The organism is Segetibacter sp. 3557_3, assembly GCF_004354985.1.
Lineage (GTDB): Bacteria > Bacteroidota > Bacteroidia > Chitinophagales > Chitinophagaceae > Segetibacter.
In genome coordinates this window covers 1-57671 of sequence record NZ_SMSK01000009.1, presented here as the reverse complement: position 1 = coordinate 57671, position 57671 = coordinate 1, and the positions used below count along the sequence as shown (strand labels likewise).

The 57671-nt window shown below is 46.5% G+C and carries 33 protein-coding genes (1 of these 33 running past the window's edge); 29 read left to right on the top strand and 4 right to left on the bottom strand.

Features of this window, described 5'->3' with window-relative positions:
* The 4 genes from EXU57_RS14490 to EXU57_RS14475 all read left to right on the top strand — a co-directional run.
* Positions 1–339, top strand: partial view of a right-handed parallel beta-helix repeat-containing protein gene (locus tag EXU57_RS14490; RefSeq protein WP_243745603.1) — the end only. The gene continues 1698 nt to the left of window position 1, outside the view; 339 of the gene's 2037 nt are visible here — the last part of the coding sequence; its start codon lies off the left edge, out of view; the stop codon is at positions 337–339.
* Positions 340–447: 108 nt separating this feature from the next.
* Positions 448–1761 carry an alpha-L-fucosidase gene (locus EXU57_RS14485; RefSeq protein ID WP_133268944.1) on the top strand — a complete coding sequence of 438 codons (1314 nt, stop codon included), beginning with the start codon at positions 448–450 and terminating at the stop codon, positions 1759–1761.
* 157 nt (positions 1762–1918) lie between these two features.
* Positions 1919–2623, top strand: a complete 705-nt coding sequence (locus EXU57_RS14480; protein ID WP_133268943.1) for a hypothetical protein — start codon at positions 1919–1921, stop codon at positions 2621–2623.
* Positions 2624–2773: 150 nt separating this feature from the next.
* Positions 2774–3139, top strand: coding sequence for a hypothetical protein (locus EXU57_RS14475; protein ID WP_133268942.1), 366 nt, complete (start codon positions 2774–2776; stop codon positions 3137–3139).
* Between the two features lie 160 nt (positions 3140–3299).
* Here the strand turns inward: EXU57_RS14475 and EXU57_RS14470 are convergent, their stop codons facing one another.
* Positions 3300–4208 (bottom strand): histone deacetylase, encoded by a 909-nt coding sequence (locus EXU57_RS14470; protein WP_133268941.1) that lies wholly within the window; start codon positions 4206–4208, stop codon positions 3300–3302.
* A 178-nt stretch (positions 4209–4386) separates the two neighbouring features.
* On the opposite strand from EXU57_RS14470, the gene EXU57_RS14465 reads away from it, so the two are divergent.
* The 13 genes from EXU57_RS14465 (at position 4387) to EXU57_RS14405 (ending at position 27881) form a co-directional block, all read left to right on the top strand.
* Positions 4387–5010 (top strand): bifunctional 4-hydroxy-2-oxoglutarate aldolase/2-dehydro-3-deoxy-phosphogluconate aldolase, encoded by a 624-nt coding sequence (locus tag EXU57_RS14465; RefSeq protein ID WP_133268940.1) that lies wholly within the window; start codon positions 4387–4389, stop codon positions 5008–5010.
* Between the two features lie 325 nt (positions 5011–5335).
* Entirely contained in the window at positions 5336–6484 is a 1149-nt protein-coding gene (dgoD, locus tag EXU57_RS14460) for a galactonate dehydratase (protein ID WP_133268939.1), read from the top strand.
* A gap of 753 nt (positions 6485–7237) precedes the next feature.
* On the top strand, positions 7238–8233 hold the full coding sequence (locus EXU57_RS14455; RefSeq protein ID WP_165958148.1) for a 2-dehydro-3-deoxygalactonokinase: 996 nt from the start codon (positions 7238–7240) through the stop codon (positions 8231–8233).
* Between the two features lie 896 nt (positions 8234–9129).
* Complete coding sequence (locus EXU57_RS14450; protein WP_207955484.1) at positions 9130–10509, top strand: DoxX family protein; 1380 nt, start codon at positions 9130–9132, stop codon at positions 10507–10509.
* 31 nt (positions 10510–10540) lie between these two features.
* Entirely contained in the window at positions 10541–12205 is a 1665-nt protein-coding gene (locus EXU57_RS14445; protein ID WP_207955483.1) for a hypothetical protein, read from the top strand.
* Positions 12206–12540: 335 nt separating this feature from the next.
* On the top strand, positions 12541–15645 hold the full coding sequence (locus tag EXU57_RS14440) for a SusC/RagA family TonB-linked outer membrane protein (RefSeq protein WP_133268937.1): 3105 nt from the start codon (positions 12541–12543) through the stop codon (positions 15643–15645).
* 12 nt (positions 15646–15657) lie between these two features.
* Entirely contained in the window at positions 15658–16989 is a 1332-nt protein-coding gene (locus tag EXU57_RS14435) for a RagB/SusD family nutrient uptake outer membrane protein (protein WP_133268936.1), read from the top strand.
* A 58-nt stretch (positions 16990–17047) separates the two neighbouring features.
* Positions 17048–18001 carry a cyanophycinase gene (locus EXU57_RS14430; protein ID WP_133268935.1) on the top strand — a complete coding sequence of 318 codons (954 nt, stop codon included), beginning with the start codon at positions 17048–17050 and terminating at the stop codon, positions 17999–18001.
* Positions 18002–18009: 8 nt separating this feature from the next.
* Positions 18010–18939: a cyanophycinase gene (locus EXU57_RS14425; protein WP_133268934.1), complete on the top strand. Its 930-nt coding sequence runs from the start codon at positions 18010–18012 to the stop codon at positions 18937–18939.
* 363 nt (positions 18940–19302) lie between these two features.
* Positions 19303–20742, top strand: a complete 1440-nt coding sequence (locus EXU57_RS14420; RefSeq protein ID WP_133268933.1) for a phytoene desaturase family protein — start codon at positions 19303–19305, stop codon at positions 20740–20742.
* 711 nt (positions 20743–21453) lie between these two features.
* On the top strand, positions 21454–22818 hold the full coding sequence (locus EXU57_RS14415) for a YeiH family protein (protein WP_133268932.1): 1365 nt from the start codon (positions 21454–21456) through the stop codon (positions 22816–22818).
* Positions 22819–22957: 139 nt separating this feature from the next.
* Complete coding sequence (locus tag EXU57_RS14410) at positions 22958–26077, top strand: polysaccharide lyase family protein (protein ID WP_165958147.1); 3120 nt, start codon at positions 22958–22960, stop codon at positions 26075–26077.
* Between the two features lie 283 nt (positions 26078–26360).
* On the top strand, positions 26361–27881 hold the full coding sequence (locus EXU57_RS14405; RefSeq protein WP_133268930.1) for a GH3 auxin-responsive promoter family protein: 1521 nt from the start codon (positions 26361–26363) through the stop codon (positions 27879–27881).
* A gap of 158 nt (positions 27882–28039) precedes the next feature.
* On the opposite strand, the gene EXU57_RS14400 is transcribed toward EXU57_RS14405, so the two are convergent.
* Positions 28040–28681 carry a hypothetical protein gene (locus tag EXU57_RS14400; RefSeq protein ID WP_243745602.1) on the bottom strand — a complete coding sequence of 214 codons (642 nt, stop codon included), beginning with the start codon at positions 28679–28681 and terminating at the stop codon, positions 28040–28042.
* Positions 28682–29178: 497 nt separating this feature from the next.
* Here EXU57_RS14400 and EXU57_RS14395 point away from each other — a divergent pair, with 497 nt between their 5' ends.
* Positions 29179–30507 (top strand): HupE/UreJ family protein, encoded by a 1329-nt coding sequence (locus tag EXU57_RS14395; RefSeq protein ID WP_133268929.1) that lies wholly within the window; start codon positions 29179–29181, stop codon positions 30505–30507.
* Between the two features lie 108 nt (positions 30508–30615).
* Here EXU57_RS14395 and EXU57_RS14390 read toward each other — a convergent pair whose 3' ends face one another.
* Positions 30616–31158: a class I SAM-dependent methyltransferase gene (locus EXU57_RS14390; protein WP_133268928.1), complete on the bottom strand. Its 543-nt coding sequence runs from the start codon at positions 31156–31158 to the stop codon at positions 30616–30618.
* Positions 31159–31889: 731 nt separating this feature from the next.
* On the opposite strand from EXU57_RS14390, the gene EXU57_RS25420 reads away from it, so the two are divergent.
* The 11 genes from EXU57_RS25420 to EXU57_RS14335 all read left to right on the top strand — a co-directional run bounded on the left by EXU57_RS25420 (position 31890) and on the right by EXU57_RS14335 (position 55707).
* Positions 31890–34790 (top strand): hypothetical protein, encoded by a 2901-nt coding sequence (locus EXU57_RS25420; protein ID WP_133268927.1) that lies wholly within the window; start codon positions 31890–31892, stop codon positions 34788–34790.
* A 394-nt stretch (positions 34791–35184) separates the two neighbouring features.
* Complete coding sequence (locus EXU57_RS14380) at positions 35185–37329, top strand: glycoside hydrolase family 97 protein (protein WP_133268926.1); 2145 nt, start codon at positions 35185–35187, stop codon at positions 37327–37329.
* A 304-nt stretch (positions 37330–37633) separates the two neighbouring features.
* Complete coding sequence (locus tag EXU57_RS14375; RefSeq protein ID WP_133268925.1) at positions 37634–38230, top strand: TetR/AcrR family transcriptional regulator; 597 nt, start codon at positions 37634–37636, stop codon at positions 38228–38230.
* A 127-nt stretch (positions 38231–38357) separates the two neighbouring features.
* Positions 38358–39503, top strand: coding sequence for an efflux RND transporter periplasmic adaptor subunit (locus EXU57_RS14370; protein ID WP_133268924.1), 1146 nt, complete (start codon positions 38358–38360; stop codon positions 39501–39503).
* Positions 39504–39826: 323 nt separating this feature from the next.
* Positions 39827–43018 carry an efflux RND transporter permease subunit gene (locus EXU57_RS14365; protein ID WP_133268923.1) on the top strand — a complete coding sequence of 1064 codons (3192 nt, stop codon included), beginning with the start codon at positions 39827–39829 and terminating at the stop codon, positions 43016–43018.
* 146 nt (positions 43019–43164) lie between these two features.
* Positions 43165–44577 (top strand): efflux transporter outer membrane subunit, encoded by a 1413-nt coding sequence (locus tag EXU57_RS14360; RefSeq protein WP_133268922.1) that lies wholly within the window; start codon positions 43165–43167, stop codon positions 44575–44577.
* Positions 44578–44646: 69 nt separating this feature from the next.
* Positions 44647–44835 carry a hypothetical protein gene (locus EXU57_RS14355; protein ID WP_133268921.1) on the top strand — a complete coding sequence of 63 codons (189 nt, stop codon included), beginning with the start codon at positions 44647–44649 and terminating at the stop codon, positions 44833–44835.
* 1082 nt (positions 44836–45917) lie between these two features.
* Positions 45918–48959 carry a SusC/RagA family TonB-linked outer membrane protein gene (locus EXU57_RS14350; RefSeq protein WP_133268920.1) on the top strand — a complete coding sequence of 1014 codons (3042 nt, stop codon included), beginning with the start codon at positions 45918–45920 and terminating at the stop codon, positions 48957–48959.
* A 12-nt stretch (positions 48960–48971) separates the two neighbouring features.
* Positions 48972–50714: a RagB/SusD family nutrient uptake outer membrane protein gene (locus EXU57_RS14345; RefSeq protein WP_133268919.1), complete on the top strand. Its 1743-nt coding sequence runs from the start codon at positions 48972–48974 to the stop codon at positions 50712–50714.
* Between the two features lie 33 nt (positions 50715–50747).
* Complete coding sequence (locus tag EXU57_RS14340) at positions 50748–53900, top strand: SusC/RagA family TonB-linked outer membrane protein (RefSeq protein ID WP_133268918.1); 3153 nt, start codon at positions 50748–50750, stop codon at positions 53898–53900.
* 49 nt (positions 53901–53949) lie between these two features.
* Positions 53950–55707 (top strand): RagB/SusD family nutrient uptake outer membrane protein, encoded by a 1758-nt coding sequence (locus tag EXU57_RS14335; protein ID WP_165958146.1) that lies wholly within the window; start codon positions 53950–53952, stop codon positions 55705–55707.
* Positions 55708–55915: 208 nt separating this feature from the next.
* Here EXU57_RS14335 and EXU57_RS14330 read toward each other — a convergent pair whose 3' ends face one another.
* A complete protein-coding gene (locus EXU57_RS14330; protein WP_133268916.1) occupies positions 55916–57361 on the bottom strand; it encodes a succinylglutamate desuccinylase/aspartoacylase family protein in 1446 nt (481 codons plus the stop codon).
* Between the last annotated feature and the right edge of the window lie 310 nt (positions 57362–57671).

Genomic DNA, 57671 nt, shown 5'->3' with positions numbered 1-57671 from the left:
GTGTGGTATGTAAACAGCAGGGATGTATTTGCTAATAACATCGTTGCCGCTGAATACGCCCCATTAAGTATGCAGGCATGTTGTAGAAAAGTCGACAGCAATTTTTTTATTCAACCTGCCGCCTTAATTGCGGTTCAAAATTTTGCAACCGATAGAAACAGCCTTGCCGGCGATCCGCAGTTTGTTGATCCCGGGGCCTTTGACTACAGGGTTACACCGGGTTCGAAAGCACTTGCTGTTGGGTTTAGAAACTTCACTATGCATGAATTCGGGGTGATTGATCCGATACTGAAAGCCAAAGCAGGGAGGCCCCGCATAACTGGTGTAAAAAATCCCTGAAGAAGTAGCTTAGTTCAAAACCTGCATGACACGTTGCCCTTAAAACTTTGATTAAAATCGTCCCGCCCGGCAATTAACTTTATACGTGCAACTCATTAATAGCCTGACATGAAAAAAGTGTTCCTTTCCCTATTTACCTTGATTGTTACAACAAACCTTTTTGCACAAACACAGCCTGGATATTTAGCGCATTATACCCCTTCGCCTGAAAACATTGAACAGCGGGAGAGATTCCAGGATATGAAGTTTGGCTTATTTATCCACTGGGGTATCTACAGCATCATGGGTAATGGCGAATGGGTTATGCACCAACAAAAAATACCCTACAAAAATTACAAACGGTTAGCAGACTTCTTTAACCCGGAAGGCTTTAATGCGAAGGACTGGGTGGCCCTTGCCAAGCAGGCTGGCATGAAGTACATTACGATCACTTCGCGTCACCACGATGGCTTTAGTATGTTTAAAACCAAAGCATCTCCATACAACATTGTGGACGCCACCCCATACAAAAAAGATCCCATACGCGAACTGGCAAGTGAGTGCTTAAAAGAAGGAATTCAACTTAACCTGTACTACTCTTTGCTTGATTGGGGGCGTGACGATTACGGGTTTGGAAAACCTGTTGTCAATGGCGTTCCTGCGGATACCGACTGGAACAGTTATATCACATTCATGAAAACCCAGCTTACTGAACTCATCACCAATTATCCAAACATCCGCGGCATATGGTTCGACGGGCACTGGGAGAAACCAACAGCCAACTGGCACTACGATGAAATATACGCGCTCATCCATAAACTAAACCCACGCATACTGGTGGGCAATAATCATCACCTCGCGCCCTTCGCGGGGGAAGACTTCCAAATGTTTGAAAAAGATTTACCTGGCGAAAACAAAGGAGGATATAGTGCAACGGCAAAAATTGGCGCGCTGCCATTGGAGACCTGCGAAACCATTAACGGAAGCTGGGGATTTAACATCAAGGACACGAGCTATAAAAGTGTAAAGCGGATCATTCACTATGTTGTAAACGCCGCTGGTAAAAACGCCAACTTTCTTTTGAACGTCGGACCAATGCCGAATGGAAAAATCCAGTCTGAATTCACCGACACCCTTGCGCTTGTTGGTCGATGGATGGCGAAAAATGGCAACAGCATTTATGGTACCAGGGGAAACCTCGTAACACCACAGCAGTGGGGTGTGGTGACCAGGAAAGGCAAAACGATTTTTGTGCATGTGCTCAGTAAACCAGAAACAGCAGAGATAGTGGTGCCCGGATTGAAGGAAAAAGTGGTCGGTGTGCAATTAATGCAGGGAGGCCGCAAACTCGAACATAAGCAACTTGATGAAGGACTCTCGATAAGGATGGACGATGTTGCATTAGACCCTTATGATACCGTTATCCAAATTGTTGCTCAATAAAGGTATCACCGTAAATTGGTTCCAACAGGTGAAGTGTTTTGCAAAAAGGGGGAGTACAGATCATCGCCGGGCAATTGATCCGGCTGGGAACATGGGATTGATTACTTTACGATGCTGCATTGAAATACCAGATCTTTAAACGCTTTAAAACTAAATTATGTATAAGCCAATCAGCCTGATTATTTGCTGTTTTTATATGATCAGTTTACAGGCACAAAGGGTTGTTGATGTTTCCACCAATCAACTGCCCGTAGGTGTGCAGCTGGTCAATGGTAATCCCATCCTGCTCGACAAGTATGTAAGGGTTGTGCAGGGATCACCTTTCTTCAAAGATGAATACCTTCCGAGCAACTTTATTCACGTTTTATCAAAGCGCCCGATGGCAGTTAAGCTTAACCTGCTAAGCAACGAAGTACAATTCCGGGATGAAAACGGTAAAGAGTTTATTGCGAACAATAAAGTAACCCGGGTTGTCCTCACCGACGCATTCGGGCAAACTTATAAATTCATTCATCCCTCAACATTCAACACAATGGCTAAGGTGCCGGAAGCCTGGTACGAACTCCTGGTAGAGGGAAAAGCATCACTCTATAAATTGCACAAGAAAAATGTCAGCGAGTCAACCCCATATGGCCAGGCAACAACTGAGCAAACCATTACAACGACTCCCCAATTTTTTGTATACGCTAATCAGTCCTTTAACCGGGTAAAACAGGTAAAAGACTTTGGAGACATCTTTGCCGACAAGTTTAGGGACATCAGCACATTCATCAGGCAAAGCAGGATCCAGGAAAAAAGCGAGGACAACTTTAAAAAGGTTGTTGACCACTATAACCTGGTCACCGCCAAGGTTCAGCAATAGGGGAGCGGGTAACGGTTCGGGCTTATGGCACCTTGACTTGCTGGTTACCTGCAAATGGGTGATGGCCGACGATCCGGAATGTTTGAATTCTTTCCGTAGCATCTGGTTTCCGGTTGGTATGGGCTTTGTCATAGCTAATAAAACTGAGAAATGAATAAGCCTGTAACACCAGCCATTCATGGCATAGTTGATTATGTTTTTTCCGGGATTCAGATTGCCGGTCCTGCAGCGTTAGGGTTAGATGCAAATGCCAGGAATGTTTATATGGTGCTCGGAGGCACGTTTGGTATCATTAATGCGCTCACAGATACCCCGGCAGCAATAAAACCTGTGCTCAGTATGAAAACCCACCAGAAAACTGATGCAGCTTTCCTGCTAGGTTTAGCTGCCCTCAGCTTTGCGGGATTTGTGCGCAAACACCGGAAAACAAGAACTTTTCACCTTGCTTTTCTTGCTACGGCCGTTACGAACTATGTGCTTACCGATTATAACGCTGATACGAAATTACCTGCTTAGCATCTATGCGACTATTTCTGCACCATTAAAGAACCGACCATGAAGTTTGCTGTGCTGAGAATTATTTAGCACCCATAATTTGAGCTTAACTGTGTCAGCTACCATCAACGCTATATAACTTTTTACCTGGCTTTGACAGGGCAAGCAAGATTATTATTTTCTAGCTATCACCATAAAGATCCAATGCTGTTCTGAAGGTATTACAATGCGCCTCTACGATGTTTCTGATGTCGGGTGAATAACCCCCACCCATTGCAACCGCAACCGGGATTTTGTTATCCTGTAATTGCTCGAAAACAAACCTGTCGCGCTTACGGCAACCATCGATGGTTACTTTAAGCTTTCCAAATTTGTCCGTTTCCAGTATATCTACCCCCGACAGATAAAAGGCAAAATCAGGTTGTTCTTTTTGCAGCAATGCGGGCAGGGTTTCATACAGTATGGCCAGGTAGGTTGGTTCGTCGGTGCCATCCTGGAGGGGAACATCCAGGTCGCTTTTTTCTTTATGAAAAGGGTAGTTGTGGGCGCCATGCATACTAAACGTAAATACCTGCGGCTGATGTTCAAAAATTTTTGCCGTTCCATTTCCCTGGTGTACATCCAGGTCGATGATAATAATTTTCCGGGCAAGTTGCTCCTTTAATAAATAGTTCGCGGCAATAGCCATATCGTTTAACAGGCAAAATCCTGCCCCCCGGTTTGCATACGCATGGTGGGTGCCTCCGGCAACATTCAACGCTACGCCAAACTCCATAGCATAATGGCAACAATCAATGGTGCCCTGTGCTATGCGGATTTCCCGGAGCGCAAGTCCGGGTGATTGCGGAAACCCAATTTCCCGTTGTTCTTTGGCCGACAACTCCTGGTTTTTGATTCGTTCGTAATAGGCTTTTTCATGCGTCAGCAGCAGGATATCTTCGTTGCATGGTTGGGGAGAAAAAAGATTGGCGTTTGTGATGCTGCCTTCATGCAGAAGTTGCTCCGGTATGAGTTCATACTTCAACATAGGGAAGCGATGTCCTTCGGGTAGAGGATGTGCATATATCTTATCGTAAGCGATTTTAATCATACGTTTATTCGGAAGTTGTGTTAGAACAGCAAGCGCTCCGGAAAAGTTCAGGTCAGCACCGTATGCAATGCCGGATTGACTTCTATGTTATCGCAAAAATACCTTGTCGGCCCGAACACCAGCGCCCTGTTTGGTAAGCTTGCGCAATTGGTTGGGGCAAAAGCTGTAAATTGAACATATGGATGCATTATCACACATCAGGCACTATAAGATTGTAGCCATCATGCGTGGGCTGGAGCCCAATGTGGTTCCGGCGGTAGTACACGCCCTTTACGAGGGAGGTGTAAGAACCCTGGAGATTACCCTGAATTCTCGGGACGCACTCCAGGTAATAGCAGATGTCGCTTCACAGTCGGCAGGCCGTATGCTTATAGGTGCGGGAACGGTACTGGACGCTGATGGTGCTAAGCTGGCGATTTCTGCCGGCGCCGGGTTTATCATATCGCCTATCGTAGATGTCGATACCATTGCGGTCACAAAAGGCCTTGGTGTGGTGAGCATCCCCGGAGCTTATACGGCTACGGAGATTGTGCATGCGTATAAAAATGGGGCGGATATCGTAAAGGTATTCCCGGCTTCAACAGGCCCGGACTATATCAAAGACCTCCGGGGTCCCCTGCCACACATCCCTCTGATGCCCACCGGTGGCGTAACCCTGCAAACGATAAAAGCATTTCACGATGCAGGTGCAATTGCATTTGGAATTGGCAGTGCGCTTGTGAATGCAAAGGGAAAGGTAGATGATCAATACCTGGCCGCATTAACGGTGAAGGCAAGGCAATTTGTTGACGCACTGGCTTAGCAGGAAGTTGCCCGACGCAATCGGCTTCATGCGCCATATTCCTGTAAGGTGACCAGAGGGTCTTGTTCCGACATCGTTCGAGAGGCTGAACCCGGTTCGGCTATGCTACCTCCGCAACTTCACCGGCGAACAACTATAGTTGAACCTTAATAAACGACACTTAACCTGATTTCATAAGTAGCCGCTTCATAAGGTGACATAAAAGAATTCCGAGCCTGCTAGCTTTCCGATTGATAAGTAGTTATCGATACAAACACAAAAGGATGATTTGTTAACTACGGGTTTAAGCATTTAACTTTAAATAGGTCAGCATAAAACAACTCATATGAAGATTACAGGATTTGAATTGTTCCAGGTTCCGCCACGTTGGTTGTTCCTGAAGATTGACACCAGTGAAGGCATTGTGGGGTGGGGTGAACCTGTTATTGAAGGAAAGGCAGCTACCGTTAAGGCTGCCGTTGTTGAGTTAATGGAAGGGTTGGTGGGTAAAGATCCGCAGCACATAGAGGACCATTGGAATATGATGTATCGTTCCGGCTTTTACCGTGGTGGGGCGGTCTTTATGAGCGCCATTGCCGGGATTGACCAGGCATTGTGGGACATCAAGGGCAAGTTTTTCAAGGCGCCCATTTACCAATTGTTGGGTGGCAAGGCAAGGGATACCATGAAGGTATATTCCTGGATCGGGGGCGATCGTCCGTCTGAGGTCGGTGCCGCAGCAAAAGAGATGGTGCAAAAAGGATTCCGTGCAGTTAAAATGAATGCGACAGAAGAACTGCAGTACATTGACTCTTTCGACAAGATTGATGCAGCCGTGGCACGTATCGCAGCGGTACGCGAGGCTGGCGGACCGGCACTGGGTATCGGCATAGACTTTCATGGCAGGGTGCACAGGCCCATGGCGAAAATCCTTGCCCGTGAACTGGAACCTTACCGCCCTATGTTTATCGAGGAGCCCGTATTACCCGAAAACAACGAAGTGTTGCGTGAGATCGCAAACGCCGTTTCCATTCCCATCGCTACCGGTGAACGCATGTTTTCCCGTTGGGAATTTAAAAGATTATTGATCGATGGTTATGTGGATATCATTCAACCCGACCTGTCACATGCGGGTGGGATAACCGAATGCAAAAAGATATTTTCTATGGCCGAAGCATTCGACGTTGCAGTGGCACCGCATTGCCCGCTCGGACCAATTGCCCTGGCAGCGTGCCTGCAGGTAGATGCTACCTGTCACAACGCTTTTATACAGGAACAAAGTCTTGGAATACATTATAACCAGGGCAGCGACCTGCTGGACTATATTGTAGAGCGTAATGTATTTGACTACGATGACGGCTATGTTAAAATACCGAATGGTCCCGGCCTCGGTATTGAAATCAACGAAAATCATGTGCGCAAACTTGCAGCTATTGGCCACAACTGGCGGAACCCCGTATGGCGGCATAAGGATGGAAGTATTGCGGAATGGTGATTGAATTATGAATGATGAGTTATGAATTCATAGTTGAGTGAGCGCTTGTTAGTTGGTTGTCGATGCGCTGCAGTCATCCCGAGGCACGGGGGATCCCGTTGAGTTGTGTTGAATGTTATATGCTAAATGTTGAATGAAGCAAGTGTACACTTGTAAGGCTTGTCGTGCCGTGAAGAGTGAACCATTCAACGTATCAACTTATTGTCATCCCGAGTCACGAGGGATCTCGTCGAAAACGCAACTTGCGCAGCAGTCTCCCGAGGCACGAGGGATCCCGTTGAGCTGTGTTGAATGTTATATGCTGAATGGAGCACGTGTGAACTTGTGAGGCCTGTAGTGCGCGTGTTGATTTCAACTCAACTATTCAACCTATCAACTTGCGCAGCAGTCGAGAGATGGGATATGAGACGCGACTGAGGGAGCCTGATGAACTGTGTTCAATGTTAAATGCTATATCAATGTCGTTTAGTAAAGATTTCTTTTGGACCAAACTGCAAGAATTCTATAGAACATTGTTGCGTCGCACTCTTGTACTGCATAGCATTGCTGGGCGAATCAAAGGAACAAGGATCTAACTGAATAACTTCAGATGTTGAAACAAAATAATCTGGTCGTGTGTGGCTTGTTGTGCGGATCAACATTTGATCTATATCCCTAACTTTTCAACCAATCAACCAATCAACTGATCAACTTACGATCCCATCGCACAAAGAATCCCTTCGAAACTAATTGAATTGAAACCCACGGATGCTTATGGTAAAAGAAAACCTGTTCCTGAGTTGTGATTGGGGTACATCATCCTTTCGCCTGCGCCTGGTGGAAGTGCACTCATGTAAGGTAATCGCCCAGCGCAGCAACAACCAGGGTATTAATTCAATCCACCAGTTGTGGGTGGCGGCAAAACTCAACAATGCGCAACGGGTGCCATTTTACCAGGCTATACTCAAGAATGAAATCAGGTTATTACAACAGGAAACCCATCACCAGTTAGAAGGTGTTCCCCTGATTGTTTCGGGTATGGCATCTTCCACCCTCGGCATCGTGGAACTGCCTTACAAACCGTTACCTTTTTCAATCGACGGATCAGACCTGCAAACCGGGCATTTACCCGCTACAAATGATTTTAATCACAACATGCTGATCATATCCGGTGTTCGTTCGGATGATGATGTTATGCGTGGTGAAGAGATACAATTGGTGGGTTGTTCACCTGATCCTCAAGCCGGTGAACACCTGTTTATATTGCCGGGAACACATTCGAAGCATATTAAGGTAGAAAACGGCAAGGTGGTACACTTTCAAACTTTCATGACCGGCGAAATGTTTGATCTGCTATCGACCAGGAGTATTCTTGCCGGGAGTATTGAAAAGGGCTTGCCTGGTGCAGCCGGACCAGACCGGACGAGCTTTTTGCAAGGGGTGAATGATGGTAAATCGATGAACCCACTCCACGCTTTTTTTCTCGTGCGGACCAATGCTTTATTCGGAAAGTTGACCAAACAGGATAATTGGTTTTACCTCAGCGGCCTGCTTATCGGTTTGGAATTAAAGGATATCCCGATGTATGATTGCAGGATCACCCTCCTCGTAAATGAACAACTTCAGCCGTATTATTTACTGGCACTGCAGCAAATGGGGTTACCCGGTGAAATCTCGGTTATCAATGTTGATCAAGCCTTGCTGAACGGTCATTGTCAACTCTACCAAAAAGCTTCGCACTCTCCTTGGCAAACATCAACCAGCCTGTAGATTGTAATAAGTAATTGCTTTACGCAGGAGCGGCGGAAAAAGATGTAATCCATTCTTGATAGAACAACAAGTCTTTTCATTTTACATGATTACTCAAATGCGTTTGCTATTATGTAGCCACGAATGCCCAAGCATGAATTGACCTATCCTCAAACGCAAAAAAACTTGCTGAAATACAAAAAATATTATTCTACCAATTTGGTAGACTAAACTGAATTGCTATATTTGCCTTGTGATCATTTAACATCGATTTATGTCGATGGACTTGCCAACTCATAAATACAACTACCAGGAATGATGTACGCTTTACCAACTTTTAGTTCTGCTTGTATTCACATGAATGCAGTGTGTTTCTGTTGCTGAAAGCACCTGTTGTTAGCTGTAATAACTTAGTATAAAATCTTATCAACCCGGGTCGTAAGAGAGATTGCGTAAAGCAGGGTCTAAAGTATTGCCCGGGTGCTTATGCCTTGCGTGGTAACAATGAAGATCAATTAAGTTGACCCATAAGCAAGAACGAATATTTTAGTTGAAACAAAATAAAAAACCGGAACTGTTGGCGCAGTTCCGGCAGAATACTAACAAGGCTGGCGCGAACCAAACACGTTGCAATTTGCATTGCACGTGTAGACCTTATCATTTTTAAACCAATGCAAAAGTAATGAAAAAAGCCTCTACACACTACGGCACTACTTGCCGTCAACACCTGCAGGATTGTGAATGCACATACCCGTGTGCTGCCTGTTGTTGACTATAGCAATTTATTTTATATACGGCGATGATTGACTAACGGCGCTAAAGCTGTTGTGGCTAACGCGTGCTTATACAGCAACCTCGTGGCTGGGTTAAGTTCCCGTGTGCACTGCATACATATAATTCATTACTAATTTATTCTAATGTCATTACTACATCCAACAACCAACGACGAACCGCTAATCGTACCCGCGGTTCCACAGCAACCCTGGAAAAAGGCCCATAAAATTGTTTTCAGGATATTTTTTCTTTATTTCTTATTACAGGTCATTCCATTGGATCCGGTTTTCTGGCAGCAACTTTTTTCCATCAGCTGGAGCAACCTGCACTATGGCGATATCTTTAATCTTGCTCACTACCAACCGCGGTTTTTCGGTTCACAACAGCACTATGGAAACTGGGCAATCATCTTTATCATTGCCTTAATGGGTGCCATTACCTGGACCTATTTCGATCGTAACAAAACAAGGGAATACAGTGTGCTTTACTATTGGATCAGGGTGCTTGTACGATATCGGCTTGCGATTGCATTGCTGGCTTATGGTATGATCAAATTATTTCCCCTGCAGGCACCTTACCCGTCTATTAGTAATCTCAACACTGCATATGGCGACTTTAACCGGTGGAAACTATTTTCCCTGACACTTGGAATTGTTCCGTCATATCAGGCCTTTCTCGGGTTAGTGGAAATTGTATTTGCCTTATTGCTGTTATACCGGAAGACCGCAACGATCAGCGCGTTTATGATCGTAATATTTACAGGCAATGTTTATTTCTCGAACCTTGCCTACGAAGGCGGTGAACATGTTTACAGCCTTTACCTGTTAAGCTTCGCTTTGTTCCTGTTGGTGTTCGATCTGCAAAGGATCATCAGCCTGGTTATCCTGCAACGGGCGACACGGCCCAATACATTTAAGCCGGTGTTCATAGCTGGCTGGTTGCGTAACCTTCGGTTGCCACTTAAAGCCGCAGTGGTGTTCTTCTTTTTTGTTTTATATGGCTTTAAAACTGCTACTAATTACCGTAGGGACCCTTACCAGTATCCAACCCAACCGGGATTAACAGGTGTTGCCGGTCTTTATAACGTTGCAGCATTCCGTATAAACAACACAACCTTAGCATACGATAAAACGGATCCTATAAGGTGGCAGGATGTTGTGTTTGAAAAGTGGAACACCATCAGTATAAAGTCGAACAGGCCTGTCGTGACTGACTCAACTAACATCGATCAAATTGTTGCCGGCAGTGGGCGGCGCAATTACGAACTTGAGGGCTCAAAGGGACGTCATTATTACAGTTATGAAGTAGACAGCACGAATAACCTGCTTATCCTCCACAACAAAAACCCGCATTATCCAAATGAAAAGATAGTGCTGCAATACAATGGTGATCGCAGCCGGATTCAATTAAGAGGAATCGATTACAACAACGATTCCGTATTTGTCACCCTTCACCGCGTAAACAAAAAATACCTGGTACAGGAAGCTGCAAAACAAGGTCGCAGAAGCGGACTCAAACTCTGATCTACCCACAAGTAACTATTAATCTTCTCCCATGTCCTTATCCACAAGAAGCTTACAAGATCACCCTGTTGCAAAAAGCCATGTTTACCATGCTTATCCAACATCTACCCCCGTTATTGAGGATCGGGTTGGTGGCTGGAAAAACTATGAACGTTTCCTTTTCACGGTTGCATTTATATTCTTTATCAGCATCTCCATTCCGAACAGTATTGAATGGTACAGGCAATTAATCAGGCTCGACTGGACTGCACTTCATTATCGCGACCTGTACGACATTGCCCGTTTTGGTTCGGGGATCAACATATTTGGCAATACCATTTTCGGCAGCTCGCTGCTTGGCTATGCTAACTGGCTGATCACCCTTGCGGTATCCATAGTTGGCGCACTTGCCTGGACCCTTATAGCCAAAGCACTTAAAAGGGAACGGAGGGAATATAAGCTCCTCTATTATTGGCTTCGTGTAGTGGTAAGGTACCGTGCGGGTATCGGCATCATTGGTTTTGGTTTTACCAAGTTGCTGCCCACCCAATTGCCTTATCCATCACTGGGCATTTTGAACACCAATTTTGGGGACCTTACAGCCCAAAAGTTGTATTGGTTGTCGATCGGCATAGTACCATGGTACGAAGTGTTCGCCGGGGTTGTCGAGGTGCTTGCGGGCGCATTGTTGTTCTTCAGGCGTACGACTACCATTGGTGCTATTTTACTCTTTGCCGCACTTGCCGACATCGTGTATGTAAACTTTGCTTACGACGGCGGGGTGCATGTTTACAGTTCATATTTTGTATTGCTCGCCGCTTTTTTGTTGGTGGATGACGTACCTAAAATTTACCGGTTGTTTGTGCTCGAAAAGTATACGGTGCCCACGCAATACTACCCGGTATTTAATAAACCCTGGCAAAGGTTTACGCGCATCGGACTCAAGTCGGTGACCATCTTCCTTTTTCTGGTCGTGTTGTTCTACCTGCAACTGGTAAACTTCCTGTACGACCCTTATAAACAACCGGCAGTTGCAGGGGCAAAAGCACTGCGGGGAAACTATCATGTTAGCGAGTTTAAGATCAACAACCAATCATTAGCCCAGTCTCCGCTTGATTCAGTACGCTGGCAGGAGGCCACATTTGAGAACTGGTCGACGCTTACCTTCCGGGTTAATAAGCCCACACCGCTCGACCTGTCGAACGGCGGTGGTGATCCCCAGCGCGACTTGAACCGGACGTTTGAAGTGTCGGGGGTTGCAGGGGGGCAGCGGGTGTTTCACTACTATGCTGATGAACAAAATAAGGTATTGTACCTCGAAGACAAATACCGGGCAGCAGGGGATAGGCGAAATCGACCTTTCAATGCAAGTAGGAAGCGGAACAATGCTGCGCAACCAGCAGCAAGAAGGGATTCATCCACAGCTGCTGGCAATCCAGCGAACTGGATACCTGCGACCGCACTGGCAAACATAGGCGACGAACTATACAAGATACATCCGCTTGCCATGTCTACCCGCCGCAAACGTGAGTATGAAGCTGCACCAAAAGGGGAAATGCGAAACAGGATGATCCTGAACTATGAGACAATCGATGGAAGTAAAGTAATACTGCGGGGTGTCAACGAAAACAGGGACTCGATCTACGTCGTGCTTGATAGGATTGACCGCAATTATGCGCTTTCACCAGGAAGCCTGCAAGCGGGTAAATACGATTAACAAAGGCCACTTTTATTAAGTCATCAAAACAATTATTCATGGTGCGGTCACTATGCTGTTGATTACTGGTGAATAGCATTGTTGCCGTAAAAGAGAGTGACACAACGATGTTGAAAAGAAATCCTCAGCTGGCTCCCAAAAAAGTTTCTACTAAAGTTTTTCGGGATGCCGTTTGCAGGCGACCCGCACTTTGCATATCGGTTTCCGTTTTCGTGTATGGCTTTGAAGCGGTAAGCAGGTAAATAATCACCATTAACAAATTCAAGATCGCAATAACAGCAAGTTCAATTGGCGTTGACTGCTGTTCATCTTATCATCTTAAACCAAAAATTGAAATGTACCGAATTGTACCATCGCGAAATGCTTTAAGACGGCACCAACGGGATCACAGGAGAAGATTATCCTGGTTATTAGCAGCATTGATTTTATTGCTGACGAACTATTCAACAAACGCTCAAACCACACCACTCATCAACTCTACGCTTACAGGTACTGTTTTAGACGCAAGAACCCGGCAACCACTCCACCAGGCTGTGGTACACATTAAGGGAACCACGCATACCGTTGAAACAGATACCAAAGGAAAGTTTGATTTTGTAACCGGTCAAAAGTTTCCTTATACACTCGAGATCAGTTTTGTAGGCTACGAAAAACAGGAAGTTGAAGCAGCCGGAAGCCCGATAGAAATTTTGTTGAAAGAAGCACCCAAACAATTGAACGAAGTAATGGTGGTTGGTTATACCCAAACCCGGCGAAATGCGCAAACAAGTGCCATCACGACGGTGTCGGCGGGCGACCTCTCGAAAGCATCTTATACAAGCGTTACTGAAAAACTCCAGGGACAGGTACCCGGATTAATGATTGCCAGCAATTCTGGTGTTCCGGGTACATCTGTACTGGTCAGGTTACGGGGCGCGACCTCGATTACTGCCGGTAACGATCCACTGTATATTGTAGACGGGGTGTTTATCAACAACGAAAGTTTGCAAGGTTTATCAAGGGGATTGGGAGGGCAAACACCTAACCCGCTTTCCGACATTAACCCTGAAGATATTGAGTCGGTATCGGTACTTAAAGATGCAAATGCAACTGCAGTATATGGCGCAAGAGGTGCCAATGGGGTTATCCTGATTACGACAAAACGCGGTTCGAAAAACGCCAAAACAAAACTTAACTTCTCCGCTGATTATGGAATTGGCAAGGCAACGAATTTGTGGGAACTCGTTAGCGGCACGGAACACGCGGAACTTGTAAACCTTGTGCACCAGAACGATGGTAAAAGTTATGCGACACGGCCGTTCAGACCCCTGAGCGAAGTAGTTGCGGGTTTTCCGGCTTATGGTAATCCTGAAGATCAAAAAACCTATGACAGGGTAAGTGATGTTTTTCGCACCGCGCATTCACAACGGTATAATCTCTCTGTATCGGGTGGAGATGCCAAAACGAATTTTTACCTGGGTGGCGAATACCAGGAACAGGAGTCTACACTAAAGCTGCAGGATTTAACCCGTTATTCATTCCGGTTTAATCTTGACCATACCATTAACAGGAAAATTAAGATCGGAACCAGCAATAGTATTTCTAGTGTGCCCAGAACAGTTGTTCGTGTAGGCGACGGACCTGCAGGCTTGTTCCAGGCTGCCCTGCATACCCCAACATTTTATGCTTTTTATAATGCTGATGGCAGTTATGCAAAACCAACCGTATTCGACAACCACCTTGCGATACTTGCAAATTCCGACAATCACGCGGTAAGTCTTCGGAGTATTAATAATCTTTATGCCACCTACAGCATACTGCCCAACCTGTCGTTTAAAACCTCGTTGAGCAACGACTACAATAACTACCACGAGAAGGCCTATTACAATACCAACCTGGTGTATGGCCAACCTGCCGGCGAAGCCAATGATGTAACCACCACAAAGCAATCGCTGATTGCAGAACAGTTATTGAACTTCTACAGCAACCGGAACAACAACAGTTTTTCGTTTTTTGCAGGCAATACCGTACAGTATACAAAAACAGAAAGGCAAACGCTAACAGGTACCGGTTTTCCCAGCAACCAGTTTAAGCGTATTACTTCAGCTGCTGTGCAAACCGCTTCTTCATCAGGTTCTGATTATGGACTGGTTTCGTTTTTTGCAGGTGCAAATTATGCTTATGATAAACGGTACGTGATTGATGCAAACCTCAGGGCAGACGCATCTTCGCGATTTGGTGCGGATCGCCGGTGGGCTTATTTTCCATCGGTTGGGTTGGCATGGAACATCAGCAACGAGAAGTTCTACCCCCAAAATAGTACTGTCGGCAATCTTCGTTTGAAAACAAGCTATGGACTAACCGGTAACCAGGATATCGATGACTTTGCTTCAAGAGGTTTATGGACCGGTGGCCGCAACTATTCTGAGCTGCCGGGTATTGCACCAAGCCAGCTTGCTAACCCTGATCTGCGATGGGAAACCACCAGCCAGTTCAACATTGGCCTTTCAGGGTCACTCTTTAACGATCGCCTTACACTGGAAGCGGACTATTACCGTAAGTATACCTCCGACCTGTTGTTAAATGAGCCGGTCGCTGCAAAAACCGGGTTCTCCTCAGTATACCGAAACGTAGGGGAAATAAGTAATACCGGCTTCGAATTCCTGGCCAGTTCAAAAAACATCACTTCAAAAGATTTTACCTGGAACACCACTTTCACGGTTTCGCACAATACCAACAAAATTGAAAAACTAAGCACACCCATTACCGGCAGCTATGGTATGTACCGGTTGGAACAAGGTTTTCCGTTGTATTCTATTTGGGTGTACAACTACCTTGGTGTAGACCCGCAAACCGGAAATGCCATTTATGAAGACGTAAAAAAAGACGGTAAGATAACCGCAGACGACCGCAGGATTGTTGATGATGTATGGCCGCTTTTTGAAGGCATTTTCAAAAACACATTTACCTATAAAAACCTCGATGTAAACCTGAACCTGTTTTATCGCTCGGGCAACAAGCTCTTTAACTATACGGCCTTGTTTCTCGACGTAGGCGGTACGCGTGGTGTAACAAGGTCAATACAAAAATCCGCACTGAATTACTGGCAAAAGCCGGGCGATGTTGACGTATTACCTCGTCCAACATCAGTGATAAATCCTGATGGCAGCCGGAACTATGAAAGCAACTCCAGCCGCTTTCTTGAAGATGCGTCTTTTATACGGCTACGGGATATTTCGATTGGGTATACATTGCCTGCAAAGTTTACCTCTGCACTAAAAATCAGCAATGCCCGGTTTTACATCACCGGTAGCAACCTGCTGACACTTACCCGTTACAGCGGACCCGACCCGGAAACAAATTCTGCAGCCGATAGCGAAAGCGAACTTGTGCAGGGACTTGATTTCAACGGTGTACCGCAAACCAAATCTGTTAACCTGGGCGTGAACATCACCTTCTAAAATGTTTGAATTATGAAACTTACCAACCTCGTTTTTATATTGCTGGTTATGGTCTTTGGCGCCTGCAGTAAAGTGCTCGATACGGAGCCACAGGCTACCATTTCAGACGAAGCTGTTATTGTAGATGAAAAGTCGGCACAGGCCGCCCTGATCGGTACCTACGACGCGTTGCAGGGATATATCGGCGGAACCATTGTCGCCCTTGATCTTGCGGGTGACAACGTGGTGAATTTTAATAGTCAGAATAACCTTGTTGCCAATAAAACCGCGGCAAGTGGGGGTGGCGGTTTTTCATCGATGTATACCACCATCAACCGTGCAAACTTCGTCATCAATAAATTACCTGCGCTTGCAGAAGGCACCATATCTACTGCTGCGCGTAACCAAATTCTTGGCGAAGCTTATTTCCTGCGCGGGCTGGTATATTTTGATCTTGCCCGGGTTTACGGAGGTGCGCCAATCGTTCTTGAGCCTGCAGTTTCACCAACCAGTCACAAGGGCATTAAGCGGAGCACCCAGGTGCAAACCTATGCCCAGGCACAGGCTGACCTTGACAAAGCTGAAGCATTGTTGACCGAAAAAGTTGATCGGAACCGGGCTAATAAGTTCACCGTTTATGCCCTTAAAGCACGGCTCTATTTGTATACACAACGCTGGGAGTTGGCGGAAGAATATGCGTCGAAGGTCATCGCGGCCAGCAGCTTCAGCCTGGTAAAACCATTTTCAAACTTTTACACCGGAAAAAACACTACGGAGTCCATTTTTGAGATTGCGTTTAGCTCAGCAGACAGGAGTTCGTTTTACACCAACTGGCTCTCGCCGGCACAAGGCGGTCGGCACGATTATATCCCGGCCCGTGAATTTGTCGGCCTGCTGCTTGATCCGCAACAAGGTGGCTCAAGAAAGAGCCTGCTGTTTCAAACACCTGAAGGGGTTTACGATCTTATTCAGTACGGAAAGCAGGATGGCACCAGTTCCATATATGTATTGCGTATTGCCGAACAGTATCTCATCCGCGCTGAGGCAAGAGCTAAAAAAACCAGTCCGGATCTGCCGGGAGCAATCGCCGATTTAAACGTCATCAAAGCACGCGCCGATGTACCGGTGGTAAATTATAGTCCTTCGTTCTCAAAGCAGGACATCCTGCTCCTGGTTGAAAAGGAGCGCAGGTTGGAGCTGCCTTTCGAAGGACATCGCTTTACGGACATTGTACGCACCGGTAGAGCAGGAGAGGTGTTTGGCGCAATAAATCCAAATCTTAAAAACGAGCAATTCTGGATCTTCCCGATACCTCAGACAGAGATTATACAGGATCCCGACCTGGAGCAAAACCCGGGATATTAAGAGACCTTGTAAACAACACCTTCTACACTTGAAAAAAAATTAATCAACACCATCAATCATGAAAGTTAATAAGCTGCTGCTACCCTTATTGTTCGCCGGTGTAACTGCCATCGCACAAACACCTATAAAAATCAAAGAAACCGCAACCACCAAACATGGGCCCGAAAAAGGATCGCTTATAATCATCGGTGGCGGTGCAAACACACCTGAGATTTGGGCTAAATTTCTTGAGCTCGCAGGTGGAAAGGATAAAGCAGACATTGTTGTCATCACCGCTGCAACAGGCGATTCAGCCGCATATAATAAGCGCAGCGTAGAACGAATAAAAAAGGAGTTTGGCATTAGTAAAGTCACCATGCTGCACACTAATAATTTAACCGAAGCTAATAGCGAACAGTTTATCGCTCCGTTAAAAACGGCAACAGGTGTTTATTTTGATGGTGGTCGTCAATGGCGGATTGCCGACTCGTACCTGAACACCCTAACACACCAGGCATTTTTTGACGTGCTCAACAGGGGCGGTGTAATCGTTGGCAGTTCGGCAGGTGCAAGCATCCAGGGATCTTTCCTGTGGAGGGGCGATACAAAGGGCCCACACATACTCATCGGCGACCATACCCAGGGTCTGGGATTTCTAAAAAATTCAGCGATCGACCAACACCTGCTTAAGCGTAACCGCGAATTCGACCTGGTTGATTTTATTCGTAAGTCACCCGAACTCATCGGCATCGGTCTGGATGAAAGCACCGCCATTGTTGTTCAGCGTGATACGCTGGAAGTGTTGGGTAAATCATACGCGGTCATTTATGATCATAAAACCATTGTTGCAAGCAGCCAGGTTGCCGACTTCAGCAGCGACAGCAACACAAGCGAAGACGCACCGTCGGTGCCTGCTGGTCCATTCTTTTTTCTTGGTTCAGGGCAGCGGTACGACCTGAGAAACCGCAAAGTGATCCAGAATAACACAAGAAGGCAAGCCAATTCCCCTGCCGTTAACCAAACCATCAAATAAGCACAATTATGAAAAAGCTAGTCGTATACAGTTTATCCTTAGCGCTCTCTATAACAGTTATTGCCCAAACACCCATTAAAATCGATACCGCTTCTGCTACTGTTCATGGGCCCGAAAATGGATCGTTGCTGATCATCGGAGGCAACGTGGGCAATACTCCCGCCATATGGAACAAGTTTGTAGAACTTGCTGGTGGCAAAGAGAAAGCCCGAATTGTGGTGATCAGTGCGGCAACAGGCGACTCTGCAGCCTATCGCAACGATGAGGTAGAGCAGATTAAAAAGTACACCGGCATAAAAACCGTAACCCTGCTGCATGCAACCAGCATTACAGAGGCAAACAGCGATGGATTCGTTGCACCCCTTAAACAGGCCACAGGTGTATATTTACTTGGTGGCCGGCAGTGGCGAATAGCCGATTACTACCTAAACACCTTAACCCACCAGGCTTTTAACGAGTTACTGAGACGCGGTGGGGTAATTGCAGGCAGTTCTGCCGGCGCAAGCATCCAGGGTTCGTTTTTGTGGCGCGGCGATACCCATAATGCACGCATCCTGGTTGGTGATCATACCCAGGGACTCGGCTTTTTAAAAAATTCAATAATCGACCAGCACCTGTTGCGGCGCAACCGGCAATTCGATCTTGTTGATGCGGTAAAGCAGGCGCCACAACTGATTGGGCTGGGACTCGACGAAGCAACGGCAGTAGTGGTGCAACGAGACATTCTTGAAGTGATCGGGAAGTCGTATGTGGCGGTTTACGATTACAACACCATCACCGGCAAAGGCAGGCAGCATGTTACCGGCGATAAAGAAGATTATACCGCCTCGTCGGGGCCGTTCTTCTTCCTGGGCGAAAACCAGAAATACGACCTTAGAAAACGCGAGGTTATTAAAACGATACCCGTGCGTGGTGCGGCGACTTCCGGGGGACAATAAACATTGCACATTTAAGCTGTACCCCAACAACCATGGCGGCAATCAAAAGCATATGGCGAATGGTAACAATCAACAGGTCAGCAACCAATGTCGTTCGATTAAGAAATTTCTTTTGGACCCAACTGCAGTATTTTAATTGTAAATCGTTGCGTCGCACTCTTGTACTGCATTTCACTCTTGAACAAATCAGCGATACATGGCTTAATCAGACGACACTAATTAGCAATTTTCAATTTCAGGGCTGACATAGTATTTAAAATAAAACAGCGGCTAACTACAGGGTAACGTATTTACATTGGATCTAATAATTGAAATTTGAACATTCGTTGGATCCGGTTGTAACGGGGGTGAGAAAATACAAATATGGCAACAAAAGATTACGACGCGGTGGTAGTAGGTTCAGGACCAAATGGTCTGGCAGCAGCAATTCATTTGCAGCGGCAGGGACTTTCCGTACTACTGCTCGAAGGTAAGGACACCATCGGTGGAGGCCTCCGCACAGCCGAGCTAACCCTTCCCGGCTTTAAGCACGACATCTGTTCTGCCATTCATCCGCTTGCTGCTGCGTCGCCATTTTTCAGCACGTTGCCGCTTGCAGATTTTGGGCTTCGTTTTATTGATCCGCAACTTGCAGCCGCACATCCTTTCGACGATGGAACGGCCGCAGTGCTTAGCCGTTCAATAATTGATACCGCTGCGCTATTGGGAGCGGACAAAAACAAATATCTCCAACTCGTCGGCTCTGTTGTAGCCGACTGGCCAAAACTGGATCGCGAGTTGCTTGCGCCCTTTCACATACCGGCAAGCCCAATTGCAATGGCACGGTTTGGTTTAAAAGGTTTGCAGCCCGCAACCTGGTTTGTGAAAAACTTCACCACGGAAAAGGCAAAGGGTCTATTTGCTGGTATGGCTGCACATGGCATTCAGCCCTTGTCGAACATTGCCACAACCGCGATCGGCCTCGTATTGATGGCCGTTGGCCATACCGGCGGATGGCCCATACCGGCAGGTGGGGCTGATCGTATTGCTGATGCACTTGTACGGTACTTTGTTTCTATTGGCGGACGGATCGAAACCGGGGTGATGGTAAAATCGTTAAAGCAATTGCCATCGGCACATGCAGTAATGCTTGATGTTACGCCACGGCAACTGTTACAAATTGCAGGTCATACCTTTTCCTCCATTTATAGGTGGCAGCTTGAAAGATATCGTTACGGCATGGGGGTATTTAAGATCGATTGGGCACTCGACGATATCATTCCGTTTACCGCACCCGAATGCCGCAATGCAGGCACCATTCACCTGGGCAACACCTTCGCGGAAATCGCCGGTGCAGAACAACAAACGGCTGATGGTACACCTGCCGAAAAGCCCTTTGTGTTACTGGCGCAACAAAGCCAATTCGATCCTTCACGAGCACCGGAGGGAAAACATACGGCATGGGCTTATTGCCATGTACCAAATGGTTCAACCACCGATCGCACCGCTGCTATCGAAAACCAGGTAGAACGTTTTGCCCCAGGCTTTAAAGAACGGATACTGGCACGTCATACTTTCAACACTCAACAAATGGAGGAGCACAATCCAAATTATATCGGGGGCGATATTAATGGCGGCATTATTGACATAAGGCAATTGTTTACGCGGCCTGCGCTACGCTATTCACCTTATCGCACATCAACAAAGGGCATTTATATCTGCTCTTCGTCTACACCGCCCGGTGGTGGGGTACACGGCATGTGCGGTTACCATGCAGCAGAAAGGGCATTGAAAGACTTGAAGAAATTAAAAATGCAAAATTAAAAATGCAAAATAAGAACGCAAAAACGAAGTGGTCGACAGTTGAATTCAAAAATGATTATCAAACGATATCATTCATCATCGGTAATTCGTCGTTGATTAGTTAGCAAGTTTTTATAGACCCAGCTATATGACTTCAGCCAGGTGGGCTTGTTCTGCATTGCATCATTAAGCAATCAAAAGGCCGCGAGCACAACTAAACAATATTGATTCATTGTTCACTACTTCTGACTCATTCAACATTTAACATACAACATTTAACATAGTCTCGGCTCATGACTTATTCAACATTTAACATACAGCATTTAACATATTCTCGGCTCATGACTCAGTCAACATTTAACATACAAGATTTAACATAGTCTCGGCTCATGACTCATTCAACTTTTAACATACAACATTTAACATAGTCTAGGCTCATGACTCATTCAACATTTAACATACAGCATTTAACATATTCTCGGCTCATGACTTATTCAACATTCAACATGCAACATCTAACATAGTCTCGGCTCATAGCTCAGAATTGATTTGCCGTACAAGAGTGCGACGCAAGGATGTTCTATAGAATTCCTGCAGTTGGGTCCAAAAATGTTGCTTAACTAAACGACATTGATTCATAGTTCATCATTCCTAACTCATTCAACATTTAACATCCAACATTCAAAATAACATTTACTCATAATTCTTAACTCATAACTCTTAACTCCTCTCATGTCGACAAACATTGTACAAAACGGTTCCGTGGCAATTGATGCAGATGATGTGCAGAAGGCACCACCAACAACATTCCTGGGCAGGTTAACAGAAGACTGGTGGGCGGTAATCATAGGCGGCTTTATTGTGGTAATGATCTTACTCGTTGCTTTCGCTAACCCTTCCTTCAAGTTTACCACCCCGGTATACCAATGGCAAAACAGTGATGACTTATTGAACAAGGTACTCGCTATTGGTAACCTCGCGGTAATCGGCACCATCGGCATTGCTTTCCTGGTGCTGGCATCGGCAGCCATCGCGCTGTCTGGTGGTAGCATCCGGAACTTTGTAAGGGGTTTTGGATTGATCTTTTTGCTGGGGCTCACTGCCCTGATCATTGCGGGCAATAAAACCGTTGCGTACTATGGCATAGAATACGTGGTTTTTGGGCTCATATCCGGGCTGATCATCAGCAATGTTTTTTCGCCCGGATGGTTGAAAGAAGCAGCACGTTCTGAGTTCTTTATTAAAACCGGCCTGGTCATTCTTGGTACCAGTGTGTTATTTACCGACATTATCAAAGCTGGTGTGCCGGGCATATTGCAGGCAGTTGTTGTGGTAGCGGTGGTGTGGTTTTTTTCGTTGTGGCTGTCGCGCAAGCTTAAGGTCGATGATGAATTCGGGGTTATTCTTGCTTCTGCCGTTTCCATCTGTGGTGTATCGGCAGCGATCGTTGCAGCGGGTGCAATCAAGGGCGATAAAAGAAAACTTTCTTATGTAACATCGCTGGTACTGCTTGTTGCCATCCCGATGTTGATTATACAACCATGGCTTGCCGGTAAACTTAACCTTCCTGAATTGGTTGCGGGTGCATGGCTCGGCGGCACATTGGATACAACCGCTTCGGTTACTGCAGCAGCTGCCCTTGTTGGTCCGCTTGCATTGAAAGCCGGTGTGATCGTAAAGTTTTCGCAAAATGTATTGATCGGGGTTGCGGCAATTTTTATTGCCGCATGGTGGACATTGAAAAAGAACCCCAACCAGGCAAATGCAACAGAGGGAAGGGGCGCTGCGGTGATATGGGATCGATTTCCAAAATTTGTGCTCGGCTTTATTGCTGCCTCGCTAATCTTCTCATTTCTTATCCCTGCAGAAACCACTAAGCAGGTCTCCGGTATACTCAATAGTCTTCGTACCCTTTGGTTTGCCCTTGCTTTTGTAGCCATTGGTATGGAGGCACGCTTTGCCGACCTTGTGCGTATACAAGGGGGCAGGCCAGCAATTGCCTTTATTGCGGCCCAGCTGTTCAACATACTCTGGACCCTCTTATGGTCATACCTCTTATTTGGGGGTATACTATTTCCTGCACCGGATATGCGTTAACCAAAGCCTGCTTACGTTAGCCTGCATGTACGGGTTGCCCTAATGAACAGCATTTCGGAGAGCTCCACTAATGACATATATTACAACCGTACTGGGTAATTCCCCTGTTCCGATTCTATTTTTAGTTAAGCGATCCCCCATGATAAAAATTTACTGCCGGTTTCTTGTTTTCATTCTTCAGTTTGTATTGGTGCTTCAGGCTTTATCACAAACCAATAACTGGACGGGAAAAGTAAACACAGATTATTTCAACCGGCAGAACTGGGCCGACACCAACATCAACTTCGCCAATGTTACCAGTACCAGGTTAAGGATTGGCCAGGGTTCGCCCCATGCTGCCGTGTTAAATGGTGGCAACGCTTCGAACATCAACTATCGCCCGGACAGGTTGAACACCCTGGGAGGTGGCACCTTTACCTGTAATGGCGCCGTATATCCAAACAACAACGACTCGTTAAACGGAACGGTTGTTCTGAATGCTCCTGCGGATCTGAACATCAGGAACAATGCTTATATTGGCAACAGGGAGGCTGCTTTTCTTACCATCAACGGTGGGTCACTTACATCGAAAAATGCCATGTTTATTGGCACGAACACAAACGGTAGTGCAATCGTAAGCGTTGCAGGTGGTTCCTTAAACGCCGGCTCCGGTGGTGTAAACATGGACCTGAACCTGGCAATAACCAATGGATCAACCGCGCAACTAAGCATTACCGGTGGCTCGGTTAGGATATTAAGAAACCTGGTGATTGGAACTGGTGGAAGTATCTCTATTTCTGGTATCGGTCTGATGCAGGTTGCCGGCAATAAAGTTGTTCAGCTCCAAGCGCTCGTTGCGGATGGAAGGCTTTCAACAACCCCCGGTAAAACGCTAATCATCGACTACGATGGGGTGAATACGAGTGTGTTTTTGTCGTTGAACCCGAACAGCATGCTCAGGGAATATGGCGATTCTGTAGTTTTGAATAATGGCATCATCCGGGCAAGAATAGAAAAAAGGTCCGGCGATATTCTTTCGCTTAAATACAACGGTGTTGAGCAACTTAATCAAATTGGCGCGTCACGAACCGGTGCCTACCACGACTTTCAAACGAGTTATGGTTTTGAAACCATGAACAACTGCGTTTTTACGGTGAAGACAGACGCTCCCGACATTGTTGATGTATCGCTCAAGCGCTCATATAACCCGCAAACCGGACAGGTAACACCTGCAGATGCCGACATCCACTATGTACTGAACAGGGGCGACACTGGATTGTACAGCTACTCTATCCTGGAACACAAGCCGGCGTATCCTGCTTTTGACCTTGGCTCGTGGAGAATGGTCGAATGGATAGCCCAGAACGGAACAGATTACCTGTGCGAGCGGATCTATGTCGACTCATTGCGCAACTGGCAGATGCCTTCTGTTTACGATTTTAATAATGCTTCCGCAACAGGGATAGCTGAAATTGCAAAGCTCAATACGGGTGTACGGGCGGGTAAGTTTGACGGTAAGTATGAATATACGGCGGCGTTTTGGGAAACACCTGTTTGGGGGCATGCGAGTTCCGTAAATCACATCGGCACCTGGATGGTTTTGAGTAGCCCGGAGTTCATGAACGGAGGTCCTACCCACCAGGATCTGAACGCCGCCGCAGGGATCAACCATATGTTGCTGAATGGGTTGCATTATGGGGATAAAAGCTTTGTGATACAGCAAGGTGAACAATGGAGCAAAATATACGGACCCTACCTATTGTATACTACCAGCAAGCAAACGGGCGACGAAAACTGGGCAGCTGCAAAAGCAAGGGCAGAACAGGAAAAGGCAAAGTGGCCATATACCTGGCTGACCAATACACCAGAATACCCGTTGGCAGCAGAACGCGGAAGCATTTCCGGTAAGTTTATTATTAAAGACATGCTTAAGCCGGAAGTGACCGGTGCAAATGCCTGGGTTGGCCTGACTAAAATCAGCAATGCCGACAACGAATGGCAACATGAAGGTAAAAACTACCATTACTGGGTAAAAACAAACGCTGATGGGGAATTCAAGATACCGCATGTGCGACCCGGCACTTACAGCTTCTTTGCTTATTGCAACGGGGCAGTAGGTGATTACAGGTTAGATGGCATCACCGTCACAGCCGGAAAAGATAGTGCGCTGGGCAACATCAGCTGGACAATACCGAGGAACTATGGCCACCTTCTTTGGGAAATTGGTGCGGCAAACCGGAAATCGGATGAATTCAGGATGGGTAAATTCGACTATGCAGAAGGCTTTGTTGAACGGAAGTTCAGGGATACTTTTCCAAACCCGGTTGAATACAATGTTGCGGATCAAAACTGGTCAACAACAATTCCTTTTGCGCATACCAAATACCCTGATCCCGCTTTTGCACCTGCCGGCTTATGGAAGTGGCGGATCAACTTTGTAGTACCCCCGGGTAGCCCTACAACAGGCAATGCAACACTTACCATTGCTTATGCAAGTAACGACCATGCCCAACAGTGGATCTATGTGAACAATGAAAATGCTGTTTTTACCACCTACTTTCCCGACAACGGCGATGGCAACGCCTTTATCCGGCAGGCGAACTATGCCAAATACAGTTATAAGCAAATATCCATACCGATGAGCAGGTTGGTTGCAGGTAACAACACGATAACGCTGGCGATGCCCTCAAATTCCGGTTGGGTAAGCCACCTGATGTACGACTACCTGAGCCTGGAAGTTCCGGTCAATTCTGTGCTTCCGGTAAGCATGTTATCCTTTAAAGGCACTTCAACAATCAACGGTAACCTGCTTAACTGGACGACTACCAGGGAGGTTGATCACAGTTACTATGTGGTCGAAAAAAGCAGGGACGGGATAGTTTTCCAAAGTATTGGCAAAATTGAGCAGGGAAGGATTGAAGGCAATAATACTTCGTATGCCTTTACAGATCGGGCGCCGTTTACGCACAACTATTATCGCCTGAAGCAGGTTGACGCAGATGGAGCATATCGATATTCTGAAATACGGTTTTTAAAATCTTTGCTGCCTGCAATTTTGGTTTATCCTAACCCTGCTACAAACGAAATTGTTGTTCATGCAGGAGCCAATAAGATCCGATGGGTGGAAGTATACAATTCAGCCGGCATGCTTGTGTTCAAGAAAACCGCGTTAAACCATTCTGACTTCCGGCTTGATATTGCGAGGTTGCCCAGGGGTGTTTACAACGTTAAAGTTTATGATGGCTTAAGCATGCAGACATTACCTGTAGCAAAGCAATAATCGCGTTTGAAACCCGGTATAAAACGAAGATCGCAGCTATAGTTACAACGTCTTATCTCGCCGTAGTATGATGGATCCGGTCACTGCGATCCTGATGTAAGCAGGCCAGGGAGTGTGCAATCACCATCTTTCATCAACCGAAGATCTCGAGGTTAAAGGTCTTATCACGAGCAATGGACTTTCAAGCAAGCTCACCCATATTTCACCAGCAACTTCTCACGCGTAAACCAAACTAACCGGTTGGGGGTATGAATATTGCTAAGGATAGAAAAATTTAATTGATATGACCCTGCTTGGTGGAGTAATTAAAAAAGCGATCGATTTCAATGGGATGATCAGTCGGGATCCAAATCCGTACAAAGCCCAGCGGTCAGTACTTTTACAGCTGATTAAAAAAGCCCGGCTTACCGCATTTGGGTTGAAATATAAGTTTAACGACATTCTGAGAAGCCCGGATCCAATCAGGGCTTTCCAGGAACAGGTTCCGGTGTATGATTATGATGCGATGTATGAAGAGTGGTGGAACTATTTGTTGAAAGGACACCAGAACATCACCTGGCCCGGCGGGCAGAAGTACTTCGCCCTGAGCAGCGGCACAACAAGTAACAAGAAATCCATACCTGTTACGGCCGATATGATCACCGCTATTCGCAAATCGGGCATGCAGCAGGTATTGAGCCTGAAAAATTTTGATCTGCCAACAGACTTCTTCGACAAACAAATCCTGATGCTGGGCAGCAGTACCAGCCTGATCGAAGAGGTGGACCACTTCGAAGGTGAGATCAGCGGGATTAGTGCGGCAAATATACCCGGCTGGTTTAGCAAATTTTATAAGCCGGGAACAGAAATCGCTTCCATTGAAAACTGGGATGAAAAGGTAAGGCGTATTGCAATTGAGGCACCTGGCTGGGATATTGGAAGTATCTCCGGTATTCCCTCATGGGTAGAGTTGATGTTGAAGGAAATCATTACCTACAATAACCTCAACACCATTCACGATATCTGGCCAAACCTGCATGTGTATACGTCGGGCGGTGTTGCATTCGAGCCATATCGCAAGAGTATGGAAAAGCTGCTGGCGCGTCCCTTGGTTTATATCGACACCTACCTGGCTTCAGAGGGTTACCTGGCTACCCAAAAACGGCCCGATACCGATTCGATGGCGCTGATTGTAAACAATGGCATATTCTTCGAATTTGTGCCCTTTGTTGAAGATAATATCGACGACGACGGCAGGGTTAAACAGGGGGTACAAGTGCTTACCCTTGAGCAGGCAGCTGAAAACACGGAGTATGTGTTGCTTATTTCAACCGTTTCGGGCGCATGGCGGTATATGATTGGTGATACTGTAACGATAACCGATAAAAAAAGGTCAGAAATCCGGATCAGTGGACGAACCAAACATTACCTCAATGTAGTAGGAGAGCAGCTGTCGGTCCAAAAGATGAATATGGGTATCCAAAAGCTGGAGGACATTTTTGATATTGAAGTAAAAGAGTTTACTGCCGCGGTTGTTTTTGAAGATGAAAAGTACATCATGAAGTGGGTCATTGGTGCCGATAAAGAGGTTGACCCGGCCAGGGCTGCGGAAGTCATCGACCAGGAACTATGCGATAACAATAAGAATTACCAGGTCGCCAGGACGAAAGCATTAAAGGGCGTGGAGGTAGAGGTTGTTCCGGTGGAACATTTTTACAACTGGAGCGAGAAGTTTAAAAAGCTGGGTGGGCAGGCAAAAATTCCAAGGGTGATGAAAGAAGAAGAGTTCAGCGAATTCAGGGAATTTGTATTGCAGCTTGCTTAGGCGTTGCTGCTCCTATTATTCTCCAACCAACCCATCATCATCAGGAAACAAAGGAATTAATCAGTCAACTATTCAACCAATCAACTGATCAACTTACCTCAATACCAAATACCTCAATACCAAATACCTCAATACCCAATACCCAATACCTCAACACCCTATTCCTGCCGCTTTTTCTCCTCCAGCAATCGCACCTGTTCAACGATGACATCGGGGGATAAGTAGAGCCTGGAAATTTTATCTTTATAGGCCTGGGGAAGTTCGGCATGATCGAGAATAAACCGCTTTGTTGCTAAGATGTAATTGCCCATGCCCCGTTCGACTGCAAAAGAGTCGGCCACCATTTCGGCATGCTTAACATACTTTGGTGAGAAGTAATAGTTATACCCAAAAGACACAAGGCCCGCGTTGCTCCGGCCCTCATAGTCCAGTATATGCCCAAGCTCATGACCGATCCAACCAATCATTACATCAGCGGGGATGTCCTGGATGGGCATTTGGGTACTGATCAGTTTAAATTGTGAACTTATGTTGATGCGATAGCGCCTGGCTTTACGTGGGCCAACCAGGGTAGCAAATACGGGCTGGGCCTGCATCACCGAACCTTTGATGTTGCGCTTGAAAATGAAACTGATCCTCGCATCCCTCAATTCCGGGAAAAACGCCAATGCCTTAAGTACGTTTTGCTCGATAAGTACCGGAATTTCCTTGTTGTGCTTGTAGCGCAGCAGTTCCGCCCCGGTTTCGTCATTTGTGTTGGCAACCTGTGTAAGCATCATTAGAACGGATAGCAAATTCATCAATAATCTAATATTTAGCAGTCAACCATAGTGTTTCGATGGTGCTGCCAAAGGTATCTATAATTCGCTCCGTCCTGTCCCCGGTTCAACGATTATTTTGTGTGGACAACGCTCCCGCCGGGATTCCTCCTTCGTCGGGATGACAAAATGCGCCGGGTAACAAAGTTCGTCGGGATGACAAATCATTTGCGACTCATCTCTCATCGCACCCGACGGGATCCCTCCTTCGTCGGCATGACAAAAAATTTGCGACTCATCTCTCATCGTTCATCTCTCATCTCTCCCGAAAAATTCCTCCTGCGTCGGAATGACAATGAATAACGGCAATATGCAACTGACAACGCCGCTTCTTCGTCACTTATATGCACATTTTTACTAAAAGTGGAAAACACCCAGTAATACCGGTTACAACACTTTTAATTTTTAAACTAGGGCTTAATTGCCTGCTTCCATAACCATCAAACCCATTAGCATAATGGCGATTAATTGTATAAGCTATGTTGACAATTGTGCGACATATTAAACACAGCTGTGCTGCCGGCAGGTTGATAATAATTTTAGCCCTAAGTTTCTACTTCCTGCCCAACAACCTGTCTGCTCAGTCAACCCGCGAAAGCGTTGTGCTGCTCGACATTAAACCCGATATGGTTTTATTGGAACTTCAGGTACCCCTACCTGAACTGACCTCCGCACTAGGCAGGACTCTGGTAACAGATCCTGACGCTCTGCTCAAGCAATCAGGTGAGGCAATCAGTTCATACTTTGTTCAGCATGTAAGGGCAGAAAGCGGTCTCGATAAGCCATGGACCACGGAGGTGCAAACTTTAACCATCGGGAACAGTATTCAGAACGGTGGAGGCAGTCACCGGGAGCTAACCGCCACCGTACTGATCCTTCCTCCTTCTGGGCAAAATACCCGGGAGTTCAGGTTGCATTATAATGTCATCTTGCACAGCGCCAATACCCACTCCGCACGTTTCTACGTTCGGCAGGATTGGGATGGCGGTCTCATAACTAATGAGCCGATACAATTGGGGTTAATCAGCGGTAATCAGCAGCCGTATATCGACATCAAACTCAATGGCAGCAAATGGATGGGATTCACAGCCATGATGAGAATGGGTTTTGGCCATGTTGCGCGGGGTACGGATGACCTTTTGTTTTTGGTCTTGATGTTGATCCCGGTTACCGTTATTTCGTTAAGCAGCCGTTGGTCTACTCCAGTGTCCACACGGGTGGTTGTAAAGCGCACATTAGGGATTGCACTTGCTATAACCCTTGGTCATTGTCTTTCCCTGCTTGCAGCGGCTGTGAATGGGTTTCGGTTGCCGCCGTCTATAATGGCAATCGCTGTAGCATTGTTGTTGCTTTTGATGGCTGTTCATGCGCTCTGGCCCATCATCCGAGGTAAAGAAAATCTTTTCATCTTCCTATTTGCGGTATTGCATGGTTTAGCCTTTAGCGCTACATTACCAAACCTTCATCTCGATAGCGGTCGCAATGCACTAAGTATGCTTGGTTTTAACACCGGCGTTCAATTCATGCAATTGTTTGTGATGGCTACAACCATTCCTTCGCTCATTATCCTTAGTCGCAGTTCGCTATTCAGCTATACCCGGCTGACTTTAGCCTTGCCAGCGATTACCACCGCTATCGCCTGGATTGTTGAAACGCTAACCACCAAGCCAAATATCGTTACGCGGTTGCTGTTTGATTCTGCAGGATATGGATTGTATTTGGTGGTGATATTAGCCGTTGTTGCCCTATTTAGCTTATTAACCAAACAAAAGAAAGTTGCGTCTGCCTCGCTTATGCTCGAGAATTAGCAGTTGCTAATAAATAAGTTGTGGAAACAGGACCTGCACTGAAACGTACCCCCTGGTGAGAAACGCGGGTCGCATCTGAGCCCTATTAAATAAAATGGATAAAATTGATTAATCCTCTTTCTGCGCATAATAAACAAACGCTGGCGGCAGGTTTAGTAAAGTAAAGCGCGCATCAACTTTGGGGAAAAACTCTTTAAGTAGAGAAAGGTCTTTACGGGAGTACTGAAACTGAATATAAAAGCCACCAGGTCTAATTACTTTATGGCATGCGTGCAGTATAGACGTCTTTTTTTCTGCCTCGATATTCGCCAGGGGTAATCCGGAAATAACATAGTCGACCGCATTAACCGCGAAATGTTGTTCAATCGTAGTAACGTCTTCGTTGAATAACGTTAACCGCTTATCTTCATTTTCCTGCAGCTTACTAAAAAGGTCATTGTTGATTTCATATGCAGCAAGGGTTGAGTCCTCGTTCATTTCTTTCACCAAACGTTTGGTGATAATCCCGGTTCCGGCGCCCAGCTCAACAATCCGGAGGTTTTGGTTGAAGTCTATTCCTTCTATCATTTTGTCGACCAGGTACACCGAACTCTCTACCAACGACCCCGTCTGACGCATATTCTTCAGCGCCTCGTTTAAAAAAGCTTTCATAAAACTGTTGTGATTATTCGATTAATGGTTTAGTGTTCATCCTGATAACCCGGCGAGTTTAGTTGTCTTCAATTTCACCGGAATGATATTCGGGCCGAATGTAGGATTTCCAATGGCATTTCTTGTAACACATCGATCAACAGTGCAAAATTAAAGGTCACTGGCTCAACTATCCCGACTCCTTTAGATTGCCTGCCGGATCACATACGAAATCATAATCCCTGCTGAATGCCGCACTACCAACTTACTTCTGCCGGTCCTTTTGGTTTTTGGTCCACCAAAACAATCATCAACCCCAGCCCTGGTATTTACAAATTAAGCTTCTACCCTCCTGTAAAGTGATCAACAATTGTACCGCCGGGGCAGTCGATTCCGTGCGATAAACCATTTGCTGATCCGTTTTCACCGCTTGCTGTTTGCATTTGCAAAGCACTGCCCCCCGAAACTACTTTTACTTCATCAGCAGATTACCAATAACGCTGCTGGCTGATTATCGTTCCGGCATTTCCACGCCCCGGGTTTTCATGACGCAGCTTCCGGTGTCCGCATCGAAAGGCGCTATAAACCAACCCACACAGAAGATCCTGCACAGTGGAAGGTTTAATGGTTCTGCGTCTGAAACACGCCCCGATCATATCAGCCGCAAAAGGCAAACACAAGATGCCAGCGGGGATCATCTGCTACAATCTGTAAAATTTTTTATTCATCAATAATCTATCAAACCAAAGCTCATGTACAGAATTACCATGTTTCGCGACCGGATCGTATTGAATCCGCAGCTGAAATCGCATCTCATTAACACCCTCGCCCAACCGGCACCTGCAGGGCAGCAGGGAAACCGAAAAATCTTACTGGCCGCCAGGGAAATTTCCATACAGGATGGCTACACTTTTGAACTTCCGGATTGTGACCTTGTCATGGTTGCCGATCACTACGATACGACTAATGGTACCATTAAACTTACCGTTACAACCGTTCCTGCTGACGGCTTACCCGGTCACGCCGGCAGAAAGCTTAATATCATTTGCCGGAACTGGCAAGGTGGAACCGGCTTTATGTTAAAAGGCGGGATCGGTGGAAAAGGACTTCGTGGCGCAACCGGGGCTCCCGGCAAGGACGGAATTTCAACTGCAACCGGCAACGATGGTGGCGATGGTGGCAAAGGCGGCACAGGTCTTACAGGTGGTGCCGGCGGAAAAGGCGGTACACTTGCGATTTCATATATTACCAAACAAATCAGCGGGATCACTTCTCCTCTAACATTGGTACCAGGTGGGCCAGGAGGCGCCGGTGGGCCGGGCGGCTTTGGCGGTCCTGGTGGTGAAGGTGTTGAATGGTGCAAGCCAAACGGTACCTTTTGTGTAATGGGCACCAACGGCAAAACCGGACCGGTTGGAAATACGGGCAGTGTAGGTGCAACAGGTGCAAATGGCATATACACCGCAACCAGCCTCATTGCCGCAAATTATAAAGCCGCACTTGCCGCCGTAGAGGTGCCATTAAAAGAATGGGCAGATTACCGTTTTGCGATTGGCGAATATTACTACCGTGCCTTCGGTTATCACAACCAGTCGTACCTTAAAATTGCACAGGACGAGTTTGACCGGGTAAAGGAATTGGATCCTGCAAATACCCATGCTACAGCTTACCGCAACCAGCTTTTGGGCAACATGAATATCCTCGGCTTATCCCGGTATGCAGATGTAATTCCCGACTTTGATCGTTACGAAGAAGTTTATACAAAGTACCACGGAATGGTTCATGGTATTTTCCAGTCTGCCTCAAACATGTTGCTTAGCGAAGTGCAGTTGACCCAGAAGAAGAAAGACCTCGAACGCGAAGTCGCCGCATTAGACGGCATCATCGATGCCCTTACCTCCGATCTTAACGCAGCCACCATTGGTAAGGACATTGCCGATAAAGAAGTTATCCGCGCTAACCAGCGGATCGAAGAAATCAAGAAAAAAGTTGAAGAGCGCAAAGAAGAACTTGCAAACGCGCAGGTAGACGTGCTTGGTATTGTAATAGGGGTGGTAGGAGCAGTAGTAAGCGTAATTGCTGCAATCCCTACCATGGGTACCAGCCTTGTTGGGGCAGCAACTTCCATAGCTGTTATTCTCGACACCGTAGAAAGTGCAGGTGTTGGCGAAATCATCAAACAGGCTACTAACCCTGATGCTGATCAAACAGAGCTTGACAAGCTAAAGAAAGAAGCTAAAGGTTTACCTGGTTTTATCGAGGAGATATCCAAAGGTGTAAAGACCATCATCAGCTTTACTAAAATGATGGAAGATGCAAACCAGTCGAATGTAGAAGATGAAGAGTACAGGGCATTGATCCAACAGGCGATCGAATTTGCACACCAGCAGGTAATCGCTCAAATGCACCAGGGACAGGCAATTTTTGCCTTGCAGGCGGCTCAAAAACGCCTTACCCAGGCACAGGCAAATAAGGCTGCGGCACAACAGCAACTCGCAGCGCTTTCCAGCGATGTGAAAGTGCTTGAAAATGCTTCATTCAGCCTGATCAGGATTGCGCAACAGTACATGAACATACTAACAAAATATGCATTCTTTGCTGCCCGTTCACTTGAGATCTATACCCTGGTAGACAAGTCGAAGGACATCCGCTTTGATTACGGATACATTCACCCCGACAAAATCGCAAATTATAAAAGTGGGCTCATATCGTTGACGACATTGATTGCAGCCTACCAGCAGTCCTGGAGCACTTTTGCCAACCTGCTTAATTATCGCCAGCAGTACGACAATTACTTCACCGTAGGAAGCTGGGTGTACGACTACCATAAGGTTTCTTTCAAAGACACTGCAATACTCAATAAATTCAAAAGTTCGGCAGAGCTAAACTTTGCGGTAAGGCTTTCTGATTTGCCTTCCAGCAGGTACGAAGCAAAAGCGGAAACGGTTTATGTAGCGTTTGTGGGTGCAACCTCCAACTCGGATGCCATTACCGCGATCGTTGAGCATACCGGAAGTTATAGCGAAAAGAAAAGGAACGGCAACATTATCGAAGCAACCCTGCTTCCCAGGAAAGGGGTGGTGATTGCAAAGCAGTCTGCCCTGACCAGTGATATTGGCGTACTTGATGGCAGTGAGCCCGGGATCGACTTCTGGGGACGTGGTGTAGCCGCTGACTGGCGTTTGTACATCGAAAAGGAGGAGCTCGCTAATGCGAACATCAACCTTGCGAATATCGCTGAGATCCAGGTATGGTTTGTTTACCAGTCCTTCCTCGTGAGTGCTTCAGCACAGGACAGCCCTGCTTCACTCAAAGATGGTACGCTGGTACAAGACGCGGCAGGAAATTTATACGTCATATCACGCGGCGCAAAGCTTGCCATTCGGGATATCAACTTACGCAAGGAGCTTGGTTTGGAAAATGCCATAGTGGATACGTTAATGATTGCAGAAACCATCGGCAATATGCCCGTGCTTTCCTTCAGCAAAACGCGCACGCAAACCCGTTTAATTCAGCAGCGCAGCATCGTTAGTAAAGATGTTTTCACTGAGGTGAGCAGCAGAGAGGCGTTAGACCAGGCTGGCGGTCGTATGGTTTCAGGAGCACAAATGGCGGAAACAACAGGTGAAAGATCTGGGACTAACCAACAATAAGGCTTTAATTGCAAAGTTCGATATTCAACATAGAGAGTTGGCGAAACCCGCAAACAGCACTTGCAAATAGCAGGTGCTGTTTGCTTTAGTAAGCTATTTCCAGGTGCGTGCAAACCAACGGGGCCGGATTATGGGTGCGATATGGGTTTCGGTTGCAGTTGCCGCAATAAAGTTTTCTCTTGGAACCGGCATTTAGTCGTTACCGATGCATCCTTGCCACGTCCGCCCGGCCAGCCATTCGGACGGGCTCGCTTGTACGGCAAACCGCTATTCGCCGGGTTTGCTGCAAGAAATAAATGAACAACCATTCGTTACGCTTGTTGAACTATTACTACTTTACCCCCGACTATTCGCTGATCCTTGAAATCACCATTAACCGGCTAAACTATTTACCATGAAAAAGGGTCTTCAGTTGGCGTGCATTTTTGTGCTGTGTTTTGGAAACATTATGGCACAGCAACTCACATCACCAGATAAAAAGTTTGTACTGGTTTTCGCATTACAGGGCGATGGCACACCAGTTTATCAACTCGACTACAATGGTAAACAGGTCGTCAAACCAAGTAAGCTTGGCTTTGTGCTTAAAGGTGATAAGCAATCCCTATTAAATCAATTTACAGTTGTTGATCAGAAGCAGTCAACTTTCGATGAAAGCTGGAACCCTGTATGGGGAGAAGTAAAGACGATCCGCAACCACTACAACGAACTGGCGGTTACCTTGTCTCAGAAAGAAAGCAACCGGAAGATGCTTATACGATTCCGCCTCTTTAACGATGGACTCGGATTTCGTTACGAGTTTCCGCAGCAAAAAGAACTTGCCTATTTCGTTATCAAAGAAGAACGCACCCAATTTGCGATGACGGGCAATCACACCGCATACTGGATACCTGGTGACTACGATACACAGGAATATGATTTTACAACTTCGAAGTTATCAGAGATCCGGGAACTAATGAAGAAGTCGATTACAGACAATCTTGCGCAGACTTCATTTTCGCCAACGGGTGTTCAAACGTCGCTGATGATGAAATCCTCGGACGGCATTTACATCAACCTGCACGAAGCCGCCCTGATTAATTACTCGTGTATGCACCTGAATCTCGACGACAAAAACATGGTATTTGAATCGTGGTTAACACCCGATGCCAAAGGTGATAAAGGGTACATGCAGGCACCTTGTACCACCCCCTGGCGAACCGTTATTGTTAGCAGCGATGCACGCGATATTCTTGCTTCTAAAATGATTTACAACCTGAATGAGCCAAACAAGATCAAAGATCCCGGCTGGATTAAGCCGGTGAAATATGTGGGTGTTTGGTGGGAGATGATCACCGGCAAAAGTTCGTGGTCCTACACAAATGAATATCCCTCGGTTCAATTGGGAGTCACGGATTTTACAAAGGCAAAACCAAGCGGAACCCACGGTGCAACAAACGCAAATGTGAAAAAGTATATTGACTTTGCGGCAAAACACGGCTTTGATGCGGTGTTGGTTGAAGGCTGGAACATTGGCTGGGAAGACTGGTTTGGCAATTCTAAAGATTATGTATTTGACTTTGTCACCCCGTATCCCGATTTCAACGTCCAAGAGCTCAGGGATTACGCCAAAGCTAAAGGTGTGCGCATTATCATGCACCACGAAACATCAGGGTCCGTACGTAATTACGAACGCCACCTCGATACGGCGTATCGTTTCATGAAACAGAACGGTTATAATGCGGTGAAAAGCGGCTATGTTGGACCTATACTTCCACGTGGCGAAACCCATTACAGCCAGTGGATCGTAAATCACTACCAGTATGCAATTGAAAAAGCCGCTGACTACCAGATTATGGTAAACGCACATGAAGCAGTTCGTCCAACCGGCATAGCTCGAACCTATCCTAACCTGATCGGGAACGAGTCCGCAAGAGGAACAGAGTACCAGGCGTTCGGGGGATCTAAAGCGAACCATGTAACCCTGTTGCCATTTACCAGGTTGTTGGGCGGACCAATGGATTATACACCCGGCATTTTTGAAATGGACCTGTCGAAGTTGAATCCTGCAAACAAATCGCATGTAAACAGCACGCTTGCAAATCAACTTGCACTTTATGTTACCATGTATAGTCCATTACAAATGGCAGCGGACCTCCCCGAAAACTACGACAGGTTCCCGGATGCTTTTCAGTTTATTAAAGACGTGGCCATCGATTGGGACGACAGCAAATACCTGGAGGCTGAACCGGGCGAATATATTACGGTAGCACGTAAGGCAAAGGGCAAAGACGAATGGTATTTAGGAAGTGTAAATGGCTACTCCAAACGCACTTCGAAAATCAGCTTCGACTTTCTGGATAAGGGCACCACTTACATTGCAACCATTTATGCCGACGCAAAAGATGCCGACTTCAAGTCCAATCCCCAGGCTTATGTAATCAGGAAAGTACTGGTTAAGAACACCTCGAAGTTGCAGCAACTTTGTGCACCCGGGGGCGGCTATGCCATCAGCCTGATGGTGGCCGGCAAGGGAGCAACAAAAGGTTCAAAGTCGTTGTAACCATCAGGGAAGAAGTTCCTGAGAAACAGCGATCATTTAGATCTGCCATCATGAATCTATGCCGTTTACTTAAGCAAATTTTTATGGACCCGGCCACAGGAATTCTTTAGGACATCGTTGCGTCGCACTCTTGTACCATTGGAAGTGGCTGGGCAAACAAATTACATAATCGGCTTAACTAAACGACATTGCATCATGAATAATCAATAAAAAACAAAAAAATAAAAAAGATTTGTTTGGTAATCTGAAAGCAGCTTACCTTTACTTAACAGTGTTAAATGATTTAAGTGTGTAAATATCTACGATGGCAAGCAAAGAACGAATACAACGATTAAAAGACGAAACGAGGACGAGCATCCTTGAAGCCGCCTATAAAATTGTTAAAGAGGAGGGATGGCAGGCTTTAAGCATGCGTAAGATAGCTGATGAAATTGAGTATACCGCTCCCATAATCTACGAGTACTTTTCGAATAAGGAGGCGATACTCGCGGAATTGAATAAGAAAGGTTACTTATACCTGGCAAAGGAGATGGAAGATGCCCGCGACAAATACAAGCTTCCCGGTGAACAACTTGAAGCCATGTGGATGGCTTACTGGAATTTCGCTTTTAAAAAGAAAGAGTTATACCAACTGATGTTTGGGGTTTCAATGAATTGTTGCGCAGCACAAAAAACACCTGAAGCAGAGGCTCCCGCAAGGTTGGTTACCGATGTAATCAGGCAATTGTTGGGAAAAGATGCCCAATCGGAAAACGAGGTTTGCAGACGTTACTACACCTTATGGTCGGTAGTGCATGGGCTGATCTCAATTAATCTTGTCAACCAGGGCACATCTGACGAAATGAATAAACAAGTTCTGACGGATGCGATCGGTGGCATTATCAATGCTATGCAATCTTGATTTTTTTTGCCAAATTGGTTAACGCTGTTAAATGACTTATTGCTGTTCTCATAATACATCTCCATATATTTTGACTAATCCCGCATTTTTTTTGTCCCAAAATCTAACACTGTTAAACAGTTTAATCATGAAAAGTTTTCTATTCGTAGGTTTTCTCACCCTTTTGGTAGCATGTTCCCAGCCCCAAACACCTGCCCCTGCTGCAGAACCCCCGTTAACCGAAGTGATAACCGTGGGAACAGCAACAGCAACTACCGAACACAGCTATACAGCAGCTTTACAGGGTAAGGTTGATGTAGAAATCAGGCCACAGGTAAGTGGCTTCCTCGATAAAGTCTTAGTAGACGAGGGGCAGTATGTTCGTGCCGGGCAGCCGCTTTTCAGGATCAGTCCGCAGCCGTACCAGGCACAGTTAAACAGCGCAGCCGCAAGCCTGCAGGCAGCAGACGCCGCCATCACCAACGCGCAGCTTGAAATTGACAAGCTTACTCCATTGGTTCAGAACAAAGTGGTATCCGACTACCAGCTAAAGGTTGCCGTTGCAGCAAAGAAAATTGCTGTGGCGAATGCTGCCCAGGCCCGGGCAGGCGTTGAGTCTGCAAGGATCAATCTTGGTTATACCATGGTAAAAGCACCTGTTAGCGGCTTTATTGGCCGGCTCCCAAGAAAGCGCGGTAGCCTTGTTTCCCCAACTGATCCCGAAGCGCTCACCGGCCTTTCGGATGTACATGAAGTTTACGCATACTTCTCCCTTGCTGAGGCTGACTTTATCAACTTCAAAAAGCAATATGACGGTACATCCATCAACGACAAGTTGAAAAAATTGCCTGCTGTTTCTCTTGTACTGGCCGATAATACCATCTATCCTCAAAAGGGAAAGATAGATATGGTTGACGGTCGTTTCGACAAAAACACCGGCGCAATAACCCTGCGCGCTGTTTTCCCCAATGCACAACGTCTTTTACGTTCGGGAAACACCGGGAAAATTGTCTTGCCGCAACAACACACCAATGCGCTGCTGGTTCCGCAAGCGGCAACCATAGAAGTGCAGGACAAAGTGTTTGTTTACGCGGTAGGCGACAGCAATAAGGTATTCAGGAAAGCTTTAACTATCATTGGTAAAGCAGGTAATGATTACATCGTAAAAGAAGGCGTAAAACCGGGTGACCGTATTGTATTCAGCGGACTTGACCACCTGGCTGAAGGCATCGTTATCAAGCCCGAAAAGGTTAAGTCGCAACCACAGCTGACTATGGTTTCTGCAACGAAATAACTCTGTAATGATAACCGGTTTGGCAGTGGGTAGGGTGCATAGATAATAACCATCAACACCACTCATTCCAGTTTGGGGGTTCCCATTTTAATTCAGCTAAAGACTGTGCTGCTAAACTATTGCCCAAACATGCGCCATGTAACCGCCACAAATGAATAGCCGTGGATGTGCATTTTTCCTGAGCGTCTCCTAAGTGTGTTACGAGTTCACCGGCTGCCATAAAAAGATGCCGTACAAGTGAGTGACACAACCGGGGATCCACAGAAAGCAAATGCTGGTCACCAAAAAAACTACTGATTATACCAGAACTCAATTTCAACAACATGTTTAAAAGATTTATCGAAAAGCCTGTTATGGCTACCGTGGTCTCCATCTTACTGATCATCCTGGGTGTACTCGGCCTAACGGGTTTGCCCCTGCAACAATTTCCCGACATCGCCCCCCCGGCAGTACAGGTTACTGCTTTTTACCCCGGCGCGAACGCCGAAACGGTATTACGTTCCGTTGCTCCTTCACTCGAAGAAAGTATCAATGGGGTGGAGAATATGAGTTACATGAGCTCAACCGCAAGCAACGACGGATCGCTGGTGATTACCATTTATTTTAAGCTTGGTACAGATCCCGACCAGGCCGCGGTAAACGTACAGAACAGGGTTTCGCAGGCAAGCAGCCAGCTACCCCTTGAGGTTGTGCAGGCCGGTGTTACAACGGCAAAACAACAAAACAGCCTGTTGATGGTTGTGGACCTTTACGCCGAAGACACTGCAACTTATGACCAAACCTTTCTCGCCAACTATGCGCAGATAAACATAATTCCCGAGATCAAGCGTATACCGGGTGTGGGCCAGTCTATCATATTTGGTGGAAGCAAGGATTACTCCATGCGCGTCTGGCTCAACCCTGCGCAGATGGCTGCATATAACCTGACCCCAACCGAAGTAGTTGGTGCTATACAGGATAAAAACCTTGAAGCAGCTCCCGGGAAATTTGGTGAGAGTAGTACAGAGGCATTTGAATATGTGATTAAGTATAAGGGGAAATTAAATCAGCCGGCAGACTACGAAAACATTGTAATCAAGTCGAACGCCGATGGTTCTATGCTTCGTTTAAAAGACGTGGCAAGGATAGAATTTGGCGCTTATACCTATGGTAATTACACGAGGGTTAATGGTAAGCCGGGTATCAATATCGCGGCGATGCAACTCGCAGGCTCTAACTCTAACGAGATACAGATTGCCATCGCTGACCTGATGAAGAAGGCCTCCAAGAACTTTCCAAAAGGGGTCAAGCACCTGATACTATACAATACGAAAGACTCGCTTGACCAATCGATAAGCCAGGTAATACATACACTTATCGAAGCTTTTATCCTCGTGTTTATCGTAGTGTTTTTGTTCCTGCAGGATTTGCGTGCAACCCTGATCCCTGCGATCGCTGTACCTGTTGCTATTGTCGGCACCTTCTTTTTTATGCAATTGTTTGGCTTCTCAATTAACCTGCTGACCCTGTTTGCACTGGTGCTTGCGATAGGTATTGTAGTGGATGATGCAATAGTTGTGGTTGAGGCTGTTCATGCCAAAATGGAGCGCGACCACTTGCCCGCAAAAGCGGCCACCACGGCTGCCATGCACGAGATGACCGGGGCGATTATTTCCATTACGCTGGTGATGAGTGCCGTGTTTTTGCCGGTTGGATTTATGAAGGGTTCAACAGGAGTTTTCTATAGACAATTTGCGTTCACGCTGGCAATTGCAATCGTGATATCAGCGGTAAATGCTTTGACACTAAGCCCCGCACTTGCCGCCTTGTTTTTGAAACATAAACATGGCACCGCAGCTGATCCCCGGGGAATAAAAGGATTTAAAGAAAGGTTTTTTGCCGGTTTTAACAGGGGCTTTAGTTCGCTCACGGAGAAGTATGTTGGCGGGCTTCGGTACCTGGTACGCTACAAATGGATCGGTCTTGCAGGGCTCGCAGTAGTCTTACTGAGTACCGTATGGATGGTAAAGAAAACACCATCGGGTTTTATTCCTTCCGAAGACCAGGGTTTCATTGCGATTTCTATGTCTATGCCCGCAGGTGCTTCCCTGCAACGTACAACCCAGGTTGTACAGGAAACTGAAAAAGTACTGGGTACTATCGAGGCAAACAGAACAGTGATGGGGCTATCGGGTTTTAATATCCTTACACAGTCATCAAGCCCTTCATCAGCAGTTGCCTTTGTATTGTTGAAACCCGCAAAAGAACGTGGAAAGGTTAAAGACATCAATGCCATCATGTCGCAGGTGCGCGAAAAACTCGGAAGTATTAAAGCTGCTGATTTCTTCGTGTTCACCTTTCCAACAGTGCCGGGTTTTAGTAATGTAGATGGGCTAGACATGGTGTTGCAGGATAGGAGCGGGGGCAAGCTGGACAAGTTCAATACCGTCTCTACAAAGTTTATTGCTGACCTGATGAAGCGCGAAGAAATTGCCATGGCATTCACGTCCTTCAAAGCAGATTACCCGCAGCTAGAGCTTGAAGTAGATGATGTGAAAGCTGAGCAACTTGGGGTAAACGTCAAAGACATTTTGCAAACCATGCAGGGATACTTTGGTAGTGCCCAGGCATCAGATTTCAACCGTTTTGGTAAGTATTACCGTGTGCTGGTTCAGGCCGATATGGCGTCGCGGGCAGCACCGTCGGCGATAGATAATGTGTTTGTAAAAAACCGCGGTGGCGACATGGTGCCTATCAACACCCTGGTGAAATTGAACCGGGTTTATGGTCCTGAAACAGTGTCGCGATATAACCTGTTTAATTCAATTGGTATCAACGCTATGGCAAAACCGGGCTATAGTTCAGGTGATGCGATACGAGCGGTGGAAGAAGTTGCAGCAGCCAGTTTACCTGAAGGCTATACCTACGAATTTTCGGGGTTAACCAAAGAGGAAATACAGTCCGGCGGACAGTCGGTAATCATTTTCACCCTATGCCTGCTGTTTGTTTATTTTTTACTTGCAGCGCAGTACGAAAGTTACCTGGTGCCGTTATCGGTGATCTTATCCATCCCGGTGGGTGTGTTTGGTGTATTTGCAGCCATAGGCCTGACAGGGATCGAAAACAATATCTACGTGCAGGTAGCACTTGTTATGCTCATCGGGTTACTGGCAAAAAATGCCATCCTGATTGTTGAATTTGCGTTGCAACGCCGCCGCGCAGGTAAAACCCTGGTTGTTGCCGCCCTTGAAGCAGCGAGGCTCAGGCTACGTCCCATTATTATGACATCTCTTGCTTTTATTGTTGGACTCATACCAATGATGCGTGCCGATGGACCATCGGCCTTAGGTAATCATTCCATCAGCATTGGTGCAGCCGGCGGTATGGTAACCGGGGTACTGCTTGGTGTGTTTATCATTCCTGTACTATTCATCATCTTCCAGCGACTACAGGAAAAAATTACCGGCAGGCCAAAGCTTGTCATTCCTCAGCATCACGCCGAAACTCTTCATCGTCCAAAGCCTGTAATGGTATAAACCGATAATCCGAAAAGGCGGGTGCCAGATATTTTGCCCCGCCTTAAACAACGGACTATTAGAGGGAACCTTGCAGGGTTTGCGTTAAGCAATCGAAGTTAAGCGCATACCTGCAGGCACCTTCAACAAGCAGTAAAACAACAACAATGAACTTAATTAAAAATGGCTTTCTGCTACTCGTAATTGTAGCAGTGTTTAATGCCTGCAATGTTACCAAACCTGTTGCGCCGCCGGCGATTGATTTGCCGTCGAAGTTTAGAAATGACTCCAGTGAAAAGACTTCAGGCATAGCTGAGCTCGAATGGAAACGCTTTTTCAAGGATCCCATTTTACAACAGTTGATCCAGAAGGCAATCAGCAGGAATTATGATATGCAGCTCGCTTTAAAAAATATAGAATATGCAGACCTTCAGTTGAAGCAAACCAGGTGGTCGTACCTGCCGGATGCGAGACTTCAGGTAACCGCAAATACCAACCGCCCCTCCGACAATAGTTTAAATGGACTTAGTGCAAAACAGTTCCTGGGTTCCACCCATGTGGAGGACTATTCCGCAAACATCAACCTTTCGTGGGAAGCGGATATCTGGGGTAAAATAAAGAATCAAAGGGCGGCTGCATTGGCCGGGTACCTGCAAACTGAAGAGGCAAAAAAAGCAGTTCAGACCAACATCGTAGCCGCCGTGGCACAGGGATATGCAAACCTGCTGAGGTTGGATGCACAGCTCGCAATTGCACGAAAAAACATCGCCCTAAACGATAGTACCCTCAACATCATCAGGCTGCAGTTTACTGCGGGACAGGTTAATGCACTGGCGGTTCAGCAGGCCGAAGCGCAACATTTATCAGCAGCAGGGTTAGTTCCGTCACTTGAAAAAGAGATAGCTGTACAGGAAAACGCCCTGAGCATTCTTGCAGGAACTTTACCCGGAAGAATACAACGCAACAGCCTGGATAATGGGCTCAGTTGGCCTGGCGAGACGTCTGCCGGACTTCCAGCTGAAATGGTCAGCCGCAGACCAGACGTGAAGCGCTATGAGCTTGCGCTTTCCATCGCAAACGCGCAGGCAGGTATCGCAAAAGCAGCAATGTATCCCTCGCTGAGTATTACCGCTGCCGGTGGACTCAACACTTTTACTGCGAGCAACTGGTTTAACGTTCCTGCATCGCTGTTTGGGATCGTAGCAGGCAGTATTGCACAGCCATTGCTGCAGAAAAAGCAACTCACTACCGCGTACAACCTTGCATTGGTCAACCGGGAGAAAAGCGTGATACAGTTCAGGCAGGCGGTATTAACGGCTGTAGGGGAAGTGTCGGATGCGTTGGTTAAAGTAGAAAAACTTCAATTCGAAAGACAGCTTGCGATCACCCGGGTGAATACGCTGCAGCAGGCTATCGTTAACGCAAACATGTTGTTCAAGACAGGAATGGCCAATTATCTTGAGGTGATTACTGCACAGGAAAAAGTACTTGAAAGCGAACTGCAACTTGCAGCAATAACATTCGAACAAACTAATGCGAAAACGGAGTTGTACCGTGCTTTAGGTGGGGGATGGAGATAGCGCATTGCTGCGGCTTGCACAAGCCCTTTCAGCATTATCAACAAAAATGATCCTAAACAAATTCATATTATGAAACAATTATTCCAGTTTTTCACGATATACCTTATTGGTGTTACCGGTGTGCAAATTGCGCTTGCGCTTGCAGCTGTATTTTGCGTATTAAAGGCTTTGGGTGGCAAGGTTGTTACCAGCCGGATTGAATACAAAAGCAGGAAAAGGATAAAGGCGTTTGAAGCCGATATGTGGGCGATTGACTAGCCTTAGCCTGCTGATAAATCAAGGCTTCTAAACCGATCGCCAGAAACATGCGAATGTTAAGCACTTCTCATGCTGTCTAGTTTCCATCAGGTTTAGCAAAGATTTTTTATGTTAAACTGATTATAACATAGCGAAGCACATTGTTGTCCGGTTAAGCGAACTCGGGTTACCGTTTTAATGGGAACCTGCAACAGTACAGAAGTTTTTCTGAAGTGCACGAACGTTGTTTACGGTATGATACACGGATGGAAAATGATCTTAATCGGATTTTGGCGAAAATTCATCTTCTAAAACAATCCTTTTTGCTACGGCTTTGAACAAAATGGATAGATTTTCTGCTTCGCAGAAAGATAAAGCATACCTATCCATTTTATCCCTCTTATCCGTGTTCCATTTTTAAGCCGCTTAAAAGAGGTGTCCACACGGTAGGTACAAGGGAATGACACACCCGCCCGACTAGCGTAGCCGGGCGGGCAACTGGAGCCGAATATGGCTTCGGCCGATCGCTCCAATCTTTTCATATAACGACTTCAAGTGGTCGATCGTGGTTCCCGACTGTTGGTGCACAATCAGTATCTACCGCTGCATTGACCCGTTTTGTGTTCCAAATTGCAAGCAGTTTGCATCAGTTAGGGTGAATCAAATTGATATGACTCATTAGTTCGAACCGGCAGGGTAAACCTTGCCGGTTTTTTTGGGTTCACTACAAACTGTTTGGGGCCAATGGCGGCGCGTTGATATTAGCAAGGACAAGCAAGCCGAAAAACAGGCAACGCCCCGACGGGTTGGTTGCTAGGATTACTCCTACCTAAAGCATGTAGTTATAGCATTGAATCAGCGGCCAACAACATTTAGTAGGACCGACATTTAGAGCAGCTTACTGCGGCTGGTGGCAAAGTGCGTCTTAAATACACGTTGAATATAGCTGACACTAAGCTGAATTATAGATATGCATTCGTGTTGAAAACAGGTGAATTAAATTGACTAATCCGGTCCTTTGTTTTTGTTTGTTGTCGTTAAGAATTGGTTAATATTGCGCACTTTAGCCAAATCGCCACCTTAGTTATAGAATAAATTAAACTATGAAATTAAAAAGTGCTTTTGCCTTTGTCTTTCTATCTCTCGCATGTATTTCCGGAACCAATGCAAATCCGTTTAAAAGGCTTCCCGGAAAAGAAAAAATTGAAGCCTCACCAAAATATTTTGCAACCTACCAGGGCCTTGTTGTAAACCAATCACGAAAACCAATACCGGGTGTTCAGTTATTTGTTTCCGGCACCGGAGCAACAGCAACAACGGTGGCTAATGGTACCTTTTCGATAACTGCCCAACCGGGTGATACGCTGCTTGTGGATCATCCAGGTTTTAGATCCCTCAGGTACGTTTTATCTGAAGCAACAACGATTGAGCTACTTCTTGAACGAGACAACGGGATTGTTGCCAGGGATGTAAATCCTGTTCAACTGATTTATCATAGTGTTCCGGCAAATCTATCTGTCGCATCAACTGATGTTATTTACTCACCTGAGATACTCAAGTCACCAACTTCCAACTTCAGAAACACGTTGACGGGTCGCCTGGCTGGCTTGTACACGCTACAGTCTTCCGGTCTTCCGGGAAGTGACGGTGCTTCTTTCAGTTTGCGTGGGCAAACCCCTGTTGTGGTGATTGATGGCGTGATCGCCAACCTGACCCAGTTCGACCTTGAGGAAATTGAATCTATAACGGTGGTGAAAGATGCTCTTGGTGCCGCCATGTTAGGGGTGAGGGGCTCAGGTGGAGCAGTTGTGGTTAGCACGAAAAAAGGAAGACCCGAACGGCAGCAGATTTCTTTTACCGCGCAAACCGCGGTTCAGGAATCTTTGGGATTTCCAAAGGCGCTCAATGCATTTGACTATGCAACCCTGTACAACGAAGCGCGGGTGAATGATGGATCAACCCCGCTTTATCCTGATTCGGTTTTGCAGGCTTATAAAAACCAGTCGAACTCGCTGGCTTACCCTGATGTAAACTGGAGAGATGAAATTACAAACAGAACCTCCACCTTCAATCGCTATACCTTAAGTGCAACGGGCGGCAACCGTTATGCACGCTATTATGTATCTCTTGAACACCTAAACCAATCGGGTTTCTTTAAAACAGTTGATAGCAACGCATATAACACGAATAATAGTTTTAAAAGTTATGTCATTCGTTCTAATGTAGACGTTAGCATTACCAGCAAGTTGACCGGCGGCATCTACCTGTTGGGACGTATTCTTAATGCAAATGAACCTGGTGCGGGAACCCCGAGTATTCTCGTTAACCTGCTGAACACACCAGCCAATGCTTACCCTTTACTTAATGCAAACGGAAGCTTTGCAGGCACATCACAGTTCCAGAACAACCTGCTTGCGCAAACAATTGGTTCGGGATACCGCCAGAACTATAAGCGTGACATGTTGGTAAATGTATACCTGAAAAGAACACTGGATGAAATTACCCCCGGGCTCTGGATGCAGGCCAAAGTTGCTTATTACAATACCCTTTCCGAAGATCAGAACCGCAGTAAAACCTTTGCAGTTTACCAACGCGCAGGTACCGGTTATACCACCTTTGGCGCAAATGGAACACAGGCAAACGCACAAAGCATAGCCTACCAGGGACGTACCGACTACGAAGAATTCAGCATCGGTTATGACCGAACCTTTAATAATGCACATGGCCTTAGTGCTATCGTACTTGCTAACCGGGATAATTCAACTGATGGTTTTATCAACGTACCCTATACCATCATCGGCACATCCGGCCGTGTAGCCTATAACTACAAAGGCAAATACATTCTTGAAGGTGCTTACGGATTAAATGGCTCCAATCGTTACCCCGACAATGGTGCAACAAAGGTGGGCTTCTTTCCATCTGTTGGCTTTGGCTGGAACATCAACCAGGAAGATTTTTTAAAAAATACCCGTTGGATCAGCCGGCTTAAGCTATTTGGATCTTATGGTAAAACGGGCAACGACAACCCCGGTAACTTTACTTATATACAACGCTACTTCGACGGCCCCAGTGTTATTTTTGGTACAGCCGCAAGCGGAAATACCGCCATTACCGAACAAACACTTGCCAACCGCAACATCACATTTGAAAAAGCAAGCAAATTAAACCTGGGTTTGAATGCGGCTTTCTTTAACGACCAACTTGCCGTGGGCGTAGAATACTTTAGTAACCGTTACTACGACCTGCTAATGCAGCGTGGCAGAAACACCAGCCTCATCGGCAACAACTATCCAAACGAGAATATCGGTATCAATCGTTACAAGGGCTGGGAGGCAAAACTCAGTTGGCAAAAGGCTGTGAAAGACTTCGAGTTTTTTGCAAGTGCTAACGCCACCCTCGTTCGTTCTGAAGTACTCTATTCTGACGAGGTGTTCCAACGCTACGACTGGATGAAGCGTACCGGTCAACCCGTGGGTCAGCGTTTTGGCTATATCGCAGAGAGTTTATTCAGCACCAATGCCGAGATTACTTCCAGCGCAAAAATCGAAGGTTATAGTCCTCGGCCCGGGGATATCAAATACAAGGACCTTAACAGCGACGGGATCATCAACCAGTTTGATATAACCGCGATTGGCAGAACGAAACCACTGGTGTATTATGGGCTCTCCCTTGGTGCCTCATGGAAGGGTTTCGATATTAGTGCGTTAATTCAGGGTGTTCAGAACCGCAACATCTACATGGGCGGCATCAATCCAAATTCTCTGAGCAGTAGCTATTGGGCTTTCCAAAATAATGGACTTGGACAGGCTTTTGAGCACCACCTGGATCGGTGGACCCCGCAAACCGCAGCGACCGCTACTTACCCGCGTTTGAACATCGGCGTGAATGATAACAACCAGGCGAACTCATCCTATTGGGTACGTTCAGGGGACTACCTGAGGTTAAAGAACGCAGAGATCGGCTACGCTTTACCGGCATCATTGACCGGAAAATTCAAACTGAAAACCGTGCGCGTATTTGCCAATGGCTTCAACCTGCTTACGGCATCCTCTTCAGAAATCATGGGCAGGGATCCTGAAACTTTTGATGGTGAAACATATCCATTACAAAGGGTGTTCAACTTTGGTATTAACATTAAATTTTAAGCTTGTAAGAATATGAAAAGAACTGAATATTATTTGAGTGCCGCTGCAGTTTGTCTTGTTCTCACGCTTACGCTGGTTGTTTCATCATGCCGTAAGGTTGAGCGGGAGCCGAAAGACTGGTTTGGTAGCGAACTTGTTTTTGATACGATGGATCAAAATGGGGTAGTAGCCGGTTTCAACCTGAACGACCTTTACAATTATATGCCTACCGGCTTCAACCGGATTAGCAGCGACTTTCTGGATGCGGGTACGGATGATGCCATTCCCTCCCGCCTGAACACCCCTGTACAACGGTTTACAGACGGACGGATCAATGCACTCAACAATCCCGACCCATATTGGTCGAACAGCTATTTTGGTATCAGGAGAGCAACGATATTTATCAAGAACATCGATAAAGTACCATTGGAAAAGCTCTCTGCCGCGAATGCGTTAACCAAGCGTTACTATCGTGCAGAAGCAAGGTTTATTCGTGCCTTGTTATACTTCGAACTGGTAAAACGCTATGGGGGTGTTCCGCTGCTTGGCGATACCACCTTTACACTTGAGGACAACCTCGACATACCCCGGAATAATTTTGACACCTGCATCAACTATATCGTTAGTGAATGTAGTGCTGTTAAGGATAGCCTGATCCTTGAAACAGCCATGACGGATGGCTACTGGGGTCATGTTCCGCGCGGAGCTGCGGTTGCCCTTAAGACCCGTGCATTGCTGTATGCTGCCAGCCCGCTTTATAATGGTGGCGGCATAGAGACAGATCCCGTAAAGAAAGCCCTGACCGGTTACCTGACTTACGATCCTGCGAGGTGGCAGCGAGTCCTTGCCGCAGCGGAGGAGTTTATGGGACTGGGTTATTATTCACTGATCTCTTCGGCTACACCTGCAACGGCCTTTTCTTCGGTATTTACCGTTAAGCGTAACCTGGAGATTATTCTTGCAAGGCAAAGCGGCAACAGCTCAAACCTGGAAGTTTCCCAGTCGCCGATTGGTTTTGTGAGCAATGGAACGATCAGCCAGGGTCTAACCAGTCCAACTCAAAATTTTGTTGACGCTTTCCCCATGCGGAATGGATTGGCGATAACCGATCCGGCATCGGGATACAGCGCGGCCAACCCTTATACCAACCGGGATGCCCGACTTGATGCCACGGTATTTTACAACGGGCTCAGGTGGTTGGGTGGACGTGCTGTGCAAACCCATGAAGGTGGTTTGGACAGGCCCAATACCACAACGGTTCAAACACGAACCGGCTATTATTTGCGGAAGTTTCTTGCTGACTTTAGCACAGGTACCGCTTATTCTAACCAGAGCCACAACTTCCCGATATTCAGGTACGCCGAGATGATACTAAACTTAGCGGAGGCGTTAAACGAAGTTGGCAGGATGGAGGATGCAGTAACCCAGCTCATCAGGATACGGGCAAGGGCCGGCATAACCGCAGGAACCAACAACCGGTATGGTATAAAGGCAGGTATTACGCAAGCCGAATTACGCGCCGCCATCCAAAATGAACGCCGGATAGAACTTGCCTTTGAGGAACACCGGTTTTGGGATGTACGTCGCTGGAAGATTGCTGAACAAGTGCTCAATACCACCCTGAATGGCATGCGGATTACGGGTACAGGAACAACTGCAACATACCAGGTTGTACCAGTAGGCACCGCTGTTTTTCAACCAAAGCTTTACCACATGCCGCTGCCTTATGATGAAACCACGAAAAATACGGCACTTATCCAAAATGAAGGCTGGTAAAGCAATCCTTATCAACGATTAAAGTAATCATACATGAAAAAATTATATTTCTATTTGCTCATCATACAGGCGCTTGTTTTTTCAGCCGCAAATGCACAAACCCGGGTTACGGGTTCGGTTGCGGACAGCACCGGCGAGGTGATTGTAGGTGCAACCATTGTTGAAAAGGGAACCTCTGCAAACGGCACAAGTACAAATGCTTCAGGCACTTTTGCAATTACGCTAAGGGGCACATCTGGTATCCTGGTGATCAGTAACGTTGGCTATCAGACACAGGAGGTGCGTGTAGGAAACAGGACTGCACTTACCATCACACTAAAAGGAACCTCGGGCGCCAATATGGAAGAAGTAGTGGTGGTTGGTTATGGACGGCAGAAGCGGATTACGACCACGGGTGCGATCAGTACAATCTCGGGTAAAGAGATCAGGGATAATCCTGCTGCCAGTTTGCAAAATACACTTGCCGGTCGTTTGCCGGGATTCTTTTCGCAGCAAACATCAGGCAGACCCGGGGCTGACGGAGCAAACTTTTACATCCGTGGGATCAGTTCGTATAATGGAAATAATCAACCGCTGATCATTGTAGATGATATTGAATTTACCTACGACCAGTTTGCGAGAATCGACCCGAATGAGGTAGAGAGCCTGAGTATTCTTAAAGATGCCTCAACAACGGCTATATATGGGGTAAGGGGTGCAAACGGAGTTATGGTAGTAACAACAAGGCGCGGTAAGCTGGGACCGCCCCAGATTTCTTTTAGAACAGAAACGAGTATTTCGCAGCCAACCAAGATTCCAGACTTCCTGAATGCGTACGAAACAGCCAGTTTGTATAATAAGGCTCAGATCAACGACAACGCCTCAAGTCCGAACCCGACACCAAACTTTCAACCCTTCTTTTCTGATGCCGACCTCGCGGCTTACCGCGATGGTACCGATCCTTACGGGCATCCTGATGTTGATTGGAAAAACGAGTTGTTCCGGAAATTCAGCCGGCAATCAAGGGCTAACCTCGATATCGCCGGTGGTACCGAAAAAGTAAAATACTTTATCTCGGCCGGCTACCTTGACCAGGGCGGTATATTAAAAAACTTCAGCAAGGGCACCGACCTGAACAGCAACTTTTATAATAAACGGTATAACTACCGGTCTAACCTGGATATAAAGGTGACCAACACTACTGACTTGCGTATTGACCTGTACGGCAACATCGCTGAAATTAATGTACCCAATGTGGGTAGTGCATTTGGTTATAATGATGTGTTTTATGAGTACAGCAGTTTCCTTTCCCTCGCACCTTTTGCTTACCCCATCTATAACCCCGATGGCTCCTATGGCTACAGCAACTGGCAACGTACCAATCCGATTGGTGCAGGTAGCTACAATACAAACAACATCGTGGGCAGGCTTACCCTATATGGTTATACAAGTCGTACGTTCGAAAGCAATATGAACGTTATCACCAACCTGAATCAAAAGCTTGACTTCATAACAAAAGGACTTGCCATTAAAGGAACCGTTGCCTATACGAGCAATTACGCATACGCCAGGAGTATGACGCGTAACGAATTTCCGTCGTTCATTTACAACCCGGTAAATCAAACATATGAACCACGAAGCGCAAGCATCTTCAGGGTTAGGCGTCTTTTTGTAAATGATAACGGAACGGGAGGGGCCCCAAATGCAGGAGCCACCATCCGAAAAATTACGGCCCAGGCATTTATCACTTATGACCGTACGTTCAACAATCGTCACCACGTTTATGGTCTTGTGATGTATTCGCAAAATTCCAATACCCAGTTCAGCAGCAATACGGCTTATAATTTTGTTCCCAACAATTTTCTTGGGCTAACGGGACGTGTAGGATACGATTATCGTCAGAAATACCTGATTGAATTTAATGGTGCCCGCAACGGGTCGGACAGGTTCTCAAAGGATAAGCGGTATGGCTTTTTCCCCGCCGGTTCAATAGGGTGGAACGTATCGCAGGAAGACTTTTTCAAAAACAACATCAAGGTTGTAGACCGCTTGAAGTTAAGGGGCTCTTATGGCCTGGTTGGTAACGACCAGCTGGGAAGCGGATTTAGTTATTTCTACCAGCAAACGTACAACGGGAGTGGGGCTACTTATTTTGGTCAAACATCCAATACCATTAACGGTATCGCAGAAGGTACACTCGGAAACCCGAATGTTACCTGGGAAAAGGAAAAGAAACTTGATCTAGGAATTGAGATGGGTATGTTTAAAAACAAACTCGGGATCAACCTGGACTATTTCAATAACAACAGGTTTGATATCCTCACCACGAGGGGTACGGTTTCTAACATCTTCGGGCAGTCTTTGCCACCGGTTAATCTTGGCAGGGTAAACAACCGTGGTTATGAAATCGAAATTACCTATGGCAACTCGGTTAATAAAGACCTTAGCTACAATCTTAAAGGTTCCTACTCATACGCCAAAAACAAAATCCTTTTCCAGGATGAGGCCATTCCCTTATTCCCCTACCAGGCATACACCGGTAACAGTATCGGTATGCAGCGGGTATACACATGGATCGGCTTTTACAAAGACAGTGCTGATATTGCAAAGAGCCCAAGTACCCCACAGGCCGTAAGACCCGGTGACCTCAAGTATGCTGATATCAACGGAGACGGTACCATTAACGGTTTCGACAGCAAAGTACAGGGCTTTCCTAATGTGCCGAATACTACTGCCGGTATACAACTTGCTGTGCGGTATAAAGGCTTCAACATTGGCTTATTCTTCCAGGGATCAAAGAACTTTAACGTGAGGGGAGTAGCAGAAGCCATTCGTGCATTTAGCGCAAACCTTACAGAGGTGCACACCAAAGCATGGACACCTGAACTGGGCGACAATGCTAAGTTTCCCCGGCTGACCTTTACCCCAGGTATCAGCGACCCGTCTTCCATGCCTTCAACATTCTGGTTTATCAGGGGTGATTACATTCGTTTGAAAACTGCTGAAATCGGTTACTCACTGCCAAAGCGTTGGATTGAATCGTTGAAGATGAAAGACATCAGGGTATATAGCAACGGCTACAACATTTTTACCTGGACCAAGCTGAGTAAACTTTATGAATTTGATCCTGAAATTGAAACAAATCGCGACAGGGTGAACTATCCACCACAACGGACGTTCAACTTTGGTGTGAGCGCAACCTTCTAAAATCATCTCAATTCATTTATCACTTCCAATGGCATTTTTAATTCCAAATATGAAGAAGTTTTTAATCATTATAGGCTTGTCCGCGGGGCTGATCTCGTGTTCAAAATCCGGCTTCCTGGATAATAAATCAACGGCACTCGACGAAGCACAGGTGTTTTCTGATAGCAGCCGTACGATCCAGTTCCTGAGCAGAATTTATAGCGACATTGGTTTCAGTTTCAATAAAGGTCGCTGGAGCTCGCACGGAAATACCGAACTGGCCACTGACGATGCTGAGTACAGTTTATCCGGACCTACCCAGGCTGCGGTAGCATTGTATAATGGAACCATCTCCCCAACCAACCTGCCCAGCGGACTTGGTGATTTCTGGAGCACTCCGTATGCCAATATCCGCCGCTGTAACCTGCTGTTGTCGAAGTTGTCCACTACCCCGCTGTCGGCCGGTATGCAAGCCAGGATGAGAGGAGAGAGCCGGTTTCTAAGGGCCTGGTATTATAGCCAGCTTATGATTGCCTATGGTGGTGTACCTAATGTAGAAGACAAGGTTTTCGGGATCGAAGATGTGGTAAGCATTCCGCGCGCAAACTTTGCAGACCTCGTCAGCTACCTGGCTAAAGAACTGGATGAAGCAGGCGAGTCACTTCCAGCTACCAACTATGATTTCGCCGACACCCGGGATTTTGGTAGAGCAACAAAAGGCGCCTGTATGGCACTTAAAGCAAGAATTTTATTGTATGCAGCAAGCCCACTGTTTAATGGTGGTTCCATTGCTACCAACCCCGAGTTGGCAAAGCTGGTCAGCTATCCTGTTGCAAGCGTAAGTCATTGGCAGGCTGCTGCAGATGCTGCGTTGGCGGTAATTAATTCGGGATACTATGCATTGTGGAACCCAACCAGCACGATCGCCGGATATGGTTTCTACCAAACCTTTTTGAATGGGCGTCCTGCAGGAACGGGCACTATGAACAGGGAACTGATCTTTGGGGTGATGCGTCCTTCAGGTAAGGATTTTGAGAATTACTATAATCCCGGCGGTGGTAGTTTTGGGGGCACACACTATTCTGTTCCAACGCAGAACCTGGTTGATGCTTTCCCGATGATGAATGGAAAGGCGATCACAGATCCAGCATCAGGTTACCAGCCAAACAATCCTTACGAGGGAAGGGATCCCCGTTTTCGTTTTTCCATCATTTACCACCAATCCCGGTATGCCCAAAACACTGCCCTCACCGTAATCAATGCATCCGTCGGCAGCCAGCAGGGTTTTTCAGCCGGAACAGTTACCGGTTACTTTAGCCGTAAAATGCTGGACAGCACTTTTTCAAGCAGCTCCTCTACAAATATCGATCGGCCATGGCCACTGATCAGGTATGCTGAAATGCTGCTGAATTATGCCGAAGCAATTAATGAAGCCGGCCAAACTGCAATGGCATATCCCAGGTTGATTGAACTGCGCAGCAGGGCAGGCATTCTTCCTGGCGCAGATGGGTTGTTTGGTTTGAAAGCAAATATGAGCCAGGCTGAGATGCGAGCACTCATCCAAAATGAGCGAAGGATAGAGCTTGCATTTGAGGACCATCGTTTTAACGACATCCGCAGGTGGAAGATTGCAATGGCGGTAAACAACGGTTACAACAGGGTGGTAAAGATTACAGGCACCGCACCAAACTGGGTATATACTTATTCTACAACACAGGAAGTTCAGGCATCACGCCTGCACGTATTTCGTCCGGAGATGCACCTGTTACCAATACCTGATGATGAGATCAGGAAAAATCCTGCGGTTGTGCAAAACCCGGGTTGGTAGTATTTTCAAACCCGTGAGCTATACGAACGCCGGCATCGAAAGTGCCGGTGTTCGCTTTTAATGCCATGGGTTATGCTACACACCTTTTGAAAAAACATAGGCTCGAGATACTCCCTTCCGAACATACCAGCAGCGGCTGTGCGCGGTTAGGTCATCGACCCCCCGCCTTAGATCACGAGCGAGATCTTACAAGAACCGCAGAATAGCCTTACTCGTTTAGTGCTACAATTGATTGATCCGGAACTGTACTTTTCAAAAAGACCTTTGCAATTGCAGCCGCATATATGTCAACCTGTTCCTGATAAAATTCCCGTTGCTTTTTTGAAGCATAATCGATTGGCCTTTTAGACCCGGGAAACTCTACTGTTATCAGGCTAATCGCATCTCGTGTATAACCCCCGTATGCTGAGTCCTGCACAGCAGTGGTGGCCCAGGTACCCATAGATACCCCACGCCCGCGATTATTTGGCAATGCTGAACCGCTTCGGTTGCGGGGCTGGTAGGCGCCCTTAGCAGCTGGTGCAGGATCGTTGCGGTATAGGGCTGTAGCCTTGCCGTTAAGGTTGTTGCCGGGCGCATAGCCGTCGTGTGCGTGAACCCATTTGGCCATGTCGATGGCAAGCATACTGTCTGGTCCGAAACCCAATGCAACGCCGGAAGCATCGGTGCGTGGATCGGCAAAGAATCCGGCATGAGCAACATCGCGTATGGCATGTAGATTCACCATGCGCTCAGGTTTAAATTCGTTGATCAGGGAAAGCAGTAACCGGTTTTCATTTTCAATGCGGCGGTTAAGATGATCAACGGGTTCGTCGGGTGAAAAAATCTTTCCTGGTGATGGCATTTGCCTGTTCGGATCCACCGCATGCGGGTGTGTGTATCGTCCGTGGTTGTCTGTTGACCCAATCAAGCCCGGTTTGCTGCGCGCCGCCGCTGCATTATCGGGAAAAAGGCAGGGGATTACGATCACACTATAGTAAGGCTTTGCACCATTTTTAAGATCTTTAACCAACTGTTTGGCAACTTCAATTGCGGACAGCTCAGAGCCGTGAACACCGCCAACAACCAATGCGCGCTTTGTACTGGTGCCCGGAAAATACCAGGCTTCAATGCTGCGTCCCTGCACGGAGGAGCCAAGTAAAATGGTTCGTTGTACGTTGCCCGAGAATGGCGCATCAACAGGGGTGCCATCTGCATCATCCAGATAGTTGGTCCGGAAGATGGCTGATGCTGTGCCGGTGTTAATGGTATCAAATGCGTGTAGGAAAGTGGGGGTTGGCCTGCCGGATGGTGGCATGGCATTTACAATTTTCACACCTATGCTCAGCGATAAACAACAAATGATGTTCGTAAATAAAGTATTCAGTTTCATAACCTGTTCTAAGGATAGTTTTGGTATATAAATGTTTGTCACCCTGAACATTACGTTGCCGGTAACAGGGGTGAAACTATCCAGGGAAGCAAGCGCATAAAATGTGGTTTTGCCTGAGTTGATCAGATGCGCGTTTGAATTGCGGAATGTGGTTGGTGAAGTAAGTGGGAACAGGTAAGCAGGCCGAGCCCGGTAAGCCGGTAGCAGCACGCACGGAACTAACTGGTAAGCAGGTAATATGGTAGGTTTAAAGATAATCAGGACCTGGCTGCTGTAGTTCAACAGCTATTCGTGGCACACCGCCCGAATAGGCTATCGCCACGGCGCTTCTCTCCCAATGCATCATTGGGTATATTAATCGAACAAGGGACGCAACTAAACGGCATTAAAGATTAAGACACAATAACGAACCATTGACCCAGGTGGAGTATTCTTTTTTAGGTTGCCGGCAGCGGAATATCTATGAAACTCCGGTTGTGTCCTTTAGATTTGTATTGATATGTCGTCAGACATATTAATACTATTATTACTATTTTCTTTTTTGCTACTTTTTTCTTTTAACAATCCACAATTTTGTGTGGATAACCAACCA

What these genes read in the sequence shown, in the direction of transcription:
- EXU57_RS14485 (WP_133268944.1), top strand. Translation starts at nt 448, where the DNA reads ATGAAAAAAGTGTTCCTTTCCCTATTTACCTTGATTGTTACAACAAAC.
- EXU57_RS14480 (WP_133268943.1), top strand. Translation starts at nt 1,919, where the DNA reads ATGTATAAGCCAATCAGCCTGATTATTTGCTGTTTTTATATGATCAGT.
- EXU57_RS14475 (WP_133268942.1), top strand. Translation starts at nt 2,774, where the DNA reads ATGAATAAGCCTGTAACACCAGCCATTCATGGCATAGTTGATTATGTT.
- EXU57_RS14470 (WP_133268941.1), bottom strand. Translation starts at nt 4,208, where the DNA reads ATGATTAAAATCGCTTACGATAAGATATATGCACATCCTCTACCCGAA.
- EXU57_RS14465 (WP_133268940.1), top strand. Translation starts at nt 4,387, where the DNA reads ATGGATGCATTATCACACATCAGGCACTATAAGATTGTAGCCATCATG.
- dgoD (WP_133268939.1), top strand. Translation starts at nt 5,336, where the DNA reads ATGAAGATTACAGGATTTGAATTGTTCCAGGTTCCGCCACGTTGGTTG.
- EXU57_RS14455 (WP_165958148.1), top strand. Translation starts at nt 7,238, where the DNA reads ATGGTAAAAGAAAACCTGTTCCTGAGTTGTGATTGGGGTACATCATCC.
- EXU57_RS14450 (WP_207955484.1), top strand. Translation starts at nt 9,130, where the DNA reads ATGTCATTACTACATCCAACAACCAACGACGAACCGCTAATCGTACCC.
- EXU57_RS14445 (WP_207955483.1), top strand. Translation starts at nt 10,541, where the DNA reads ATGTCCTTATCCACAAGAAGCTTACAAGATCACCCTGTTGCAAAAAGC.
- EXU57_RS14440 (WP_133268937.1), top strand. Translation starts at nt 12,541, where the DNA reads ATGTACCGAATTGTACCATCGCGAAATGCTTTAAGACGGCACCAACGG.
- EXU57_RS14435 (WP_133268936.1), top strand. Translation starts at nt 15,658, where the DNA reads ATGAAACTTACCAACCTCGTTTTTATATTGCTGGTTATGGTCTTTGGC.
- EXU57_RS14430 (WP_133268935.1), top strand. Translation starts at nt 17,048, where the DNA reads ATGAAAGTTAATAAGCTGCTGCTACCCTTATTGTTCGCCGGTGTAACT.
- EXU57_RS14425 (WP_133268934.1), top strand. Translation starts at nt 18,010, where the DNA reads ATGAAAAAGCTAGTCGTATACAGTTTATCCTTAGCGCTCTCTATAACA.
- EXU57_RS14420 (WP_133268933.1), top strand. Translation starts at nt 19,303, where the DNA reads ATGGCAACAAAAGATTACGACGCGGTGGTAGTAGGTTCAGGACCAAAT.
- EXU57_RS14415 (WP_133268932.1), top strand. Translation starts at nt 21,454, where the DNA reads ATGTCGACAAACATTGTACAAAACGGTTCCGTGGCAATTGATGCAGAT.
- EXU57_RS14410 (WP_165958147.1), top strand. Translation starts at nt 22,958, where the DNA reads ATGATAAAAATTTACTGCCGGTTTCTTGTTTTCATTCTTCAGTTTGTA.
- EXU57_RS14405 (WP_133268930.1), top strand. Translation starts at nt 26,361, where the DNA reads ATGACCCTGCTTGGTGGAGTAATTAAAAAAGCGATCGATTTCAATGGG.
- EXU57_RS14400 (WP_243745602.1), bottom strand. Translation starts at nt 28,681, where the DNA reads ATGAATTTGCTATCCGTTCTAATGATGCTTACACAGGTTGCCAACACA.
- EXU57_RS14395 (WP_133268929.1), top strand. Translation starts at nt 29,179, where the DNA reads ATGTTGACAATTGTGCGACATATTAAACACAGCTGTGCTGCCGGCAGG.
- EXU57_RS14390 (WP_133268928.1), bottom strand. Translation starts at nt 31,158, where the DNA reads ATGAAAGCTTTTTTAAACGAGGCGCTGAAGAATATGCGTCAGACGGGG.
- EXU57_RS25420 (WP_133268927.1), top strand. Translation starts at nt 31,890, where the DNA reads ATGTACAGAATTACCATGTTTCGCGACCGGATCGTATTGAATCCGCAG.
- EXU57_RS14380 (WP_133268926.1), top strand. Translation starts at nt 35,185, where the DNA reads ATGAAAAAGGGTCTTCAGTTGGCGTGCATTTTTGTGCTGTGTTTTGGA.
- EXU57_RS14375 (WP_133268925.1), top strand. Translation starts at nt 37,634, where the DNA reads ATGGCAAGCAAAGAACGAATACAACGATTAAAAGACGAAACGAGGACG.
- EXU57_RS14370 (WP_133268924.1), top strand. Translation starts at nt 38,358, where the DNA reads ATGAAAAGTTTTCTATTCGTAGGTTTTCTCACCCTTTTGGTAGCATGT.
- EXU57_RS14365 (WP_133268923.1), top strand. Translation starts at nt 39,827, where the DNA reads ATGTTTAAAAGATTTATCGAAAAGCCTGTTATGGCTACCGTGGTCTCC.
- EXU57_RS14360 (WP_133268922.1), top strand. Translation starts at nt 43,165, where the DNA reads ATGAACTTAATTAAAAATGGCTTTCTGCTACTCGTAATTGTAGCAGTG.
- EXU57_RS14355 (WP_133268921.1), top strand. Translation starts at nt 44,647, where the DNA reads ATGAAACAATTATTCCAGTTTTTCACGATATACCTTATTGGTGTTACC.
- EXU57_RS14350 (WP_133268920.1), top strand. Translation starts at nt 45,918, where the DNA reads ATGAAATTAAAAAGTGCTTTTGCCTTTGTCTTTCTATCTCTCGCATGT.
- EXU57_RS14345 (WP_133268919.1), top strand. Translation starts at nt 48,972, where the DNA reads ATGAAAAGAACTGAATATTATTTGAGTGCCGCTGCAGTTTGTCTTGTT.
- EXU57_RS14340 (WP_133268918.1), top strand. Translation starts at nt 50,748, where the DNA reads ATGAAAAAATTATATTTCTATTTGCTCATCATACAGGCGCTTGTTTTT.
- EXU57_RS14335 (WP_165958146.1), top strand. Translation starts at nt 53,950, where the DNA reads ATGAAGAAGTTTTTAATCATTATAGGCTTGTCCGCGGGGCTGATCTCG.